Source organism: Acidobacteriota bacterium (assembly GCA_039028635.1).
GTDB lineage: Bacteria > Acidobacteriota > Thermoanaerobaculia > Multivoradales > JBCCEF01 > JBCCEF01.
Map to the genome: position 1 here is coordinate 1 of JBCCHV010000018.1, position 57671 is coordinate 57671.

Below are 57671 nucleotides of genomic sequence, written 5' to 3' on the forward strand. Positions count from 1 at the left end.
ATCGGCAACCTGCGACCGAGCCCAGAAGGGCTCGGCGGCGGCTCAGCCGCCGCGACGGGAGAGGAGGCCCAAGAACCGCGCTTCTTGGGCCGGAGAGGGGCGCGTAGCCCCTCTCGGAACAAACAGCTAGCAGCGTTGGAAAAGTCGCGAAGCGGACTTTTTCAGCAGCCTGCTAGAACGGGAAGAACAGCGGGATCATCGCCGTCATGACGGCGAGCAGGACGATGGTCAGCGGCGTCCCCACCTTGAGGTAGTCCATCGAGCGATAGCCGCCGGCACCCATCACCAGCAGGTTGGCTTTGTGGCTGAAGGGCGTCATGAAGGCGGCCGAGGCGGCCAGGCTGGCTCCCATCATGAAGGGGTAGGGGCTGACCCCCATGCCCTCGGCGGTTTGCAGCACCACCGGCGTCAGCAGCACCACCGCCGGGGCGCCGTCGAGGCCCTGGCTGAGTATGCTCGACAGCACCACCAGGGCACCGAGGACGGCGTAAGGGCCCCAGGGGCCGGCGAGCTCGCCGACCTGATCGGCGATCAGCTGGGCGGCGCCGGTGCGCTCCATGGCGACCCCCACCGGCAGCACCGCAGCGACCAGGAAGATGGCGCGCCATTCGATCGCCCGGTAGGCCTCTTCCATGGTGACGGCGCCGAGCAGAACCACCACCGTGGCGGCGGTGAAGGCGGCGACGTGAATCGGCTGGAAACCGGCCATCACCATGGCGACCATCAGCAGCAGTCCGCCGAGGGCGAAGGGCGCCTTGCGGGTGCGGCGCGGCACTTCGTGGCGCGCCGAGAGGACAACGAAGTCGGACTCCGCCGCGAGCTGACCGATCTTCTCCCGCGGGCCCTGCAGCAGCAGGGCGTCACCGACCTCGAGGGCGAGGCGCGCCAGGCGATGATGCACCGGCTCGCCGCGGCGCCACAGGGCCAGCACCTGAAGGCCATAGCGGTCGCGGAAGCGCAAATCGCCGAGGGACTGACCGATGGCCGCCGAGCGCGGCGCCACGGAGGCTTCGACGACGGCCACCTCGTCGGACTCGAAAACCGCCGGTTCGGCCGAGCCGACGCCCTCTTCGAGCTCGACATCGCCGAGCTCGACCAGGCTGACGATGCGCGATGGCTTGCCGGTGAGGAGCAGCCGATCGCCCGCGCGCAGAACCTCGTCCGGAGAAACGATGAGCAGGATCTCCTCGCCGCGAATGATGCCGGCGACGGCCGGTCCCGAGAGCTCGCCGAGGCGGCTGCCGGCGAGGGTCATGCCGGCGAGGGCCGAGCCCTCCGGAATGGCGATCTGGAAGAGCTCGTCACGCATCGGCGAGAGCGCCTTGAAACCGAGGGCGAGGACTTCGAGATCGCGGCTCTCGGACAGCGCTTCGAGGTCGCGGCGGTGGCCGAGGGCGAGGAGGTGGTCGCCGGCTGCGAGAACTTCCGAGCCGACCTGGCGCAGGAGTAGCTCGTCACCACGCTCGATGGCCAGTACGACGAGGCCGCAGCGCTTGCGGAAATCGAGCTCACGGAGCGTCTTGCCGACGAAGCTCGAGCCCGCCGACAGGGCCAGTTGGGCGCCGCCGATGCCGCCGCGAGGCAGCGGGATGTCGGCCGTCGTCGCTTTGCTCACGCGCAGGTTCTTGAGCCGCAGCATCTCTTCCAGGTCGGCGATGCGGCCCTGGATGAAGAGTGAATCGCCGCCGCGCAGCAGGGTGTCGGCGGCGGGCGCCGGCCGACGCTTGCCGCGCCGTTCGATGGCCACCACCTGAGTGCCCAGGGCGGTGCCGAGCTTGGCTTCGCCGAGGGTCAGGCCGTTGAGCGGCGAGCTTTCGGGGATGCGGAGGGTGAAGAGCTCTTGGTCGAGCTGGTAGACCTGGGCCAGGTCGCCGGCCTCCGAGAGGGCCGGGCCATGGGTCTCGCGAGTCGGCAGGAGCCGCCGGCCGAGGGTGGTCATGAAGAGCACGCCGATTGCCAGAATGGCGAGGCCGATGGGGGTGAAGTCGAAGAGCTCGAAGGGCTCGAGGCCGCGCTCGCGCAGCATTTCCGCGGCCAGGATGTTGGGCGGCGTGCCCACCAGGGTGGTGGTGCCGCCGAGAATGGCACCGAAGGCCAGGGGCATGAACAGCCGCGACGGCGGGATCTTGGCTTGCCGCGCCAGGGCGGCCACCGCCGGCATCAAGACGGCGGTGGCGGCGATGTTGTTCATGAAGGCCGAGAGCACGCCGGCGATCAGCATCAAGGTGATGATCAGGGGCACTTCGCGGTTGCCGACCCAGCGGTGCAGGCGCGAGCCCACCATGTCGGCGAGACCGGTGTGGAGGAGGGCGGCGCTGACGATGAAGATCGACAGCATGGTGATCACCGCCGAGGAGGCGAAGCCGGTGAAGGCCTCGTCGGCAGTGAGGTAGCCGGTGAGGGTGAGGATCACCAGGCCGGCGAAGGCGGTCAGGTCGACGGGCAGCTTCTCGGTGAGAAACAGGTAGACCATGCCGGCCAGCAGGGCTAGCAGGAAACCGATCTCGATGGTCATCGCGCTCCCTCCCAGGGGCACCTCTGGCCGGCCGGAGGCCCGCTTCGGCGATTCAGCGAGGAGCCGACCCTTCTCTCAGGCACAGCTCTTCCAGGCGCAGCAGAAGAGCGCAGTCCCGAAGGCCAGTCCTTAATGGGCGTGGACCCTCACCTTGCGACCGACGATGTCGAAGATGCGGCGCAGCTCGTCGTAGTCCGGGTGGCGCATGCGCACCCAGGCGTTCGCCATGTAGCCCGCCTCCACCGGCTGGGTCGGGCTGCCCGGCGGCGGCAGGTGGGCGTCGATCACCCACTGGCCGAAGGCGTTCTGCATTTCGTCGATGCCCTCGTAGCCGGCGATGCGGCCGTCGCCGCTCGGGCGCAGGGCGATCATGCCGGCGGAGAAGCGGCGCGACGCATCCTCTCCGCGGCGCCCATGAACCAGAGTCATGGCCCATTCACGATAGACGTCGATGTCGTTGGCAGCGGAGTAGACGTCCCACACGCCGACCCCCGGTGGCCGGCAGCCGATCTCCGAGAATTTCAGGCCCTTGGGGCCGAAGAACCACTCCATGTGGGTGGCGGAGGTGCCGATGCCGAGGATCTCGATGACCTTGCGGCCGAGGTGACGGACCTCTTGGTAGCTCTCCGCCTCGAGGCGGTTGGTGGTCACCAGGTAGGGATTGACCTCGCGGCTGCGCATGGCGTCGAGGACCCGCGGGTAGTAGTGGGAGATGAACTCGTGAAGCGGCTCGCCGCGCACCGAAAGGGTGTCCCAGAAGCCCTCGTGGCCCTCGATGAACTCCTCGATGGCGACGGAGCCGCCGTGGGCCAGGCGGTGCTCGGCAATCGCCCGCTCGAGGCCGCGGTCGTCGTCGACCCTTATGGTGCCGGCGGCGCCGGCGCCGCTGCGCGGCTTGAAGATCAGCGGATAACCGACGCGCTCGGCGAAGGCGCGGGCCTCCGGCGGCGATTCGGCGCCGGTCGACTGAGCGCAGGGAATGCCGCCCTGGCGCAGCGCTTCCTTCATCGCCGGCTTGTCGCGGCACAGCCAGGCGGTGCGCACCGAGGTGCCGGGAATGCCGCAGGCCTCGCGCACCTTGGCGACGGGCAGGATGTGGGCCTCGACGGTGGCCTCCAGCAGGTCGACCCAGGGGCCGCGCTTCTGGATCCGCCGCACCGCCTCGAGCATCGCCCCTTCATCGACCACCGAGCGCACTTCTTCGTAGCCGTCGAGCCACGACTTGAGGTCGTCGCTGAGGTAGGCGAGGGGGCGCTCGCCGATGCCGGTGACGCGGGCCCCGACCTCCTTGAGGGCCTTCACATGCTTTTTCTGGTTGTAGGGAAAGCTTGGTTCAACGAACAGAACGTGCACGGCCCCTCCTCGCTAGGCCGACCCTCCCACCAGCTCTCCTGGCGGACGGTCGTGGGTTTCTGAAGGCGCAAGGCATCCGTCAGCGTCGACCCATCGCGGCCTCGCTCGAGCTGCTGCGAGGAGTGAAGCGGGTGGGTAACGCAGCAGATTCTTGGGCATACGGCCTTGCAGCGGAGTGCGGTTGAGAAGGTCGGCTCGAGCTGGTCTTTTGAGTTTCAAGATTATAGCGATCCGCGGTGGCCGTCGGCCTCAACTCGCGAGGCGACGGTAGAGCTCTTCGTAGAGGGCCCCTTGGCGCTGCCAGGAGAAGTCCTGGGCCATGCCGTTCTGCTGCAGCCGGCGCCAGCCCGCGCGGTCGCCGTAGGCCTCGAGGGCCTGATTCAGGGCCCAGCGGAAGCCCTGGACGTCGGCGTGCTCGAAGACGAATCCGGTGCCCTCCCGGCGGCTGCCGTCCCAGGGCTCGACCGTATCCGCCAGGCCGCCGGTGCGACGCACGATCGGAGGGGTGCCGTACTTCAGGCTGTACATCTGGTTGAGGCCGCAGGGCTCGTAGCGGGACGGCATCAGGAAGATGTCGGCGGCGGCCTCGATGAGATGGGCGAGCTCGTTGCTGTAGGCGCGGATGAAGCAAACCTGGCCGGGAAAGCGCTGCTGCAGGCCCTGGAAGAAGCGCTCGACGGAGCGTTCGCCGGTGCCCAGCGCGATCAGCTGGGCGCGGCCCGCCGCCAGGCACTCGGGGAGCGCTTCGAAGGTCAGGTCGAAGCCCTTCTGGTGAGTCAGCCGCGAAACCACACCGAGGAGTGGCAGGCCTTGGCGGTAGGGCATGGCGAGCTGTTCCAGCAGGTGCTGCTTGTTGCTCTCCTTGGGGTCGAGATCGTCGGCACCGTAAGGGTGGGGCAGGTGAGGATCCCCCGCCGGATCCCAGTCGCCGTAGTCGACCCCGTTGACGATGCCCACCAGCCGGTCCGAGCGCGCCCGCAGCAGGCGGTCGAGGCCGAAGCCGTAGCGCTCCGTCTGGATCTCCCGCGCGTGGGTGCGGCTGACCGTGGAGAGGCCGTCGGCGTAGAGGATGCCGGTCTTGAGGAAGCCGATCTGATCCGCTGCCAGGTCCTCCTGGTGGAGCAGCCGCGCATGGTCGCCGAGACCGAGGTCCGGCAGGATGGAGCCCGGGAAGATGCCCTGGTAGGCGATGTTGTGGATGGTGAGCAGCGTTTTGGTGTCGGCGAACAGGCGATCCCAGCCGTAGAGGCTGCGCAGGTAGAGGGGCAGCAGGCCGGTGTGCCAGTCGTTGGCGTGCACCACCTCCGGCGCCCACCCCATGCGCTGACAGCTCTCCAGCACGGCGCGACTGAACAGGATGAAACGGTGGTGCTCGTCGGGGTCGTTGCCGTACAGGCTCGAGCGATGGAAGAGCGCCGGGCAGTCGATCAAATAGACCCACAGGGACGAGTCCGGGAGCGGCGTGGTGGCGACCGAAAAGTGGTAGCGCTGGCGGCCGATGTCGAGGGGAATGCGCTGCAGGAACTCGACCGCGTGGAGCGGCGCCTCGCCGAGGTCGATGCGCGAGTAGAAGGGCAGGAAGGTGCGGACGTCGTGGCCGCGCCGGCTGAGATCCCGCGACAGGGCCGCGACGACATCCGCCAGGCCGCCGGTCTTGGCGAAAGGGGCGACCTCGGAGGCGGCGAGGCAGATCTTCACGGGCGTTGCCTAGACGGTCGTCCCGGGGGCGATGGTGGCGCCGCGGTGGACCACGATGACGCCGTCGCGAATCGAGTAGCCGTCGCCGTCGGCGTGGTCCACGCCGGCCTCGTTGATCAGCCGGCAGTCGTCGCCGATGCGGCTGTCGAGATCGACGATGGCGCCGCGGATGTGGCAGTCGCGACCGATGCCGAGGGGCACCGTCGCCTCCTTGCGATGCTCGTAGGCGGTGGCTCCCATCACCACGCTACTTTCGATCACAGAGCCGGCCCGGATCAGCGAACGGATGCCGATGATCGAGCGCGCCACCCGGCTGCCGGCGATGATGCCGCCGTCGGCGAGGATCGACTGGCTGACCTGGCAGTCGCTCAGCTTGCAGCCGGGAAGAAAACGCGGGTGGGTGTAGATCGGTCGGTCCGGGCTGTAGAGGTTGAGCTCCGGCATCGGCAGGGTGAGCTCGACGTTGGCTTCGTGGAAGCTGCCGATGGTGCCGATGTCGCGCCAGTAGCCGTTGTGGAGAAAGCCGAAGCCGCGGTGGCTGTCGAGGGCCGCGGGGATGACCTCGCGGCCGAAGTCGTCGTCCTGATTGCCGTCGAGGAGCTCGGCCAGGGCTGCGCTGCGGAAGATGTAGATGCCCATGCTGGCGAGCAGCATGCCGGGCTCGGCGTCGAGACCCAGGCTGTCGACGGTGGCCCGGTCGAGGGTGAAGCGAGCGATGGTCTCGGGGTCCTGCGGCTTCTCGACGAACTCGACGATGCGGCCGCTGCGGTCGAGGCGCATCACGCCAAGGCCGTGGGCCTCCTCGGCGGTCACCGGCTTGACGGCGACGGAGAAGTCGGCGTCGCGCTCGCGGTGGCTGGTGACGAAGCCGGCGACGTCCATCAGATAGAGCTGGTCGCCGGACAGAATCAGAATGTCCTGCGGCCGCGGCTTGCCGCTCTGCAGCCGGCGCATGTTCTGGCGCACGGCGTCGGCGGTGCCTTGGTACCAATCCCGGTTGTCGAGGCTCTGCTCGGCCGCCAGGATGTGCACGAAGCCCTGGCTGAAGGCGTCGAAGCGGTAGGTCTGGGCGATGTGGCGGTGCAGGCTGGCGGTGTTGAACTGGGTCATCACATAGACCCGATCGATGCCGGCGTGCAGACTGTTGCTGATCGGAATGTCGATCAGCCGGAACTTGCCCCCGATGGGGACCGCCGGCTTGGCGCGGTCGCGGGTCAGCGGCCAGAGACGGGTGCCCTGCCCACCGCCCAGGATCGCGGTGACGACCCCTTTCATTGTGCTCCCATAGGGGAGCGATCCTACCGGGAACGCAGCCCCGGTGCTACCGCGATTGTCGTTTTCAGGGGGGCTAAAGGCGCCCCCCTCAGGCGCACGCACATGTCGTGCGCCTTCACCCCCTTCCTCGGCGGCTTGCGCCGCCGCCTCGGGCTTTCGCCCTCGGAGCCCGTGTGTGGGCTAGCGCACGGTTTTCTGCTCCAGGGAGCGGGCGATGGGACAACCGCTAATTGACGGTGGAATCCTCGCCGGCCTCCGCCGGTAGCTTCTCGAGGTAGCCGGTGCCCTTGAAGGTGGCGAGGTCGATGCTGCCGTGGCAGCGCACCCGCACGTAGTCGAGGGTCAGGTCGCCGCACAGGTGGACGGTGCCCTCGCCGGCCTCGAAGTCGGCCTCGGCGAGGTTGCTGGCCTGATCGTCGAGGCGCACGCCGAGCTCCGTGCCGCCGCGCGTTTCGGTGAATTTGAGATGGACGTAGCCGCGATCGATGCAGGCCTTGAAGAGCTCGAGGTTGGGTTCCGGCCGCAGACTCGCTTCGATGCTCTGGCGGTTGGTCAACCGTTCCACCAAGTCGCTCATGGATCACTTCCTCATTTGTGAAATCTCGATTATGAAATCGAGTTGATGTTGATAGATAAAAATTGTGATAGAAGTATATCACTAGGGCCGAAGTTTTGAGCTCTGAGAAGCGGTGAGATGCTTTCGTTGGACGAAAGGGGAAGGCGATGAAGTTCCTGCGCTTCGTGGCTGGCCAGTCCGGCCGAGCTCGCTGGATTTTGGCGGCGGCGGCGGCGATCGGTATCTTCAGCGGAGTCTTGAGTGTCGGCTTGGTCGCTCTGATCAACGCCGCCCTCAATGCCGAAGGCCCCAAGATGGCGGCCATCGGCTGGACCTTCGCCGCCCTCTGCGCTCTCATCACCCTCACCCGCGTGACATCCGTCGTGCTGCTCGCCAACCTCGGCCAGGGGGTGGTGCGCGAGCTGCGAGTCGATCTCAGCCGGCAGATCTCGGCGGCCCCCCTGCGGCGCATCGAGGAGCTCGGTCCGAATCGCCTTCTCGCCACCCTGACGGACGACATCAACGCCATCTCCCAGGCGCTGATCTTCGTGCCTCCGATCTGCCTCAACGGCTCGATCATCGCCGGCTGCCTGATCTATCTCGGCTTCCTGGATCAGGGATTGCTCGGCATGTTGCTGGTGGCGATGCTGATCGGCATCGTCACCTACTTCGTGCCGGCGCAGCTCGGCATGCGCAAGTTCCACGCCGCTCGCGAGCAGCAGGACCATCTCTTCGGCTACTTCGAGGGTTTGATTCGCGGCGGCAAGGAGCTGCGCCTGCACCGGCCGAGGCGGCGGGTTTTCGGTCGCTTGCTCGCCGGCGTCGCCGATCTCGCCCGCAAGCTGCGGGTCAAGGCGGCCTTGATCTACTCCGCCGCGGAGGCCTGGGGACGGCTGCTGATCTTCGTGGTCATCGGGGTGCTGCTCTTCGCCCGGCCGGATTTTCTGGGCGCCGACCGCGCCGTGCTCACCGGCTTCACTCTGGTGCTGCTGTTCCTGATGGGGCCGCTGCAGGCGCTCCTCGACTCGATTCCGGCCCTCGGCATGGCCGAAGTGTCGGCGCAGAAGGTCGCCAGCCTGGGCTTCAGCCTCGATGGCGCGGCCGGCGGAGCGCCGCGCCCGCCGGCGGTGCCGGCGCGCTCGTGGCAGCGCATCGAGTTTCGCGGCGTCACCCACACCTATCACCGTGAAGGTCAGGATCATCCCTTCGAGCTCGGCCCCATCGACCTCACCCTCGAACCCGGCGAGCTGGTGTTTCTAGTGGGTGGCAACGGCAGCGGCAAGACCACCTTGGCGAAGGTCTTCGTCGGCCTTTACGCTCCCGAGCGCGGCGAGATCCTGCTCGATGGCCAGCCGGTGACGGAGACTGATCGGGATGACTTCCGGCAGCTCTTTTCGGTGGTCTTCTCGGACTTCTATCTCTTCGATCGCCTGCTCGGCCTCGAGGCGCCGGATCTCGATCAGCAAGCCGGCCGCTATCTGCGCGAGCTGCAGATCGACCACAAGGTGGAGATTCGCGACGGCCAGCTCTCGGCGACGGATCTCTCCCAAGGGCAGCGCAAGCGCCTGGCGCTGCTGACGGCCTATCTCGAAGATCGCCAGATCTATGTCTTCGACGAGTGGGCCGCCGACCAGGACCCGGTCTTCAAAGAGGTCTTCTACCGCCGGGTGCTTCCGGACCTCAAGGCGCGCGGCAAGACCGTGCTGGCGATTTCGCACGACGATCGCTACTTCCACCTGGCCGATCGCCTCGTCAAGCTCGAGGACGGCCGCCTGCGGTTCAGCGGTACCAGTCACGAGTTGCCCGAATCGCAGCCGCAGCCGGCGCTGGGTTCGAGTCTGTCCCGGTAGGGCAGAGGGTTGGCACTTGTGGTCTGTGAGATTTATTGAATAGATGCAGTCAAATGTATTTTCAGGCGCATAAAAGCATGATCATGATAAGGTGAATATAGATTCATGGCCATGCCTTGACGGGCTTCGTAGGGGAGGCGCCGACAACTGCGGCGAGCCACCTCGCTCTAGGAATTCAGAAATGGAAATAGGCGAATGCGAATAGCGTCATCCCATCCCTTCGATCAGCGCAATCCCGTCGACCTCCTGGGCATCGGCTTCGGCCCATCCAATCTCGCCCTGGCGGCGGCGGTCCAAGAAGAGCTCGTCGAAAGGCGCGGTGAGCGTCTCTCGACTCTGTTCCTGGAGAGCAAACCGGGCTTTGCCTGGCATCCCGGCATGTTGATGGAGGATGCCCGGATCCAGCTCTCCTTCCTCAAGGACATTTCCACGCTGCGCGATCCCGGCAGCCGTTACACCTTCCTCAGATACCTGCAGGAGAAGGGGCGCCTCGATCAGTTCATCAACCTGCGCAACTTCTTCCCGACGCGCATCGAGTTCTGCGATTACTACGCCTGGGTGGCGCAGCAGCTCGACGACCAGGTGCAGTACGGCGTCCGGGTCGAGGGCGTCGAGCCGGTGACCTCGGCGGATGGTGAGCGGGTCGAGCTGTTGCGGGTGAGCGCCCGCGACGAGGCCAGCGGTGAGCTTCACCAGGTGCTGGCGAAGAACCTGGTGGTCGCCACCGGTGGCATTCCCTTCCTGCCGCCGGGGGTCGATCTCGAGGGCAGCGAGCGGGTCTTCCACTCGAAAGACTTTTTGACCGCCATGACCGGCAAGTTCCTCGATCGGCAGGCACCGCACCGCTTCGCGGTGGTGGGGTCCGGGCAGACCGCGGCGGAGGTCTTTCAATACCTCTACACCCACTATCCCAATGCCGAAGTCACGGCCACCGTCCGGCGCTTCGCCTACAAGCCGGCGGACGACAGCCACTTCGTCAACGAGATCTTCTTTCCGGAGATGGTGGACAAGCTCTACGAGATGTCGCCACGGCAGCGCGACACGGTGCTGTCGGCGCACATGGACACCAATTACTCGGCCGTCGACCTCGACCTGATCCAGGAGATCTACGAGGCTTTGTACCAGCGTCGGGTCGAAGGCGACGAGCGGGTCAAGATTCGTCCCTTCCTGGAGTTGCGCGGTATCGCCGACGGTCGCGACAGCGCCACCCTGCGGTTCTTCAATCTGGTGGACGAGGCCTTCGAGTTCCTCGAGGTCGATGGCGCCGTGCTCGCCACCGGCTATCACCGGCCGCGCAACCACCGCCTGCTCGAGGCCCTTGGCGACCATCTCGAGCGCGATGCCGGCGGCCACTACCTGGTGGACCGCAACTACCGCGTGATGGCCAGCGACGACTTCACGCCGGGAATCTTCCTGCAGGGATTCTGTGAGGACACCCACGGCCTGAGCGACACCCTGCTGTCCACCCTGCCGGCGCGCTCGATGGAGATCCTCGACTCGCTGCGTGGCGTGCCCCGGCCGCGGTCTCTGACCCGGCCCGAGGCCGAGGCGGCGGGATCATGAGGAAGGCGCCACTGCACATCCAGGGGGTCGATCCGGAGAAGTTCTACCGCGCCTACGGCATTCAGTGCCAGCAAGTCTACCCCTGGGAAGGGGTCAGCGAGACGCCCTTCTTCACCGCCTGGGGGGTGGTGCCGCCGGGCGGCACGGCGCGGGCCCACAAGCACCAGGAGCACGAGAGCTTCGTGATCGTCCAGGGGCGTGGCCGGATGAGGGTCGACGATCAGAGCCGCGAGGTCGGTCCCGGCGACGTCATCCTGATGGAGCCCTTCGCCGAGCACGAGCTGACCAATCTCTCGCAGAGCGACGAGCTGCTCTTTCTCGATCTCTGCTGGGAGGACATGGAGCAGGCGGTGCGCCGCAACCGCGCGGCGCTGGCCAGCGATGAGCAGGCTGCACGGGTGCTGGTGACAGCGACCCCGCCGACGCCCAACGGCGACCTCCACGTCGGTCACCTCTCGGGGCCCTATCTCGGCGCCGACATCTTCACTCGCTATTGCCGGCAGCGCGGTCGCGAGGCGGCCTATCTCAGCGGTGCCGACGATCATCAGAGCTACACCGAGACCAAGGGGGCGGTCCTCGGCCAGACGCCGCGTCAGGTGGCGGACCGTTTCGGCGATGCGATCGTCGAAACCCTGCGCCAGGCCGACATCGAGATCAGCCATTTCGCCCGGCCCCTGACCTCGACCCATCACCGCGCCCTCACCGCCGAGGTCTTCGCTCGCCTGGTCGACCGCGGCGCGATCGTCAAGCGGCAAGCGCCGACGCTCTACTGCGTGCCCTGCGAGCGCTTCCTGTTCGAGGCCCACGTGGTCGGCTCCTGCCCCCATTGCGGTGCCTCCTCGAACGGCAATGCCTGCGAGGCCTGCGGTCGCCCCAACGACAGCGCCGAGCTCCACGATCCCTCCTGCAAGCGCTGTGGCGGGGAGCCCGAGCTGCGCCCACAGGAGCGCTTCTTTTTCCCCCTGGCGCCTTTCGCCGAGCGCCTCGAGCGCTACTGGGACGGAGTGCAGATGGGAGCCCATCTGCGCTCCCTGTGCGACGTCATGCTCTCCGACGGCCTACCGGACATCGCCGTCAGCCAGCAAAGTGACTGGGGGATCCCGGTGCCGGTCGAGGGTTTCGAGGACCAGGCGATCTACGTCTGGTTCGAGATGGCGCCGGGCTACCTGGCGGCGACACGCGAGCTCGGTGAGCAGGCGGAGGATGCCTTTTGGCGCTCCGCAGAGGCCGAGGTCGTGCAGTTCTTCGGCTTCGACAACGGTTACTTCCACGCCGTGCTGTTCCCCGCCATCTTCATGGCCTTCGACGACAGCCTGCGGTTGCCGACGACCTTCGTGACCAACGAGTTCTATCGCTACGAGGGCGAAAAGTTCTCCACCAGCCGCAACCATGCCATGTGGGCGCGGGAGCTGCTGGCGGAGGTACCCGTCGACGTGGCGCGCTACTGCCTGGCCTTCGACGGTCCCGAGCGCGAGCAGAGCAACTTCACCCTCGCCGGCCTGCGCGAAACGGCGCGGCGCGAGCTGATGGACGGCTGGGAGCGCTGGCTGCGCTCGCTAGGTCGCAAGCTCGCTCAGGTCGAAGGTGTGGTGCCCAGCACCGGCGGCTGGACCGCCGAGCAGCAGAGCTTTTTCCAGTCCCTGATCGATCTCTCGGCGGACGCCGCCGAGGCCTACGAGGCGGCATCTTTCTCGCCCCAGCGGGCGGCGCGGGTGCTCTCCGAGGTGGTGCGCGAGGCGCATCGCTTCGGCAGTGGTCAGGAGCACTGGCGGGCCCTCCCGGGGCGCTACGAAGAGTGGCGCACGGCCCTCGCCCTCGAAGTACTGGCGGCCAAGACGTTGGCCCTGCTGGCCGCTCCGCTGATGCCGCGCTTCAGCGCCCGCCTGCTCTCGGCCTTGGGCCGTGAAGGCAGTCCGGTGTGGGACGAGATCCCGCGATTCCTGCCCGGCGGCAGCTCCGTCGGAAGCCTCGACGTCGCCTGGTTCTCGCCGGTCGCGACGCCGCGGTTCGCCGCCGTTTGAGCGGCCGGTCGGAGAAAGGGGCCTTTTCCGATGGTGGCTGAATTCATGCGTTGGTCCAGCCTGGTGGATTTGCTGACGGAGCGTGCCCGGGAGCTTCCCGAGCAGCGCGCCTACACCTTCCTCGACGACGCCGGAGAGGCCGAGGCGACGCTCACCTTCGGTGATCTCGATCGCCGGGCGCGGGCGATCGCGTCGGCCCTCCAGGCCGCCGGCCTCGGCGGCCAGCGGGCGATGCTGCTCTACGCCCCGGGGATCGAGTTCGTCGCCGCCTTCTTCGGCTGCCTGTATGCCGGCGTGGTGGCGGTGCCGGGCTACCCGCCGCGCTCGCGGCGCAGCCTGCCGCGCCTGATGACGGTGGCGCAGGACGCGCGCGCCGCCGTCGCCCTGACCACCGCCGGCTTGAAGGCCAAGTTCACCGCCCTGGCCGGCGACCTGCCGGACCTGGCGGCGATCCACTGGCTGGCCACCGACGAGGTCCCGCTGGCGGCGGCGGAGAGCTGGCGCCAACCGAGCGTCGAGGCCTCGACCCTGGCCTTCCTGCAGTACACCTCGGGCTCGACCTCGGCTCCCAAGGGAGTGATGGTCTCGCACGGCAATCTGCTCCACAACGAGGAGCTCATTCGCCGTGCCTTCGATCAATCCCGGGAGTCGGTGATCTGCGGTTGGCTGCCGCTCTACCACGACATGGGGTTGATCGGGAACGTGCTGCAGCCTCTGTACGTCGGTGCGCCCTGCTACCTGCTGTCGCCCTTCGCCTTCCTGCAGCGGCCGCGCCTGTGGCTCGAGGTGATCGGTCGCTACGGCGCCACCACCAGCGGTGGACCGAACTTCGCTTACGACCTGTGCGTGCGCAAGATTCCGCCGGCGGAGCGCGCCGGCCTCGACCTGACGAGCTGGCGGGTGGCCTTCAACGGCGCCGAGCCGGTGCGCGCCGGAACCCTCGAGCGCTTCGCGACGGCCTTCGCCGACTGCGGCTTCGATCGCCGTGCCTTCCTACCTTGCTACGGCCTGGCCGAGGGCACCCTCTTCGTCACCGGCGAGCCGGTGGCCGAGGCGCCGCGGGTGCGGCCCTTCGAGGCCGAGGCCCTCGAGCAAGGCCAGGCGATCGAAGCGCCCGGCGGGCGAGACCTGGTGGCTTCCGGGGTGGTCGCCGGCGACCAGCGCATCGCGATCGTCGATCCCGCCACGGGGCAACCGCGGGCGGCGGGAGAGGTGGGGGAGATCTGGCTCGCAGGACCCAGCGTCACCGGTGGCTACTGGCGCCGTCCCGAGGCCACCGCCGAGTGCTTCGGAGCGCGCCTGGCGGGTGAGCCGGAGGCCTCCTACCTGCGCACCGGCGACCTCGGCTTCAGCGATGGCGAGCGATTGTTCGTCACCGGTCGCCTCAAGGACCTGATCATTCTGCGCGGGCGCAACCATTACCCCCAGGACATCGAGCTGACGGTCGAGGGCAGCCACCGGGCGCTGCGGCCGGGCTGCGGTGCCGCCGTAGCTCACACCGTCGAAGGCGAGGAGCGCTTGGTGGTGCTGCAGGAGGTCGAGCGCAGCGCCCGTCAGGTCGAGCCGGCGGAGGTCTTCGCGGCGGTCCGCCGCGCCGTTGTCGAGGTGCATCAGGTGGAGCCGGCGCTCGTCGTCCTGCTCAAGGCGGGCTCGATTCCCAAGACCTCGAGCGGCAAGGTGCAGCGGCGCCTGAGTCGGCGCCGTTGGTTGAAGGGCGAGGTCGAGGTGCTGGCCTCCTGGCCGGCCGCCGCCGGCGCCGAAGAGCCGGCGCCGCGGGCCGCGCGCCGCCGGGCGGTGATCGCCGGCCTGACGACCCTCGCGGCGCGCCTGCTGAAGGTCGCCGAGGAGGAGATCCGGCCCGACACGCCGCTGCCCCTCGACTCTCTCGCCGCCCTCGAGCTGCGCGGCGAGGTGGAGGCTTCCCTGGGGGTCGCTTTGCCCCTCGAAGAGCTCTTCGAGAGTCCCTCCCTGGAGCGTCTCGCGGAGTTGATCGCGGCGACTCCGGCGAAGGAGCCCGCGGCGGTCGAGGAGCCCGCTGTCCAGGACAAGATCGCTGGCGAGCCGGCGCCGGCCTGGCCCGAGGAGATGGATCTCTCCCTCGGGCAACGCGCCCTGTGGTTTCTCGAAAAGGTCGACCCCGGCCGCGATGCCTACCACATCGCTTTCGCCGGAGAGGTGGCGGCCGGGGTCTCCCGCGATGCCCTCGCGGACGCTTGGCAGCGCCTGACGCAGCGCCATCGGCTGCTGCGGGCGGGGGTGGTGGAGGTCGAGGGGGAGCCGCGGCTGCGGGTGGCGGCGGCTCCCGGCGAGCTCGAGACCGCTTCCTTCGCCGGCGACGGCCGCGACCTCGACGGCGAGCTGCAGCGTCAGGCGAGGCGACCTTTCGATCTCGCCAGCGGCGATCGCCTGGCGCGCTGTCGCTGGATCGACCGGCCCGGTGAACCGCCGATTTTGCTTTTCGTCTTCCACCATCTGGTGGCGGACCTCGGCTCCTTGGCGATCGTCGCTGCTGAGCTGGCGCGGCTCCTCGCCGAGCCCGCGGCAGAGCTCGCGCCCTTGACCGGCGATTACTCCGAGCTGGTCGCCGCCCAGCAGCCCGATCCCGAGCTCGGCCGCTTCTGGCATGACGAGCTCGATCCGCTGCCGGCGGCTCTCGAGCTGCCCCTCGACCGGTCGCGACCACCGGTGCAGCGCTTCACCGCTGGAGTCGAGCGCTTTCGCGTCCCCGGCGACGAGCTGGCGGCCTGGTGCCGCCGCCAGGGGGTGACTCCCTTTGTCGCTCTGCTGGCCGCCTACCAGGCATTCCTCGGCCGCCTCTCGGGGCAGCGGGTTTTCTGCGTCGGGGCGCCGGCGGCGGGTCGGGATCGCGCCAGCCGTCGGCTGGTGGGGTACTACGTCAACCCTTTGACCCTACGCGCCGATCTCACCGGCGAGCCCTCCTTCGAACGCCTGGCGGCGGACCTCAAGGAGCGCGTCCGGCGGGCCGTCGAGCATCAGGCTTACCCCTTCCCGCGGCTGGTGGAGGAGCTCCATCCGGAGCGCGATGCCAGCCGCTCGCCGCTCTTTCAGGCCTTCTTCTCCTACGCCCGGGGTCGTACCGGCGGTGGCGATCTCGGGGCCTTCGCCCTCGGCGAGGCCGGGGCCACCCTCGAGCTCGGGCCGCTGCGCTTCGAGCGTCGCGCCCTCGATCCGCAGGCCGCGGCCTTCGATCTCAGCTTGGCGATGGCGACCCGCGGCAGTGAGCTGGTGGGCTCCTTCACCTATGCCCGCGAGCTCTTCGACCAGGCCACCGTCGAGCGCTGGACGGCGAGCTTCGGGCGCTTTCTGGGCGAGCTCGTGGCCCGTCCCAAGGAGCCCTTTGGCCGCCTGCCGCTGTTGTCGTCGGAGGAGCGCCGGCAGATCCTTGTCGATTGGAACGACACCCTGCGCGAGGACTCCGGTGAAACCTTCCTCGAGCTGTTCGCGGCGCGGGTGGCGGCGCATCCCGGCCAGGCGGCCGTCTCGAGCGGTGACGAGGTCTTGAGCTACGGCGACCTCGACCGCGCCAGTCAACGCCTCGCCGAGCGCTTGCGCGGGCGCGGCATCGGGCCCGGCGATCGGGTCGGAGTCGCCGTGGCGCGCAGTCCGCGTCTGCTCGTCGCCCTCCTCGGCGTGCTGCGGGCGGGCGCCGCCTATGTGCCCCTCGACCTCGCTTTTCCGGCCCAGCGCTTGAGCTACATGATCGAGGACGCCGGTCTGCGACTGGTGCTCAGCGAGGCGGCGCGGGCCGACGATCTGCCGCCCCATCGCGTTCCGGTGCTCGACCTCGCCGAGGCGGCGTCCGGAGATCCCGTCGCCGACGCTCCGCGGCCGCGGCCGCTGGCCGGGGAAGACACCGCCTACGTCATCTACACCTCGGGCTCGACGGGGCGCCCCAAGGGGGTGGTGGTGCCGCACCGGGCGCTGCGCAACTTCCTGCTGGCGATGGCCGAGGAGCCGGGACTCGCGGCGGGTCAGTGCCTGCTGGCGGTGACCTCCCTGTCCTTCGACATCTCGGCCCTCGAGCTCTACCTGCCGTTGATCGTCGGTGGCCGCGTCGAGGTCGCCGGACGCGATGAGACCAGCGATGGCGAGGCCTTGGCGCGGCGCCTCGACACCTGCCGAGCCGATGCCATGCAGGCGACTCCGGCGACCTGGCGCATGTTGCTCGAAGCCGGTTGGCGGGGCCGCCCGCAGCTCGCGATGCTGTGCGGTGGCGAGGCTTTGCCCGGCGATCTCGCAGCCGAGCTCCTGCCCCGGGGCCGGGCGCTGTGGAATCTCTACGGCCCCACCGAAACCGCCGTCTGGTCGGCCTGTCAGCCGGTTTCTGGGGAGATCGCCGGCGAGGGTAGCGTGGCCCTCGGGCGGGCGATTCGCAACACCCGGCTGCTGGTGCTCGACGGTCACGGTGAGCCGTTGCCGATCGGCGTCGCCGGCGAGCTGTTGATCGGCGGGCGCGGGCTTGCCGACGGTTACCTGCAACGGCCGGCCCTCACCGCCGAGCGCTTCGTGCCCGATCCCCTCGCCGGCCAGCCCGGCGGCGGGGCGCCCGGGGCGCGCCTCTATCGCACCGGCGATCTGGTGCGCTGGCGGTCTGCTGGCGTTCTCGAGTTCCTCGGCCGCCTCGACCACCAGGTCAAAGTCCGGGGCCACCGCATCGAGCTCGGCGAGGTCGAGAGCGTGCTCAGCGCGGTACCGGGAGTCACCCAGGCGGTGGCGGTGGCGCGTCGGGACGGCGGTGGGGAGGCCGAGCTGGTGGCCTATGTCACCGCCGAGGAGAGCTTCGACGTCGACCTTCTGCGCGGCCTGGCGCGGCGCTCCTTGCCCGAATACATGGTGCCGTCGAGGTTGGTGCGCCTGGAGTCCTTTCCGCTCACTCCCAACGGCAAGGTCGATCGCCGGGCGCTGCCGGCGCCGCAGGCGGCACGCCCCAAGGTCGCTCCTCAACTTCCCGCCGGCTCCCTGGAGGCGACCCTCTCCCAGATCTGGTGCGATCTGCTCGGCCTCGAGGCGGTCGGCCTCGAGGACTCCTTCTTCGATCTCGGTGGCCACTCGCTGCTCCTCGGCAAGCTGCGCACGCGGCTGCGTCAGGAGCTCGATCGCGAGGTGGCGGTGGTCGACTTCTTCCGCTTTCCCACCATCACCTCCCTGGCCGATTTTCTGCGTGGGGATGGCGTGGGTGGCGGTTCGGCTTTGCGCCGGCGCCGTCGTATCGCTGGCAGTCTGGAAGGCGATTCCTCGGTGGCGATCGTCGGGCTGGCAGGGCGATTTCCGGGAGCCGCCGACGAGGCGGCCCTCTGGCAGCTCCTGACGGCCGGCCGCGAGGGTCTGCGAGATCTGACCGACGAGGAGCTTGTGGCGGCGGGGGTGTCGCCGGCGCAGGCCGGGGAGCCGGATTACGTGCGGCGCACCGGCGTACTCGCCGACTTTGACACCTTCGATGCCGCGGCCTTCGGCTTCACCGCCCGCGAAGCGGAGCTGCTCGATCCGCAGCATCGGGTGTTTCTGGAATGCGCCGTCGACGCCCTCGACAACGCCGGCCTCGATCCGCAGACCTATGGCGGCGCCATCGGCGTCTACGCCGGCGCCGGTCTCAACGGCTACCTGGTGCACCAGCTCGCCGCCGCTGCCGGTGCCGACACCGCCGCTGCTTACCAGGTGATGATCGGCAACGACAAGGACTTCCTGGCCACCCGCCTGTCCTACGAGCTCGATCTCTCGGGGCCCAGCTTGGCGGTGCAGACGGCCTGCTCGACCTCCCTGGTGGCGGTCCATCTGGCCTGTCGCAGCCTGCTCGCCGGCGAAGCCGACGCGGCCCTCGCCGGCGGCGTCTCGGTGGCGGTGCCGCACACCGCCGGCTACCGCTACCAGAACGGCATGATCCTGTCACCGGATGGCCAGTGCCGGCCCTTCGCCGCCGAGGCCGCCGGTACCGTGCGCGCCAGCGGTGCCGGTGTGGTGGTGCTCAAGCGACTGGCCGACGCCGAGGCCGATGGCGATCGCATCCGGGCGGTGATTCTCGGCTCGGCGATCAACAACGACGGCCGGCGCAAGATTGGCTACACGGCGCCGAGCGTCGATCGTCAGGCGGAGGTCATCGCCGAGGCGCAGGCGATCGCCGGCGTGGCGGCCGAGACGGTGACCTATGTCGAGGCCCACGGTACCGGCACCGAGCTCGGCGACCCGATCGAGATCGCCGCCCTGTCGCAGGTCTTCGGGGACGCCCGGGAGGTCGCCCTCGGGTCCGTCAAGGGCAACCTCGGCCACCTCGATGCGGCGGCCGGCGTGAGCGGCCTGATCAAAACCGTCCTCGCCCTCGAGCATGGTGAGCTGCCGCCCAATCTGCACCGCGGCGAGGTCGCCGAGGCGGTGCGCGAATCGCCCTTCCGGCCGGTCGCGGAAAGCACTTCCTGGCAGCGCCCGGACGGTGGCCGGCGGCGCGCCGGCGTCAGCAGCTTCGGCATCGGGGGCACCAATGCCCACCTGGTGGTGGAGGAGGCGTCGGATCCATCGCTCGCGGCGCCAGCGGAGGCCGGCGAGGAAGCCTTGCCGACCGCCGCCCAGGCCGAGGACGACGCCGTGCCCCAACTGGTGGTGCTGTCGGCCCACGACGGCCAGGCTCTCGATGAGCTCGGTCGCGATCTCGCGGCCCATCTGCGCAGCGACGAGGCGCCGCCGCTGGCCGCCGTCGCCCACACCCTGCAGACGGGTCGACGGCGGCTGGCCCATCGCCGGGTGCTGGTGGCTGGCGATGGCGCCGATGCCGCCTCCGCCCTCGATCCCCTCGACCCGGCGCGGGTGCTCGAGGCGCGCGGTGACGACGGCCGGGGCGAGAGCGGCCGTCGCGAGGTGGTGTTCCTGTTCCCCGGTCAGGGCGCCCAGCGTCCCGCCATGGGCAGCCAGCTCTATGGCGACGAGCCGGTCTTCCGGCAGGTCGTCGACCGCGCCTGTGACCACTACGGGACCGAGTTCGACCTGCGGGCGGTGCTCTTCGCCAGTGGCGAGGGCGGCGGCGAGGCGCTGCGCCAGACGCGCTGGACGCAGCCTGCTCTGTTCGTCTTCGAGACCGCCCTCGCCGAGCTCTGGAAGAGCTGGGGCATCTCGCCGGCGGCGATGCTCGGCCATTCGCTGGGGGAGTACGTCGCCGCCCACCGCGCCGGTGTCTTCTCTTTCGAGGCCGGCCTCGATCTGGTGCGGCGCCGCGGCGAGCTGATCCAGGCCCTGCCGGAGGGCTCGATGGCGGCGGTTTCCGCCCCCGCCGAAACGGTGGCGCCGACCTTGCCGCCGAGCCTGACGGTGGCCGCGATCAACGACCAGGCGACCTGCGTCGTCGCGGGATCGGGTGAGGCGCTGGAAGGCTGGATCGCCGGTTCCGGCCTGCGCGCTCGGCCGCTGGTCACCTCCCATGCCTTCCACTCGCCGATGATGGCGCCGGTCGAGGAACCACTGAAGGAGCTTTTCGCCGCCCTGCCCCTGGAGGCGCCGAAGATTCCCTATGTCTCCAACCTGACGGGCACCAGGATCACCGCCGAGCAGGCCACCGATCCGGCCTACTGGGCGGCCCACCTGCGTCAGCCGGTGCGCTTCGCCGACGGCCTCCGGCAGCTCGCCGGCGATCCGCGCCGGGTGCTCCTCGAGGTCGGGCCGGGGGAAACCTCTTTGACCTTCGCGCGCCGCCTCGGGGAAGGGGGCACTGGCTTCGCGCCGTCGGCGCTGGTGCCGACGCTGCCGGTGCCGGCCCTGGCGAAGGAAGAGGCCGCCAGTTTGCGCCGCGCCCTCGGCCGCCTCTGGCTCGGCGGAGTCGACATCGACTGGGCCGGGCTCTGGTCCCAGGGGGCTCCCACCAAGGTCGCCCTGCCGGCCTATCCCTGGCAGCGTCAACGCTACTGGGTGGAGAAGACAGTGTCCGCGGTCACCATCGGCGGTGGGGCTGCGCCGGGCGAAGCGGCGGTGGATCGCCTCTACGTGCCTTCCTGGAAACGCTCGCTGGCCGCAGCCCCGGTGCCTCAGAACGGCGATCCGCCGCCGGCTCACTGGCGGATCGTGGCGCCGGCCGAGCTGCCCTTGGCGGCAGCCCTGGTCCGCGAGCTCGAAGCTCGCGGTGTCGCCGTGGAGCGGGTCTCGCATCTCGATCTCGGCACGGCCGATAGCGTCGGCGATGGAGTGTTGGTCGACCTACGGCCGGGGGCCGGCGCTGGCGCCGAGTCCTTCGATCACTGGATGGCCCTCGGCCAGGCCCTCGCCGCGGATCCGTCGACGGTGCCTCGGCAGGTAGTGGCGGTGACCGCCGGCCAGCTCGCGGTGACCGGTGGCGAAACGGCCGATCCCGACGGTTTGGCCCTGCTGGGGCCCCTGCGGGTGATGGCCCAGGAGGTGCCGGGGCTGGTCAGCCGTCACCTCGACCTCGAGGCGTCGGCCTTCGTCACCGAAGAGGCGGCCGTCGCCGACTGGGCGCGAACCCTCGCCGCCGAGCTTCTCGACGAGCGGGGCGACCGCACCGTCGCCGTGCGCGGGCCCTATCGCTGGCTGCCGACCTTCGAAGAGTTGCCGCAGCTCGCCGACGACGACTTCCGGCTGCGGGATGGCGTCTATCTGGTGCTGGGTGCCTTCGGCACTGTCGGTCGCGCCCTGACCTCGGCCCTCGTCGACCTCGGTGCCGCAGAGCTACTGCTGGTCGGGCGGACCGCCGGGGGGACCCTCTCGGCCGATCGGCAAGAGTGGCTGCGAGGCCTCGAAGAACGCGGCGTCAAAGTGCATCGGGAGTCCCTCGACGCCGCCGACGGGGCCGCCCTCGGGCGACTCGTCGCGGCCTGGTCGGAGCGCTTGCGGGGGGTGGTCGAAGCCGCCGGCGCCGGCGGCCTCGCGTCGGCCCGGGCCCTCGGCGAAGAACGCCCCGAGAGCTGGGGACGAACCTTCGCCGAGCGCCGCGCCCTGCTCACCGCCCTCGATCACGCCCTGGCCGGCGTCGAGCTCGATTTCTGCCTGCTCAGCTCGTCCCTGGCCGGCGAGCTCGGTGGCCTCGGCTATGCCGCCTACGGCGCCGCCCATCGCTGGGGTGATGCCTTCTGCGAGCGGCCGTCGCGGCCGGTGCCCTGGACCAGCATCGCCTGGGACAACTGGCGAGGTCCCGGGGCCGAAGGGCCGGAGGCCCTCGACGGCGAGCGCGGCGGCGCCCTGCTGCGCCGCGTTCTCGCCAGCCGCCAGACGGGGCGGGTGCTGGCCTTGGTGGGTGATCTGGCGACGCGCTACCAGCGCTCTGTAGAGCAGCCGGCAGAAGCTCGCCAGCCTCTGGTCGGCGGCGCCGCGGCGCAGCAGCGGCCCGACCTGCAGAGCCCCTTCGTGGCACCCGGCGATGCCCTGGAGAAGGCCCTGGCGGAGATCTGGAGCCGGGCCCTGGGAGTCGCGCCGGTAGGGATTCACGACAACTTCTTCGAGCTCGGCGGGACCTCCCTCGTCGGCATTCAGACGATGGCCGAGGTCAATCAGCGCTTCGCCGCCGAAGTGCCGGCGGTGGGGCTCTACGAAGGCCCGACCATCCATGCCCTCGCCGAGCTGCTGCGCGCCGCCCTACCGGGTGCCGCCAACGGCGATCCGGCCCCCGAGGCCAAGCTCAGCGCCGGCCAGGCGCGCGGCGACCGACGGCGCCAGGCGGCGCGCCGCCGGAGCTCGCGCGTGCCGGTGGGCGGGGAGGGGCGATGAGCGGCCAGGAGACGGCCGAGAGCTTCGGCATCGCCATCGTCGGCATGGCCGGTCGCTTCCCGGGAGCGCCGGACCTGTCGGCCCTGTGGCGCAATCTGGCGGCCGGCGTCGAGTCGGTCGAGTTCTTCGACGACGCCGAGCTGCAGCGCGCCGGTGTCGCCGAGGAGCTGCGCCGCCATCCGCGCTATGTCGCCGCCGGCAGCGTGCTCGACGACATCGACCTGTTCGATGCCGGCTTCTTCGGCTATGGACCGGCGGAAGCGGCCCTGATCGACCCGCAGCAACGCCTCCTCCTGGAATGCTCTTGGCAGGCTCTCGAGGATGCCGGCTACGACGCCCGCGCCTTCGCCGGCGCCATCGGAGTGTTCGCCGGCTCGACCCTGAGCACTTATCTGCTGCACCTGGCCCTCCACGGCGGACCGGTGAGCGCCGCCAGCGCCGGCCCCGCGTTCATGGGCAACGCGCCCGACTTCTTGGCCACTCGGGTGGCCTACAAGCTCGATCTCCAGGGACCCGCCTACACCGTCCACACCGCCTGCTCGACCTCTCTGGTGGCGGTCCATCTGGCCTGCCAGGCAATGCTCTCCTACGAGACCGACATCGCCCTCGCCGGCGGCGTTTCGCTGCGCGTGCCGCATCGCGTCGGCTACCTCACGGAGGAGGGCGGCATCACCTCGCCGGACGGCCATACGCGGCCCTTCGACGCCGCCGGCCGCGGCACCATCTTCGGCAACGGCGCCGGCATGGTGGTGCTGCGGCGGCTCGACGACGCGCTCGCCGACGGCGACCACGTGCTGGCCGTCATCCGGGGCTCGGCGACGAACAACGACGGCGCCGTCAAGGTCGGCTTCACGGCCCCCAGCCTGGGCTCCCAGGCGGCGGTGATCGCCGAGGCCCTGGCAGCCGCCGACGTCGATCCGCGCACGGTGAGCTACGTCGAGGCCCACGGCACCGGCACCGAGCTCGGCGATCCGATCGAGATCGCGGCCCTCACCAAAGCCTTCCAGCGGCCGCCCGGGGAAACCCCCTACTGCGCCGTCGGCTCGATCAAGTCGAATATCGGTCACCTCGATGCCGCCGCCGGCATCTCCGGCCTGATCAAGACGGTGATGATGCTGCGGCAGCGTCAGATTCCACCCAGTTTGAACTTCGAGCGCCCCAACCCCAAGATCGACTTCGCCGCCAGCCCGTTCTACGTCAACACCGAGCTGCGGCCCTGGGAGGTCGCCGAGGGGCCGCGCCGCGCCGGCGTCAGCTCCTTCGGCTTCGGGGGCACCAATGTTCACCTGGTGCTCGAAGAAGCGCCTGCGCCACCGGCGGTGGCGGAGCCACCGGGTTCGCACCTGTGGTTGTTGTCGGCGCGCAGCGAGGCGGCCTTGGCCGCCTCCGGCGAGGCCCTGGCGGATCATCTGGAAAGCTCTTCGGTGGCCCTCGGCGACGCCGCCTTCACCCTGCAGGTGGGTCGCCGGCCCTTCGAGCAGCGGCGGGCGCTGGTCGCCGACGACCGCGGTGAAGCGGTTGCGGCGCTGCGCTCCGGCGCCGGCTGGCATGGCGCCTGTGAACGCTCCCGTCCACCCCTCGCCTTCCTGTTTCCTGGCCAGGGCTGCCAGTACCCGGGGATGGGTCGGGCTCTCTACGACCGCGAGCCAGAGGTGCGGCGCTGGATCGACGCTGCCGCCGAAGCCATGGCGCCCTTCGATTTGCCGGCCGCCCTCTGGCACGCCTCGGCGGACCAGCAGCGCGACACCGCCTTGGCGCAGCCGGCGATCTTCGCCCTCGAGCACGCGCTGGCGTGCCTGTGGATGTCCTGGGGTCTGGCGCCGGCGGCTTTGCTCGGCCATTCGGTGGGCGAGCTGGTGGCCGCCACCGTCGCCGAGGTGTTGCCCTTCGAGGCCGCCTGTCGCCTGGTGGTGGCGCGCGGGCGGGCGATGGCGGCCTGCGAGCCGGGAGCGATGGTCGCCCTGGCGCTGTCGCCGGCGGCAGCCCAGGAGCTGCTGCCGCCGGAGCTCGAGCTGCTGGTCGTCAATGGTCCCGAGGCCTGCGTGGTGGGAGGACCGATCGACGCGGTCGAGGCCTGGCGCCGCGAGCTCGCCGTCGAGCACCGGCCCCTGCGCACCTCCCACGCTTTCCACAGCCGCGCCATGGAGGCGGCGATCGAGTCCACCGTCGCCTCCCTCGCCGGGGGCGGTGAGCTGGCGGCGCCGAAGATCCCGCTGATCTCCAACCCGAGCGGCGATTGGCTGAGCGACGACGAAGCCCGCGACCCCTCCTACTGGGGCCGCCAGCTACGTCGGCCGGTGCGCTTCGGCGAGGGCGCCGAGAGGCTGCTGGCAGAGCACTCGGGGGCGTTGCTCGAGGTCGGTCCGGGGCAGGTGCTGGCGAGCCTGGTGCAGCGCCTGCCGGCCGCCCGGCCGGTGGTGGCGTCGTTGCCCGGGCCGCAGGGTGGGGATGACCGCGAGACCCTTCTCGGCGCCCTTGGACGCTTGTGGATCGCCGGCTGCGAGCCCGACTGGACGGCGGTCCGGGGAGCGGATCGAGGTCGGCGGGTGCCGCTGCCGACCTATCCCTTCGAGCGTCAACGCTACTGGTTCGGCCCGGCGCTGGCCGGGGAGGAGCTGGCGGCGGAGACTCCCGCAGCGCCTGAGCCGGTAGCGGTTGCCGGGCGTCACCCGCGGCCGTCCCTGGCGACTCCCTACGTGGCGCCGGAATCGGCGGCGGAGACCTCCCTGGCCGACCTTTGGAGCGAGGTTCTCGGGGTTGCGCCGGTGGGTCGTCACGACGACTTTTTCGCCCTCGGTGGCGACTCCCTGATCGCCACCCGCATGTTGGCTCGTCTGCAGGATCTGTTGGGGATGGCGGTGCCCCTCGACCGGCTGTTCGCCGGCCCGACGGTCTCGGAGCTGGCCGATCGGCTGGCCCGGGAGGATGGGCACGAGAGTGCCGCGGCGCCTTCCGACGGGCCCCGGCGGGTCGATCGCTCGGTCCCCCTGCCACTGGCCTACGCCCAGCAGCGACTGTGGTTCTTGCATCACCTCGACGGCACCGGCGCGGCCTACAACCTGCCCGGGGCGATGCGCCTGCGCGGCCCTCTCGATGCAGGGCGTCTGGAGGCGGCGCTGGCCGCCGCCGTCGAGCGCCACGAGGCGCTGCGTACCCGCTTCGTCGCCGAGGCTGGCGAGGCGCGCCAGGAGATCCTGCCGACGGCGGAGCTACCGCTGCGTCGCCTCGAGCTGTCGGCGAAGCCCGCCGAAGAGCGCCTCGACCTCGGCCTCGCCGCCCTCGCCGAGGACGCCCGTCGGCCCTTCGACCTCGGCCAGGCGCCGCTCGGCCGCGCCCTCTGGGTGCAGCTCGACGATCGCGATGGTCTGTTCCAGCTCACCCTCCATCACGTCGTCTCCGACGGCTGGTCCTGGAGCCTGCTGCGGCGCGAGCTGGCGGCCTTTCTCGCCGGTGCCGAGGCGCCGCCGCCGTTGGCGGTGCAGTATGCCGACTACGCCGTCTGGCAGCGTCAGCAGGCACTCGATCTCGATTTCTGGAAGCAGCGCCTGTCGCCGTCGCCGCCGCCCCTCGATCTCCCCACCGACCGGCCGCGTCCGGCGGAGCAGAGCTTCCGCGGCGAGACCCTTCCCTTCGCCCTGCCGGCCGCCACCGTGGCGGCCGTCGAGGCCTGCGCTCAGGAGCATGGCGCCACCGCCTTCATGGTCCTTCTGGCGTCCTTCGAGATGGTGCTCGCCCGCTGGAGCCACCAGCGGACCTTCGCCGTCGGCACGCCGGTGGCGAATCGCTCCCGGTCCGAGCTCGAAGGGGTGGTCGGGTTCTTCGTCAACTCGCTGGTGCTGCGCGCCGACCTGACGGCGGACCCTTCCCTGGCGTCCCTGGTGGCGGCGGTGCGGGACGAGGCCCTGGCCGCCTTCGGCTACCAGGACGTGCCCTTCGAACGGCTGGTGGACGAGGTGGTGGCGGAGCGCTCCCTCGGTCAGAGCCCGCTCTTTCAGGTCATGTTCGGGCTCCACAACACGCCGCCCGCGGGCGACATCGCCGGCCTCGAGGTCGAAGTTCTCGAGCCCGACACGGGCACCGCCAAGCTCGACCTCACCGTCGGCTTGCTGGCCGACGGCGAAGGCTTCGCCGGAACCTGCGAGTACGCCAGCGATCTCTTCGATCGCGCCACTGCCGAGCGCCTGCTGGACCATTGGCGGCGGCTGCTCGACGATGCCCTGGCCCGGCCGCAGACCGCCTTCGGCGACCTCGCTCTGCTCTCGGCGAGCGAGCGGCGCCAGGTGGTGGAGGAGTGGAACGCCACCGCCGAGCCGCTGCCGGAAACCACCCTGCACGGTCTCTTCGAGGCCCAGGCGGCGCGCTCACCGGCGGCACCTTGTGTGCTCTTCGAAGGCCGGACGCTGACCTTCGGCGAGCTCGACCAGCGCGCGACGGCGCTCGCCCAGCGGCTGCGGCGGCACGGCGTCGGCGCCGAGTCCCGGGTGGGCATCCACCTCGAGCGTTCGGTCGAGCTGATGATCGCCCTGTTGGCGGTGCTCAAGGCCGGCGGCGCCTATGTGCCCCTCGATCCCGAGTATCCCGCGGCGCGGCTGCGGGACATGGCCGAGCAGGCCGACCTGGCGCTGATCCTGGCGGCGGACGAGGAGGACGAGCTCTTCGGTCGCCCCGCCCTGAGGGCGACTGCGGAATCGCCGCCGGCGATCGGCGATGATCGCGAGCTGCCGCGAGTCGATCCCCAGCAGCTCGCCTACGTCATCTTCACCTCCGGCTCGACCGGTCGCCCCAAGGGCGCCATGAACAGCCACCGGGCGATCGTCAACCGCCTCCTCTGGATGCAGCAACACTTCCGGCTGGGGGCCGACGACGTGGTGCTGCAGAAGACCCCGATCAGCTTCGACGTCTCCGTGTGGGAGCTGTTCTGGCCGCTGCTCACCGGCGCCCGCCTGGTGCTGGCTCGTCCCGGCGGGCACCGCGACGGGCGCTACCTGGTCGATCGCATCGTCGCCGACGGCGTCACCACCCTGCACTTCGTGCCCGCGATGCTGCAGGCCTTTCTGGAGGCGCCGGAGGCCAGCTGTTGCGGCGGTCTACGGCGGGTGGTGTGCAGCGGCGAGGCCTTGCCCTTCGATCTCGAGCAGCGCTTTTTCGCCGCCCTGCCGGAGGTCGAGCTGCACAATCTCTACGGCCCCACCGAGGCCGCCGTGGACGTCACCGCCTGGCGCTGCCGGCCGGATTCCGAACGGCGTCCGGTGGCCATCGGCCGACCGATCCACAACCTGCGCATCTACCTCCTCGATCGCCGCTTCCGGCCGGTGCCGGTGGGGGTGGCGGGAGAGCTCTGGATCGGCGGCGTCGGCCTCGCCCGGGGCTACATCGGCCGCCCGGCGATGACCGCCGACCGCTTTCGGCCGGATCCCTTCGCCGCCGACGGCGGTGGTCGCCTCTACCGCACCGGCGATCTCGCCCGCTTCCTGCCGGAGGGCGACATCGACTATCTCGGGCGCGTCGATCACCAGGTCAAGGTGCGGGGCTTCCGCATCGAGCTCGGCGAGATCGAAGCGGTGCTGACGGAGCACCCGGCGGTGCGCGAAGCAGCGGTGCTGGCGCGCCAGGACGGCGGCGCCTCGGCGCGCTTGGTGGCCTACCTCACCAATCATGGTGAGGTCGACGAGGCAGCTCTCCGGCAGCATCTCGGCGAGCGTCTGCCGGACCACATGGTGCCGGCGGCCTTCGTCTTCCTCGAGGCCTTCCCCTTGAGCCCGAACGGCAAGCTCGATCGACGGGCTCTGCCGGAGCCGCAGTGGCGAGCCGCCGAGGGCGTTGGCGACGAAGCGCCTCGCGCCGGCCGGGAGGAGCTTCTGGCCGGCATTTGGCGCGATGTTCTAGGGGTCGACGAGGTCGGTCGCGGCGACAGCTTCTTCCGCCTGGGCGGAGACTCCATCAGCAGTCTGCAGGTGGTCGCACGAGCCGGTGCCGCCGGTCTCCGGCTGGAGGCTCGGTCGGTGTTCCAGCACCCCACCCTGGCGGCCCTGGCGGCGGCCGCTGAGGAGGTCGACGGCAGCTTGCCGGAGCAGGGACCGGTGGTCGGCGAGCAGATCCTGTCGCCGATCCAGCGCTGGTACTTCGAGACCGCCGGCCCGGTGCCGCAGCACTGGAACCAGTCGGTGCTGCTCGACCTCGACGACGGGCTGGAGGTGGCGCCGTTGATCGCCGCCTGGAGCGACGTCCTGGCGCATCACGATGGCCTGCGGGCCCGCTTCCGGGCGGTCGCCGGACCCTCCTGGCAGGCGCGGATCGCCGCTCCCGGTGAGCTGCAGCCGATCGCCGTCTACGACCTGGCGAATCCCGAGGATCCGGCCTACCGGGCGGCCCTGGCAGCGATCCAGGGCAGCCTCGACCTGGCCGAGGGTCCGCTGGTCGGAGTCGGTTTGCTGCGCTTCGCCAGCGGCGGGGGGCGGCTGCTGATCGCCATTCACCATCTGGTGATCGATGGCTACTCCTGGCGCCCATTGCTGGAGGATCTGTGGCTCGTCTACGCGGCTCGCCGGCGCGGCGAAGGGCCTGTCCTGCCGCCCAAGACGACCTCCTTCGAGGCCTGGAGCCGGACGCTTGCGGAGCAGGACCTGCCGGCTCCGGAGAGCGACTTCTGGCAGGACGCAGAAGCTTCCGCCGCGGAGCCATGCTTCGCCCAGGCGCCGGCCGAGCAGGAGGTCGAGGCGGCGGTGATTCGCCGCACCTGGGAGCTTTCCGAAGGCACTACCGAGGCGCTGGTGGGGAGCCTTGCGGCAGCCACCGGCGCGCGTCCGGACGAGCTCCTGCTGGCCGGACTGGCGCGAGCCCTCGGTGAGCTCTGTGAGCGCACCCGCCTGCGCATCGACCTCGAAGGGCACGGCCGCGATCTGCCGCTCGCGGGAGTCGATCTGTCGCGCACGGTGGGCTGGTTCACCGCGCTCTACCCTTTGAACCTCGACCTCTCGGCGGTCACGACCGCTGCCGACCTGGTGCGCACCGTCAAGCAGCGCAGTCGCAGCGTGCCGTCCGGCGGCACCGGCTACCTGCGCTGGCGGCGGGACAGTGCTCCGGCGGCCTCGGCGGAGGTGTTGTTCAACTACCTCGGGCGCCTCGATGGGTTGCTGCCGGAGGACTGCCCGTGGCGGCCCATCGACGCCGACCCCGGGCCTCAGCGGGCGCCTTCCGGGCGCCGTCGCTATGCCCTCGAGGTCGACGCCGCGATCTTCGAGGGTCGTTTGCGGATGACCTTGACCTTCGTACCCGGCCGGGTGGCGGAGAGCCTGGCGGCCGATCTCGGCGCCGCCACTCTGCGCTTTCTCGAAGAGCTGGTCGCGACGCCGCCAGCGGCCCCTTGGCGAGTGCCGGCAGAGTTTCCGCTGGCCGACCTCGATGGCGCCGGCCTCGACCGCGTCCTGGCCTGGGAGCCGGCCCTGCGGGATCTCTACCCGCTGACGCCGGTGCAGGAAGGGATGCTGTTCCACAGCCTCTATCGGCCGGGCGAAGGGGTGTTCGTCGAGCAGCTGGTCTGCGATCTCGGTGGCGACCTCGACCGGACGGCCTTCGAGGACGCCTGGCGGGTGGTCGCGGAACGCCATCCGGTCCTTGCCACCTCCTTTCAGTGGCAGGACTTGCCGCGACCGCACCAGGTGGTCGGGCCGGCCGCGGCGCCCGCCCTCGAAGTCGTCGAGGAGCTCGACCTCGAGGCCGATCGTCGCCGCGGCTTCGACCTTTCCCGGGCGCCCTTGATGCGTCTCGCCCTGACGCCGCGGCCGGAGGACGGCTGGCGCCTGGTGTGGACCTTCCATCACCTGATTCTCGATGGCTGGTCGGCGGCCCAGGTGATGTCCGAGGTGCTGACCCTCTACCGTGGTCGACGAGCGACCGATCTGCCGACGGTGGCGCCCTTCCGCGACTACGTCGCCTGGCTCGCCGAGGGCGACGACCAGGCGGAGGAAGACTATTGGCGCGGCGTCCTGGGCGACTTCTCGGCGGCGACGCCGCTGGGCGTCGATCGCCCGGCCGGCCGTCCGTCGACGCGCGGAGACTACGGCGGCGGTCCCGACCGCGGGCGCCGCGAGCGCACCGTGGAGTCCGCCTTGGTCACTCGCCTCGAGCACCAGGCCCGGTGTCACGGTCTCACCTTCGCCACCCTGCTGCAGGGTGCCTGGGGCCTGGTGCTGAGCCGCTACAGCGGTCAGCGCGATGTGCTCTTCGGGGCCACCGTCGCCGGTCGACCGGCGGAGCTGCCCGGGGTCGAGGCTCTCGTCGGGCTGTTCATCAACACCCTGCCGGTGCGGCTGCAGCTTGCCGCTGATGCCACCGTCGGCGAGTGGCTGGAGGGCTTGCAGGCGGCCTCCGTCGAGCGCCGCCGTTGGGAGCACGCTGCCCTCGGCCGGGTGCAGGGCTGCAGCGCCGTGGCGGCCGGAGAGCCGCTGTTCGAGAGCCTGCTGGTGATCGAGAACTATCCCTTCGACGAAGCGCTGCTGTCGGCCGATGGCCTGGTCCAGGGCCGTCCCGAGTTCCGCGAGCAGACCAATGACCCGCTGGTGCTGGTGGTGACCCCCGGAAGGCAACTCGAGCTGCGCGTCGGCTACGACCGCGAGCGCCTGACCGATGCCGCCGCGGCTGCGGTCCTGGGGCACTTCGAGCAGGCCCTCGAAGAGCTCGGCCGGGCTCTCGAGGCGGAGACGGCGATCGCCCTCGGCGACCTCTCCTTGCTCACCGCCGAGGAGCGCCACCAAGTTCTGGAGGCGTGGAACCGGCCGCCCGTCGACTATCGCGCCGACGGCTTGCTGCACCATGCCACCGAGGGCTGGGCCCAACGTATGCCCGAGGCGGTGGCGGTGTGGTGCGAGGGCCGCACGTTGACCTACGGCGAGCTCAACGCCCTCGCCAACCGCTTGGCCCATCGCCTGATCCGCCTCGGGGTGGTTCCGGACCAGCCGGTCGGGGTGTCCCTCGAGCGCTCGCCGGAGCTGGTGGCGGCGCTGCTCGGCATCTCGAAGGCCGGTGGCGCCTACGTGCCCCTCGATCCCGCCTATCCGGAGCAGCGGCGGCGCCAGATCGCCGCCGACGTCGGTCTCGAGCTGCTGGTGGCGGCCGACGGCGCCGGCATCGACGGTCTGCGCACCGTCAGCCTGGCGCACGTCGGGGGCGAGCACGACCACGACCCGCGGGTCGATATCGGCCCCGAAAACCTCGCCTACATCATCCACACCTCGGGCTCGACGGGGCGGCCGAAGGGCGTGATGATCCCCCATCGCGGGGTGGTCAATCGCCTGACCTTCGCCCCGGCCGCCGGACACCTGCGATCGGGGGACCGCTTCCTCCACAAGGCGTCGATCAGCTTCGATGTCTCGGTGTTGGAGATCTTCCTGCCGCTGCTCGCCGGCGGCCGCGTGGTGATGGCCCGCCCGGGCGGGCACCAGGAGCCCAGCCATCTCGCCGCCCTGGTGCGCGACCAGGGCGTTCACCAGGGAATCTTCACCCCTTCGCTGCTGCGCCTCTTGCTCGACGAGGAGGCCTTCGCCGAGGCGCCGGCACTGCACAGCGTGGCGTCGAGCGCCGAGGCCCTGCCGGTGGACCTGCGGGAGCGCTTCTTCGCCGTCTCGAGCGCCGACCTCTACAACCGTTACGGACCCACCGAGGCGTCGATCGCCGCCACCTCCTGGCACTGCCTGCCGGAGGCGGTGGAGGACCGCGTGCCGATCGGCCGGCCGATCGCCCGGGCGCGCATCTATGTGGTCGACGACCAGCTCCGGCCGGTGCCGGCGGGGGTTCCCGGAGAGCTGCTGATCGGCGGACCCGGCCTGGCCCGCGGCTACCTCCGTCGACCGGCTCTGACCGGTGAGCGCTTCGTGCCCGATCCCTTCGCGTCGCACCCCGGGGCGCGTCTCTACCGCACCGGCGACCGGGTGCGCTGGCGTGCCGACGGCGCCATCGAGTTTCTCGGCCGCATCGACCACCAGGTCAAGGTGCGCGGCCATCGGGTCGAGCCCGGCGAGATCGAGGCCGTTCTCGAGTCATTGCCGGGAGTCGAAGAGGGGTTGGTGGTCGACCGGCCGGTGAGTGGCGGCCACGTGCGCCTGGTGGCCTATGTCCGCGGCGCCGCCGGCGACGGCGGCGGGTTCGATGGCGGTGGACTCGATGGCGGCGACCTGCGCCGTCTGCTGGGGGAGGTCTTGCCGGAGTACATGGTGCCATCGGCGGTAGTGGTGCTCACAGACATTCCGCGCACCCCCAACGGCAAGGTCGACCGCCGGGCGCTGCCGGATCCGGACTGGGGTAGCGATCAGCCCCGGCGGCAGGCGACGACGCCAGCGGAGGAGTCCCTGGTGGCAGTCTGGCAGCAGGTTCTCGGAGTGCCCGAGGTGGGGGTCGACGACGACTTCTTCGAGCTCGGCGGCGACTCCATCCTGAGTATCCGGGTGGTGGCGAAGGCGCGTCAGGCCGGATTCGAGGTGAGCGTCCGGCAGATCTTCGAGGAGCGCACCGTGGCGCGGCTGGCGGCGGTTGCGGGAAGTGCCGCGGCGACGCGGGCGGAGCAGGGGCCGGTGGTCGGCGAGGCACCGCTGACGCCGATCCAGCGGCGCTTCCTCGAGCAGCCGGGGCCGGCTCCTGGGTGGTTCAACCAGGCCCTGGTGCTCGAGCTGCGCCAGGCGCCGGAAGCGGCGTTGCTGGAAGCCGCTCTCGGCGCCTTGCTGAGCCATCACGATGCCCTGCGGGGACGTTTCGAGCTGGGCGAAGACGGCTGGTCCCAGAGCTTCGGCGCGCCGCTCTCGGCGCCGGTGGAAGGAGCCCAAGGCGGCCCGCTGGTGGTTTCTGTCGAGCTGGCCGGCTTGGCGCCGGAGCAGGCCGAGGAGCGCTTCGCAGCGGCGGCGGAAGAGGCCCAGCGCAGCCTCGATCTGGAGCACGGTCCGCTGCTGCGGGCGGTGCTCGCGACGGGGCCGGAGCCGCGGCTGCTGCTGGTGATCCATCACCTGGTGGTGGACGGCGTTTCCTGGCGCATTCTGGCGGAAGACCTCGAGACCGCCTGGAGTCAGCTCGCCGCCGGCGAAGAGGTGCGGCTACCGCCCAAAACGACCTCCTTCAAGGCCTGGGCCGACTGGCTCGCCGAGGCGTCGCGCTTCGCCACCGAGGGCGACTTTTGGGCCCGTCAGGGAAAGCCGGTGATGGCCCTGCCGCAGGACTCTCCGCAGGCCGACTTCGGAGTCGTCGGGGAGGCCGAAGAGGTGGTCGTGACCTTGCCGCCGGAGGACACCGAGAAGCTCCTGTCGGAAGTCCCGAAGGCCTACGACACGGGGCTCGACGATGCTCTGTTGGCGACCCTGGGACGGACGCTGGCGGCGTGGAGCGGTGGCGAACGGGTGCGGGTCGACGTGGAAGCACACGGCCGCGAAGAGCTCAGCACCGAGATCGACCTCACCCGCACCGTCGGCTGGCTGACGGCGCTCTACCCCCTCACCTTGGCGGTGGCGGCGACGGATGGCGTGCTGGACAGCTTGGTCGCGGTCAAGGAGCTGCGCCGCTCGGTGCCGTCGGGCGGCCTCGGCCATGGCTTCTGGGCCGAGCGCCGAAGGGCGGCAGGGCAGCCGCCGCCGGTCGCCGAGGTGAGCTTCAACTACCTCGGCCTGGTGGCGGTGGAATCCGCCCCCAGCGACGATGGCTCCGCCTGGGCGCGACCGGCGGCGGTCTCGCCGGGGCCGACGCGCCATCCGGGAGGAAGCCGTCGCCATCGACTCGAGGTCGAGGCCCAGCGCGACGAGCGCGGCCTGACCCTGCGCTGGCGCTTCGATCCCGCCAACTATCGGCGCGACACGCTGCTCGCCCTGGCCGAGAGTCAGCTCGCCGAGCTGCGGGCGTTGATCGCCGCTTGTCAGGCGCCCGGCGTCGGGGGCTACACGCCCTCCGACTTCCCCGACGTCGACCTCGACCAGGATTCCCTCGACAGCATTCTGTCGAGCCTCGGCGATTCCCTCGGCGACGAAGGAGGGGTGTCGTGAAGCGGCGCGGCATCGAAGCCATCGGCTACCTCTCGCCGGTGCAGCACGGCATTCTGCTGCACAGCCTCGAGGCGCCGCAGGTCGGGGTGTACCTCGGTCAGACCGCCTGGCTCCTCGACGGCGATCTCGACGACGACGCCTTCCGCGGCGCCTGGGAGGAAGCCCTGGCCCGCCACGGCGTGCTGCGCACCTCATTCCGCTGGGAGGGCCTCGACGAGCCGGTGCAGGTGGTTCACGAGCGGGCGGCGCTGCCCCTGACTCGCCTCGACTGGAGCGAGCGGCCGGCCGGCGAGCAAGAGGCGGCCTTCGAAGACCTTCTGGCGGCCGACCGGCGGCAGCCCTTCGACGTCACCCGGCCGCCCTTGATGCGGCTGGTTCTGGTGCGCCTGGGAGAGCGGAGCCACCGCCTGCTGTGGAGCAGTCACCACGTCCTCCTCGACGGCTGGTCGAAGGCCCAGGTGCTGGCCGAGGTGGTGCTGGCCTACGAGGCTACCGTTGCCGGCCGGCCCTTTCGTCTGCCGCAGCCGCGGCCCTACCTCGACTACATCCGCTGGCTGCGGGGGCAGGACGCCGCCGCCCTCGAGAGCTTCTGGCGACCTCGCCTGGCGGGCTACGGCGAGGCGGTGCGGCTGGCCCGGCCGGGGTCGGTGGCGGGGGAAGGCGAGGGCGAGAACGGTGTCGTCGACCCGCAGGCGACCCTGCCGGGGGTCGTCGAGGCCGAGTGGAGCGACCGGCAGACCGCCGACCTCGAGTCCTTTGCGGCGAGCCGCGGACTGACCGTCAACAGCCTGGCTCAGGCCGCCTGGGCCCTGGTGCTGGGGCGCTATGGCCGCTCTCGCGATGTCATCTTCGGCGCCGTGCTGTCGGGGCGGCCGACGGATCTCGCGGGCGTCGAGTCGATGGTCGGGCTGTTCATCAACACCCTGCCGCTGCGCGTCGCCCTGCCCGCCGATGGCCGCGCCTCCGAGCTGCTGAGCGCTCTCGCCGGCGACCAGGTCGGCCTGCTCGAGGTGCAGCACAGCTCCTTGGTGGAGGTGCAGCGCTGGTCCGAGCTGGCAGCCGGAGAGGAGCTCTTCGAGAGCATCCTGGTGTTCGAGAACTACCCCGCCGACGAGCGTGCCGAGAAGGTGCTCGATCTCTCGCCGCCACGGGTGATCTCGACCACCAACTATCCGTTGACCGTCACGGTGATGCCGGAGCGACGGTTGCGGCTCCAGATCCAGTACCGGCGCGACCTTTACGACGCCGTCGACGTCGAGCGCTGGCGCGATCACTTCGGGCGCTGCCTGGAGCTGCTGTCGAGCCGGCCCGAGACCACCCTCGAAGAGCTTCAGGGGCTGACCGAGGCCGAGCGCCGGCAGGTGGTGGAGACCTGGAACGACACCGACCACCCCTACGCGATCACCACCCTGACCGAGCTGCTCGCCGCCCAGGCCGAGCGCACGCCGACGGCCACCGCCCTGCTGTACGAAGGCGACAGCATGACCTTCGCCGACCTCGACCGCCGTGCCGCCGACCTCGCCCGGGTGCTGGTCGCCGCCGGCGTCGGCCCCGAGCAGCGGGTCGGAATCCACCTCGAGCGCTCTCTCGAGCTGATGGTGGCCCTGGTGGCGGTGCTCAAGGCCGGCGGCGCCTACGTTCCCCTCGACCCGGAGTATCCGCCGGCGCGCCTGAGGGACATGGCGGCCCAGGCGGAGCTGGCGGTGGTGCTCAGCCGCGCCGATCACGAGGCCGCGGTCGAGCTGTTCGCCGCTTCGGTGCTGCGCCCCGATCAGCGGCCGCTGGAGGAGGCCCAGGCGTCGCTGCCGCGCCGGCACCACCCCGATCAGCTCGCCTACACCATCTTCACCTCCGGCTCGACGGGCCGCCCGAAGGGCGCCATGAACAGCCACCGGGCGATCGTCAACCGTCTGCTTTGGATGCAGCACCACTTCCGCCTGACGCCCCAGGACACGGTGCTCCAGAAGACGCCGATCAGCTTCGACGTCTCCGTCTGGGAGCTCTTCTGGCCGCTGATCGTCGGCGCGCGGCTGGTGCTGGCGCGGCCCGCTGGCCATCGCGACGTCGCCTATCTGGTAGACCGCATCGTCGCCGATGAGGTCACCACCCTGCACTTCGTGCCGTCGATGCTCGAGGCCTTTCTGGAGGCGCCGGAGGCGCGCCGCTGCACCGGCCTGGCGCGCGTCGTCTGCAGTGGCGAGGCGCTGCCCTACGAGCTCGAGCAGCGCTTCTTCGAGGCCCTGCCGGAGGTCGAGCTGCACAACCTCTACGGCCCGACGGAGGCTGCCGTCGACGTCACCGCCTGGCGCTGCTCGCCGAGCTCCCGGCGGCGGCCGGTGTCGATCGGCAGAGCGATTCACAACCTGCGCATCTACCTCCTCGACGAGGCCTTCCGGCCGGTCCCGCCGGGAGTCGCCGGTGAGCTCTACATCGGCGGCGTCGGGCTCGCCCGCGGCTATGTCGGCCGCCCGGGGCTGACTGCCGAGCGCTTTCTGCCGGATCCGCTGGGGAGAACTCCGGGAGCGCGCCTCTACCGCACCGGTGACCTAGCGCGCTTTCTGCCGGACGGCGATATCGAGTACCTCGGTCGCCTCGACCACCAGGTCAAGATCCGCGGCTTCCGCATCGAGCTCGGCGAGATCGAAGCCGCTCTGGTGAGCCATCGGCAGGTGGCTCGGGCGGTGGTGGTGGTGCGCCAGGACGGCCCCGGCAGCGGCCGCCTGGTGGCTTTCCTGGTGGCGGCCGATGGCGCCGATCCCGCGGTCGACGAGCTGCGCGGCCACCTCGCCGAGCGCCTTCCGGACTACATGGTTCCGGCGGTGCTCGTCCGTCTCGACGAGATCCCCCTTTCGCCCAACGGCAAGGCCGACCGCAAGGCGCTGATGGCCCACGACCTGCCCGCCGGCGTCGACGGCGGGACGTCGGGGGCGGCGCCGCGCACGCCGGCGCAGCAGCTGGTGGCGGGAATCTGGTGTGAAGTCTTGGGGTTGCCGGAAGTCCGTCTGGGGCAGAGCTTCTTCGAGCTCGGCGGCCATTCGCTGCTCGCCACCCGGGTGGTCTCCCGCCTGCGCCAGGCCTTCGGCGTGTCGTTGCCGGTGGGTTCGCTGTTCGAGTACCCGACGGTCGAAGCGCTGGCGGCGGCGGCCGAGGCGGCGCGGCGCTCACCGACTAACGAGGGCGAGAGCGTCGAGCTCGAGGCGCAGCCCTACGACGGAGCCGAGGCCGCCTCCTTCGCGCAGCAGCGCATGTGGCTGCTCGATCGCCTCGAACCCGGCAGCCCGGCCTACAACCTGCCCTTTGCGGTCGACCTCCGCGGCGCCCTCGAGGTGCCGCGGCTGGTGGCCGCTTTGCGCGCTCTGCTGCACCGTCACGAAGTGCTGCGCACGGTGCTCGAGGACGGTGATGACGGGCTTCTGCAGCGGGTTCTCGAGGACTTGCCGCCGGCGCTGCGCGAGATCGACCTCGGCTCGCTGCCGTCGGCGCGCCGGGCGGGAGAGATCGAGCGAGTCTCCCAGCAGGCCGCCGCGGCGCCCTTCGATTTGCGTCGGGGACCGCTTTACCGGGGCGTCTTTTTCCGGCTCGGATCGTCGGCGGAGGAGGCCCGATCGGAGCCGGCACCGCGCTTTCGCTTTCTCGCCACCCTCCACCACGCCATCGCCGATGGCTGGTCCCTCGAGGTGATGACCCGCGAGCTGTCGCAGCTCTACGCGGACAGCTCCGCCCTCGAAGATGCGCCGTTGGCGCTGCAGTACCGCGACTACGCCCGCTGGCAGCGGCGCTCCTTGACCGCCGAGCGCACCGCCGCCCTGGTCGAAGACTGGCGACGCGACCTCGGCGGTGCTGTTCCGCCGGCCCTCGAGCTGCCGACGGACCGGCCGCGGCCGGCGGTCCAGACCTTCCGCGGCGCCACCCTGCGGCGCCTGCTGCCGGCCGCTGACGAGGCCGCCTTCGAGGCCTTCTGCCGACAGCGCGGCATCACCCTGTTCATGGGGCTGATGGGGGTCTGGATGGCGCTCCTGGCGCGCTATTCCGGAGCCCGCGAGCTGACCGTCGGCACGCCGGTGGCGAATCGGCCGCGGGCCGAGCTCGAGGGCCTGATCGGCTTCTTCGTCAACACCCTGACGATCCGTGGCGAGGTCGCGCCGGCGACCGCCTTCGACGACCTCGCCGGGGCGCTGCGCGACACCACCTTGAGCGCCTTCGCCAAGCAGGAGCTGCCCTTCGAGCGCCTGGTGGAGGCGCTGCAGCCGGAGCGCGATCTCTCCCGCGAGCCGCTCTTCCAGGTGATGATGATCCTGCAGAACACGCCGCAGCGGCGCCTCGACTTTGCCGGCGTCGAGGCCGCCCCGGCGAGCTTCGGCGGCACCACCTCGCGCTTCGACATCACCCTCTCCCTGACTTCCCGTGACGAAGGCCTCGAAGAGGTCTGGACCTACCGCACGGACCTCTTCGACGGCAGCACCATGGAGCGCCTGCGACGCCACTTCGTGGCCTTGCTGGCCGAGGTCCAGCGGCGTCCGGAGACGGCCCTCCGGGAGCTGCCCTTGCTCGCCACCAGCGAGCGTCACCAGCTGCTGTGGGAGTGGAACGACGCGGCGCGCGCCTATCCGGCCCAGACCTGGCACCAGGCCTTCGCGGATCTGGTCGCCGCTTGGCCCGATCGGGTGGCCGTCTGGATGGACCGGGGCGGCCTCTCCTTCGGCGCCCTCGACGCTGCCGCCGAGGCCCTCGCCGACCGGCTGGCGGCGAACGGCATCGGCCCCGAGATCGGGGTGGCGGTCAGCCTCGAGCGCTCGCCGGAGATGGTGGTGGCTTTGCTCGCCATCGCCAAGGCCGGGGGCTGGTATCTGCCCCTCGATCCGGCGCTGCCGGCGGGGCGCCTGCGCTTCATCGCCGCCGACTCGGGGGTGGCGCTGGTGCTGTCGTCGCGCCGGGTCTTGAGCGAAGTCGCAGCGCTGCTGCCGGCCGGTCTGCCGGCGCTGGTGCTCGACGAGAAGGTGACGGACGCGCCGCCGGCGCCGCGCCCGCGGGTCGATCCGGCGATGGCCGCCTACGTGCTCTACACCTCCGGCTCGACGGGACGCCCAAAAGGAGTGCAGGTACCGCATGGTGCGCTGCTGAGCTTCCTGCGTTCGATGGCCGAGGCGCCCGGTCTCGAGGCCGACGACGTCCTGCTCGCCGTCACCACCCTGTCCTTCGACATCGCCGGCCTCGAGCTCTTCTTGCCGCTGCTCACCGGCGCCCGGCTGGTGATCGCCGGACGGGAACAGGCGGCCGATGGCGCCGCGCTGCGCCGCCAGATCGAAGACACCGGCACCACCGTTCTCCAGGCCACCCCGGCCACCTGGCGATTGCTGGTGGAGGGGCGTTGGCCGACGACGCGCCTGAAGGTTCTGTGCGGTGGTGAGGCGCTGCCGCGGGAGCTGGCGGATCAGCTGGTGGCGCGTGGCTCCGAGGCCTGGAACCTCTACGGGCCGACGGAAACCACCATCTGGTCGGCCCGGCGCCGCCTGGGCCGCGAAGCGACCGTCTCCATCGGCCGGCCGATCGCCAACACCCGCATCCAGATTCTCGACCCGCTGGGGCGGCCGGCGCCGGTCGGCGTGGCCGGCGAGCTGCTGATCGCCGGCGCCGGCCTGGCGCGCGGCTATCTCGGCCGTCCGGCCCTCACCGCCGAGCGCTTCGTACCCGATCCCTGGGCGCCGGAGGCCGGCAGTCGCCTCTATCGCACCGGTGATCTGGCGCGCTGGCGGGCCGACGGCGAGATCGATTTCCTCGGCCGCCTCGATCACCAGGTCAAGGTGCGCGGCTTTCGCATCGAGTTGGGCGAGATCGAAGCCGTCCTGGAGGCCCAGCCGGAAGTGGCCCAGGCGGTGGTGGTGGCGATCCCGGGGACCGGCCCCGCGGCCGGCGAATCTCACCTCGTGGCCTGGCTGGTGGGGGAGGAGCTGGACGCCAAGGAGCTGGATGCCGCCGAGCTGCGCCGCCGCCTGCTCGCCTCGCTGCCGGACTCCATGGTGCCGGTTGCCTTCTCGTGGCTGCCGGAGCTGCCCCTCACGCCCAACGGCAAGGTCGACCGCAAGGCGTTGACGGGGCGCGGCTTGCCGCAGGCCGAACGGCCCGGCGGCCGGCCGCCGACGGAGGGCTTGGAGCAACGCTTGGCGGAGCACTTCGCGGCCGTTCTCGGGCGACGCGGGGTTGCTGCCGACGAGGATTTCTTCGGCCTCGGCGGCCACTCCCTGGCGGCGGCGCGGCTGCTGGCGCGGCTCAGCGACGATCTGGGGCGGGAGCTGCCCCTGCGGGCCCTGTTCGAGGCCCCGACGGTCGCAGGCCTCGCGGCGCGCCTGGCCGAGCTGCCGGCTGATCCGGCGGACGATCGGCTCGCCGGCGAAACGGCGGTCGACGCCTTGTCGCCGGCGCCGGCGGGCTCTGGGGATGCACCGCTGTCCTTCGCTCAGCAGCGCCTCTGGTTCCTCGATCACCTCGCGCCGGGTATGGCGACCTACAACCTGGCGGTGGTGCTCGATCTGCGCGGTGACCTCGATGGGGCCGCCCTGGCCGCCGTCAGCGATCAGATCTTGCGGCGTCACGAGGTGCTGCGGACGCGCTATCCGGAGGCCGATGGCGTGCCGGTGCAGCGGGTCGACGCGGCGAACGGCGAAGTCCTGCAGCGCCTCGATCTGACGGCGCTGCAGGAAGCGCGACGGATGGCGCTCGCCGAGAGCATCCTGGCCGCCGAGATCGCGCGGCCCTTCGACCTCGGCGCCGGGCCGGTGATGCGCTTGCTGTTGGTGCGCCTGGCAGAGGATCACCATCGCCTCGCCCTCACCCTCCATCACATCGCCGGCGACGCCTGGTCGATGGGAGTGCTGGTCGACGAGCTGTCCTCCGGCTACGCCGCCCGCCGGCGGGCTGGCGATGCGCGCCTCGCGGACCTGCCGGTGCAGTACGGCGACTACGCCCGCTGGCAGCGGGCTCGGCTGAACCCGCAGCGAGTCGAAGGCCTACTCGCCTACTGGCGCCGGCGCCTGGGGGAGCGGCCCGAGGTGCTCGAGCTGCCCACCGATCGCCCGTGGCCGGCGGTGCCGAGTCATCGCGGTGGCACCGTTCGCGACCAGCTCTCGGGAGCGACCGCCGGGCGCCTCGAGGCCTTCGCCGCGGCCCATGGCGCGACCGCCTTCATGGTCCTGCTGGCGGCCTATCAGGGCCTGCTGGCGCGCCTCAGCGGCCAGCGCCAGGTGATCGTCGGGTCACCCGTCGCCAACCGCCCGCGGCCTGAGCTCGAAGGCCTGGTGGGTTTCTTCGTCAACACCTTGCCGCTGGCAGCGACGGTCGAGGGCGAAGACAGCTTCGAGTCGCTGCTCGAGAAGGTGCGGCACGGGGTGCTCGACGATCTGGCGCATCAGGACCTGCCCTTCGAACGCCTGGTGGAAGAGCTCTCGACCGACCGCGAGCGCGCCCGCGAGGCCCTCTTCCAGGTGATGTTGGTGGTGCAGAACGCGCCCCGCGAGTCGTTGCGCCTGCCGGGCCTCGAAATCGCCATCGATGAGCCCGAGCTCGGCGTCGCCAAGTTCGATCTCACCCTGCAGGCCATCCCGCGGCAGAGCGGCGGCTTCGAGCTCGCCCTCAACTACGCCAAGGACCTGTTCGACGAGGTTTCCGCCCGCCGTTTGCTGGAGCGCTATGGGCGCTTCCTCGCCCATGGCCTGGAAAGCCCCGAAAAGAGCCTGGCGTCCCTCGACTGGCTGTCGCCCATCGAGCGTCAAGCGGTGCTCGACGAGTGGGGGCAGGGCGATCCCCTGACGCCGGTTCCGATGTCCCTCGTCGACCTGTTCACCATCGTCTGCCAGGAACGTCCGGACTTGGTGGCGCTGGCCTGGGAAGGCGGCGCCATCAGTTACGGCGAGCTCGACCGCCGTAGCGACCGTCTGGCGCAGCACCTGCGGGCGGCGGGGGTCGGCACCGACTGCACCGTGGGCCTGTTCCTCGAGCGCTCCCCAGATTGGGCCCTCGCCATCCTCGCCGTCAGCAAGGCGGGCGGCGCCTGGGTGCCCCTCGATCCGGCCTATCCGGCCGAGCGCCTCGGCTACATGATCGAGACCGCCGCCTGCCGGCTGGTGGTGGCCCATCGGGCGATCGCCGAGAGCCTCCCGAAGGCGGCTCCGAAGGTGAGCATTCTCGAAGACCTGCTCGCCGCGGCGGCGCCGCCCGTGTCCTTGCCGGCGGTGCCGATGGACGCCCTCGCCTACGTCATCTTCACCTCCGGCTCGACCGGCCGGCCGAAGGGCGTCGGGGTTTCCCATCAGGGCCTCGCCGGCTTGGTGCACACGGGACGGTTGGCCCTCGATCTCGACGGCCCGTCGCGCATCTTGCAGTTCGCTTCGCCGAGCTTCGACGGCTCGGTGGCGGAGATCGTGCCGACCCTGGCGAGCGCCGCCACCCTGTGCTTTGCGGACTCCAGCGCGCTGATGCCCAGCCCGGCTTTCGGCGACCTGCTCGAGCGCCTCGCGATCACCGCCTCCTTCCTGCCCCCGTCGTCCTTGAGCGCGATTCCCGAGCGCCCCTATCCGGCCTTCCGCCGGCTGGTGGTCGCCGGCGAGGCGTGCAGCCCACAGGTGGCCCAGCGCTGGTCGACGGAGCACCGCCGGGTGGTCAACGGCTACGGCCCCACCGAGGCCACGGTGTGGGTCAGCAGCCTGCTGTTCGAGGACCGCATGCATCTCGGCAGCGCCAACGTCGGCTGCCGCCTGCTGGTGCTCGATCGCCGCCAGCGGCCGGTCCCTCCGGGAGCTCCCGGTGAGCTGTGCGTCGCCTCGCCGGGACTGGCGCGGGGCTATCTCGGGCTGCCGGCGAGGACCGCCCAGAGCTTCGTTCCGGATCCCTTCCCGGGAGCCTCCGCCGGCGGCCGTCTCTACCGTACCGGCGATCTGGTGCGCTGGAACCATCGCGGCGAGCTCGAGTTCCTCGGTCGCCTCGATCACCAGGTCAAGGTGCGCGGCTTTCGCATCGAGCTGGGCGAGATCGAGGCCGCTCTCGCCGCCCACGAAGAGGTGCTGCAGAGCTGCGTAGTGGTCGACGGCAGCGGGGCCGACAAGCGGCTGGTGGCCTATCTGGTCGGTCCGTCGGGGGACGACTCGCCGCCCGCCGAGGCCGGTGAGCTGATCGCAGACCGGCTGGCGGCGGAAGAGATCAAGGGCTGGCTGGAGGAGACGCTGCCGGACTACATGGTGCCGCCGGTGATTCTCTGGCTCGCGGCCTTGCCGGTGACCGCCAATGGCAAGGTCGATCGCCGCGCCCTGCCGGCGCCGCCGGCCGTCGACGGCGGCGGGGCGGCACCGCGCACGCCCCTCGAGGAGCTCCTCGCCGGCTTGTGGGCGGAGACCTTGCGCCTCGAACAGGTGGGGGCCGACGGCGCCTTCTTCGAGCTCGGCGGCCACTCGCTGATGGCGACCCAGCTGATGGCCCGCATCCGCCAGGCCCTGGGCCTCGACCTCCCGTTGAGCGCTCTCTTCGAGGCCTCGACGCCGCGCGCCATGGCCGCCGTCGTCGAGCAGGCGCGCCAAGGCGAGGAGATCCCACCGATCACGCCGGTGGCCGGCGATCGCGACCTGCCGCTGTCCTACTCCCAGCTCCGCCAGTGGCTGCTGGTCGAGCTCGATCCGGCGACGGCGGTCTACAACATTCCCTCGGCGGTGCTCTTCGCAGGCCGCCTCGAGGTGGCCGTGCTGGCGGCGACGCTGGGGGAGATCGAGCGCCGCCACGAGGCCCTGCGCACCGTCTTTCCGCAGCGCGATGGCGAGCCGACTCAGCGAATCCTGGCGCCGGCTGGGGCCCGTCTACCGCTGATCGACCTCGCCGCCTTGCCGACCTCGCGGCGCACCGCCGAGCGCGAGCGCCTGCGCCGGGACGAGGCCCGGCGGCCCTTCGACCTCGCCCGTGGACCGCTGATTCGGACCACCCTGCTGCGCGAAGGGGAGGACCGCCATGTCCTGCTGGTCACCCTGCATCACATCGTCGGTGACGGCTGGTCTCTCGGCGTCTTCACGCGCGAGCTCGGCAGTCTGTTCGAAGCCCTCGCCCGGGAACTGCCGTCGCCGCTGTCGCCGCTGTCGCCGCTGCCGCTGCGCTATGCCGACTACGCCGCCTGGCAGCGCTCTTGGCTGAGCGGCGAAGTGCTTGCGCGCCAGGTCGACTACTGGCGCCAGCGCCTCGGCGACGGCGGCTCGGTGCTGCAGCTACCCACCGATCGCCCGCGGCCGGCCCTGCAGAGTCACCGTGGCGGCGAAGTCACCTTCGCCCTCGGCGACGACGTCGCCGCCGGTCTGCGGCAGCTCGCCCGGCGCCAGGGGGCGACCCTCTTCATGGTGCTGCTGACCGCCTTCAAGGCGCTGCTGGCGCGCTTCTCGCGGCAGGACGACATCGCCGTCGGCACCTACGTCGCCAATCGCCGCTGGCGCGAGATCGAAGAGCTGATCGGCTTTTTCGTCAATACCCTGGTGCTGCGCAGCGATCTCACCGGCAACCCGGCCTACGACCGGCTCCTCGAGCGCGTGCGCGCCGTCACCCTGGGGGCCTACGAGCACCAGGACGTGCCCTTCGAGACCCTTCTCGAGGAGCTGCGTCCGGAGCGCGATCTCAGCCGTTCTCCCTGGTTCCAGGTGCTCTTCGGCTTCCAGAACTTCTTCGTGCCGCAGCTCGATCTGCCGGACCTCGCCGTCGGGCCGCTGCCGTCGGAAGGCGACCCGGAGGTCCATTTCGACCTCACTCTGTGGATGATCGAGGGTGACGACGATGGTTCCCTGCGCGGCTCCTGGCAGTACAACGCCGACCTCTTCGATCGCACCACCGCCGAGCGTTGGGTGCGCTCCTTCGAGTCTCTGCTCGGCGCCCTGGTGGCGGAGCCGGAGCTGGCGCTCCTCGATCTGCCGCTGCTCGCCGAGGCCGAACGTCACCAGCTGCTGCGGGAGTGGAACGACGTCGGCGATGCATTTCCGGCCGCCAGCCTCGACCAGCTCTTCCGGGAGAGCGCTCAGCGCTGGCCGGACTCGGTGGCGGTGGTCTGCGGCCAGGACCAGATCACCTATCGTGCCCTCGATGAGCTCGCCGAGGGGCTGGCCCAGCACCTGCGCGCCGTCGGTGCCGGGCCGGATTCGCCGGTGGCACTGCTGATCGACCGCCATGTCGATCTGATGGTCGGCCTGTTCGGAATCCTGCGCGCCGGCGCCGCCTACATCCCTCTCGATCCGGCGATTCCGGCGGAGCGCTTGGCCTACATCCTCGACGATGCGCGACCGGCGGCGCTGGTGAGCGTGTCGCGGCTGCCGCTGCCGACGCTGCCCGCCGGTCTGCCGGTGCTCCACCTCGACCGTCGGCGCGCGCCGGCGCCGGCCGCGGGCTCGGCGCCGACGCCGCCGGAAGGCCTCGCCTACATCATTTACACCTCCGGCTCGACGGGGCGGCCCAAGGGGGTGGCGGTGCAGAACCACTCGGTGGCCAACTACATCCGCAGCGCCGCCGAGATCTTCGCCCTCGGACGGCGGGATCGGGTCCTGCAGTTCGTGTCGATCGGCTTCGATCACGCCGCCGAGGAGATCTTCCCGATCCTCGGCCGCGGCGGCGCCCTGGTGCTGCGGCGCGAAGAGATGATCTCCTCGCCAGGCCACTTCCTCGATCGCCTGAACGACCTGCAGGTCACCCAGCTCAGCCTGCCGACGACCTATTGGCAGGAGCTCGCCACCGCCCTGCCGCAGCGCCCGGCGGGCGACCCGGCGCCGCTGCGGCTGGCGGTTTTCGGCGGCGACCGGGCGATTCCGGAGCGGGTCGAGGCTTGGTGGAGCTGGTCCCTGCCGGGCTTTCGGATGATCAACAACTACGGGCCGACGGAGGCCACCGTGGTCGCCACCATGAGCGAGCTGCGGCGCCTTCGGCGGCCCTCCGGCGAGCTGCCCATCGGTCGCCCGGTGCACGGAGTCCAGGGCTACGTCGTCGCTCCCGATCTCGCCGCCGTACCCCTCGGGGCGCCGGGCGAGCTCTGCCTCGCCGGTGCCGGTCTCGCCAGGGGCTATCTCGGCCGACCGGCCCTGACCGCCGAGAAGTTCGTGCCGGAGCCCTTCTCGGGAATCGCCGGGGCGCGCATGTATCGCACCGGCGATCGCGTGCGCTCCCTCCCCGACGGCGAGCTCGAGTTCCTCGGTCGCATCGACCACCAGGTCAAGGTGCGCGGCTTCCGCATCGAGCTGAGTGAGATCGAAGCGGTCCTGCGGGAGGACTCGGCGGTGGCCGAGGCGGTGGTGCTGGCGCGCCAAGACGGTCCCGGCGAAAAGCGCCTGTGCGCCTACCTGGTCGCTGCCGAAGGCCACCCGGCGCCGTCCCGCGAGGCTCTGCGCAGCCAGCTCAAGAAGCGCCTGCCGGACTACATGGTGCCGCCTGATTTCGTCGTCCTCGCGGCCCTGCCGATGACCTCCAGCAACAAGGTCGATCGTCGGGCGCTGCCGGCACCGGACCGTGAGATCGCCAGCACCGCCGACTACGTGGCGCCGCGCGGCGAGATCGAAGAGCGCCTGTCGGAGATCTTCGCCGAGGTGCTCGAGGTCGAGCGGGTGGGGGTGGAAGACGATTTCTTCGAGCTTGGCGGTCATTCCCTGCTGGCGACGCGCGTCATCGCCCGGCTGCCGCAGGCCTTCGGCCAGGCTCTCGCCCTGCGCACCCTCTTCGAAGCGCCGACGGTGGCGGCCCTCGCCAGGCACCTCAGCGGCGGCGGTGGGGTGGAGCAGCAGGGGAGCGATCCGGGGCCGGTGGTACCGCGCCGGCGCTCCGGGCCGCAGCCGCTGTCCTTCGCGCAGCAGCGTCTCTGGCTGCTCGATCAGCTCGATCCCGGCAGCGCCGCCTACAACATCCCGGCGGTGGTGCGCCTGCGCGGTCGGCTGCGGGTTTCGGCCCTGCGCGCCACCCTCGAATCGCTGGTGGCGCGTCACGAAACACTGCGCACCACGATGGTCGCGAGCGCTGAGGACCCGGCTCAGGTGGTGCATCCGGAGCTCCCCGGCGATTCCCCTCTGCTGCCGCTGGTCGATCTCACGGCCCTGGCGCCGCAGCGGCGGCTGCAGGTCGCCGAAGGTCTGGCCTTCGCCGAGGCGGCTCGGCCCTTCGACCTGGTGCGCGGGCCGTTGCTGCGGGCCCACCTGGCGCAGCTCGAAGACGACCATCACATGCTGTTCGTCACCCTCCATCACATCGTCGGCGACGGCTGGTCGGTAGGGGTTTTCGTGCGTGAGCTCGGCGCGGGCTATCGCGCCTTGCACGGTGGCCGGAAGCCCGACTTCGAGCCTCTGCCGGTGCAGTACGTCGACTTCGCCCTCTGGCAGCGCGAATGGCTCTCGGGCGACGTTCTGGAGGGGCAGGTCGACTGGTGGCGCCAGCGCCTCGGCGCCTCGCCGCCGGTGCTCGAGCTGCCCACGGACCGGCCGCGACCGGCGACCCAGAGTCTCCAGGGGGCGATGCGGGAGGTCGTCTTCCCGGAGGTGATCGCCGACCTCGGGCGCCTCGCCGGGGAGACCGGCACCACCCCCTACATGATCCTCCTGGCGACCCTCCAAGTGCTGCTCCACCGCTACAGCGGCCAGGACGAGATCTCCGTCGGCAGCCCGATCGCCAATCGTCCGCGGCCCGAGCTCGAGGGCCTGATCGGCTTCTTCGCCAACACCCTGGTGATGGCTTCGCGGCTGCGTCCGACGCCCACCTTCGAGGACTTCCTGCAGCAGGTCAAGGAGACCACCCTGGGCGCCTACGCCCACCAGGATCTGCCCTTCGAGAAGCTGGTGGAGGTGCTCGAGCCGCGCCGCGACCTGTCTCGCCATCCGCTCTTCCAGGCGATGTTGGTGATGCTCAATGCGCCGCAAGGGCAGGCCGACCTTCCGGATCTCGAGCTCACCCCCCTGCCCGCCGCCAACGCCACCGCCAAGTTCGATCTCACCCTGATGGTGTGGGAGCGGCCGCGGGACCTGACGGTGCAGATCGAGTACGACACGGCGCTCTTCGACGAGGCGACGGCGCTGCGCCTGCTGAGCCACTTCCGCCGCCTCCTGGAGTCGGCCTTGGCCCATCCCGAACGCTCGGTGGGCGATCTCGACATGCTGTCGGCGGCCGAGCGCTGGCAGCTGCTCAACGACTGGAACCGCAATCAGGCGGTGGCCTCGGGCACGCTCCATGGGCTGTTCGCCGACACCGCCGCCGTCCATCCCGATGCGGTGGCCGTCACCGCCGATGGCGCCCACCTGAGCTATGGCGAGCTGACGCGGCGCGCTCGCGCCTGGGCGGCGCTGCTGCGGCGCCACGGGGTGGCCGGGGAGCGCACCGTGGCGCTGTGCGTCGAGCGCGGCCTGGACCTGCCGGTGGCGGTGCTCGCCACCCTCGAGGCGGGCGGCGTGTGCGTGCCCCTCGATCCGGCCTATCCGCCGGAACGCTTGGCCTGGATGCTGGAGGACTGCGGTGCCGCGGTGGTGGTGGCGGCGCGGCGCTACGGTCACCTGGTGACCGGCGACGACGATCGCCCGGTGCTGTGGGTCGAGGATCTGGTTCCGGCGGCGAGGGCGGCCGCGGCGCCGGAGGCCGCGCCGGCTTCGCCGAGCTCGCCGGACCACCTCGCTTACGTCATCTACACCTCCGGCTCGAGCGGCCTGCCCAAGGGCGTCGCGATGCGCCACGGCGCGATCACTCAGCTGGTCAACTGGCAGGCCCAGAGTGGCGTGCCGCGCCGCGACGGCAGTCGCACCCTGCAGTTCTCGGCCCTCTCCTTCGACGTTTCCTTCCAGGAGATGTTCACCACCTGGCAGCGCGCCGGCACCCTGGTCCTGGTGCCGGACGAGCTGCGGCGCGATCCATTCCTGCTCCTGGCGCGGCTGCAGCGGGAGGCGGTCGAAACCCTCTACCTGCCCTTCGTCGGGTTGCAGCAGCTCGCCGAAGCGGTGGCCGAGGTGGGGGAGGTGCCCGGGGCTCTGCGCGAGATCGTCACCGCCGGCGAGCAGCTGCGCATGACCGGCGAAGTGCGAGCCCTGATGGCCGGGCTGCCGGAGGGGCGGCTGCACAACCACTACGGCCCCTCCGAGACCCACGTCGTCACCGCCTGGAATCGCTCCGCCGAGGAGGCCGAAGAGCAGCCCTGGCCCGATCTGCCGCCCATCGGCCGGCCGGTGGCGGCGGCCCGCGCCTATCTTCTCGACCGCCTCGGCCAGCCGGCCCTGGTGGGGGTCGCGGGGGAGCTGTTCTTCGGCGGCGGCTGCCTGGCTCGCGGCTATCTCGGGCAGCCTCGGCGCACCGCCGAAAGCTTCCTGCCGGATCCCTTCTCGACCGTCCCCGGGGCGCGCATGTACCGCACCGGCGATCTCGGTCGCTGGCGTTCCGACGGTGACCTCGAATTCCTCGGCCGCGCCGACACCCAGGTCAAGATCCGGGGATTCCGGGTCGAGCCCGGCGAGGTCGAGCAGGCCCTCGGTTATCACCCGGCGGTCCGTACCTCGGTGGTGGTGGCGCGCGGCGACGGCGAGCTGCGGTTGGTGGCCTACGTGGTGGCGCGCGGCGAGCGGCCGCGCGACCTACGCTCCTTCCTGGCCCAGCGCCTGCCGGAATACCTGATACCGGCCCAGTTCGTTTTCCTCGAGAGCTTGCCGCTGACCCCGAGCGGCAAGGTCAATCAGCGCGAGCTGCCGGATCCCGCGGCGCCGGTCGCTTCGGCGGCGGCGATGGTGGTGCCGCGCTCACCCCTCGAAGAGCTGGTGGCCGGCGTCTGGTGCGAGGTGCTGGAGCGGTCCGCGGTGTCCGTGCTCGACGACTTCTTCGCCCTCGGCGGCCAGTCCCTGCTGGCGACCCGGGTGGTGTCGCGGCTGCGTCGGGCCCTGGGCGTCGACCTCGCCGTCAAGACCTTCTTCGAGCGCCCCACCGTCGCCGGCCTGGCGGCCCATCTCGAAGACGCGACCCCGGGCGTGGCGGCGCCGCCGATCGAGCCGGTTTCGCGGCAGGAAGATCTGCCTCTGTCCTTCGGCCAGCAGCGCTTGTGGTTTCTCGACCAGATGGCCGCCGGCGGCAGCGCCTACAACATTCCGGCGACGGTGCGGCTGCGTGGCGACCTGGAGGTCGCCGCCATGGCCTTCGCCCTCGACGCGGTGGTGCGACGCCACGAGGCGCTGCGCACCGTCTTCCGGCGGCGCGGCCGCCGGCCTCACCAGGTGGTGCTGCCCTGGCAGCCGCGCCCCTTGCCGTTGATCGATCTCTCGGGTCTCGCCGCCGACGCCCGGCACCACGAGGGGATTCGCCTCGACGAGGCCGAGGCTTTGCGCGGCTTCGATCTCGCCATCGGTCCATTGATGCGGTCGTTCTTGATTCGCTTCGCCGCCGGCGATCACCTGCTGGTCACCAACACCCATCACATCGTTTCCGACGGCTGGTCGGTGGGTGTCCTGGTGCGCGAGCTCTGCGCCGGCTATCGGGAGGCCCTCGAGGGCCGCCAACTGGACCTCGAGCCGCTGCGAATCCAGTTCGGTGACTTCGCCGCCTGGCAGCGCCAGTGGCTGGCGGGGGAGGTCCTCGACGAGCAGCTCGACTGGTGGCGCGAGCGCCTCGATGGCTTCCTCGATCCCCTCGAGCTGCCCGCCGACCGGCCGCGACCGCCGCGTCAGGATCCGCGCGGCGACACCCGGGCGTTCTTGATCGACGAGGCCCTCGCCGAGGCCCTGCAAGAGCTCTCTGGACAGCGTGGCGCCACCCTCTTCATGACCCTGTTGGCGGCTTTCCAGGTCCTCCTGTCGCGACTCAGTGGTCAGACCGCCCTCGCCGTCGGCTCGCCGATCGCCAACCGTCACCGCGAGGAGATCGAGGATCTCATCGGCTTCTTCGTCAACACCCTGGTGCTCGCCGGCCGCCCCCTGCCGGAGAAGTCCTTCGTCGCATTTCTGGACGAGATCCGGCGCTTCACTCTCGGCGCTTACGGCCACCAGGATCTGCCCTTCGAGAAGCTGGTCGAGGTGCTCCATCCGGAGCGTGATCTGTCGCGCTCGCCCCTCTTCCAGGTCGCTTTCGTGCTGCAGAACGCCCCTCTCGACGTCCTCGAGCTGCCGGGTCTCGAGGCCGAGCCGACGATGGCGGCGGCGGCGGTGGCCAAGTTCGACCTCACTCTCACCGCCTCGCAGACGGACGGCCGTCTGCTGTTGACCTGGAACTTCGCCACCGCCCTCTTCGACGCCAGCACCATCGAGCGCGTCCACCGCGCCTTCGAGGTCCTGCTCGCCGGTGTGGTGGCGAATCCGGCGGCCGAGATCGGTCGCTTGCCGCTGCTGACGGCGGCGCAGCGGGTCGAGCTGCTCGACGACTGGGGCCACGGCCCCCGGTTCGCCGCTCCCGGGTCCGCCGCCCGAGGGTCCGTCCCGCTGCTCCCGGAGGTGATCGCGACCTGGGCCGGCGAGCAGCCGCAGGCGGTGGCGGTGGTGTCGTCCGCCGGCACCTTGACCTACGGTGATCTGGCGGCCCGATCCCGCCGGCTGGCGGCCGAGCTGCGGCGCCTCGGCGGTCGTCCGGGGGAGGTCGTCGCCGTCGCCCTCGATCGCACCGTGGAGCAGGTGGTGGCCTTCGTCGCCACCCAGTGGGCTGGCCTCTGTTACCTGCCCCTCGATCCCGCCTATCCGGCGCCGCGCCTCGCCTTCATGGCGGCGGACGCGCGCCCGGCAGCGCTGCTGGTGCCGGCAGAGCGCCCCGCCTGGGCGGCGGATCTCGCTTCGCCGGTCGTGGCGATCGAGGACCTGCAGCAGCAGGGCGAGGGCTCCGCTCCGCAAATCACGGCCGACGTTCGCGATGCGGCGCTACCGGCCTACGTCGTCTACACCTCCGGATCGACGGGCCGGCCCAAGGGGGTACAGATCACCGCCGGCGCCTTGGCGAATTTGGTGGCGGAGCAGCGGCGATTGCTCGGCCGCGGACCGGCCGATCGGGTGCTGCAATTCGCCGCCCTGTCCTTCGATGCCAGCGTCTGGGAGATGGCTCTCGCCTTCGGCGCCGGTGCCGCTCTGGTGGTCGCCCCGGCGAGCGAGCTGGTGCCGGGACCGGCCCTCGATGGCCTGATCCGTCGTCAGCGCGTCACCTGCCTCACCCTGCCTCCCTCGAGCCTGGCGCAGCTCTCTCCGCCCGCCGCGGAGAGCACCCTCGAGCTGGTGATCTCGGCGGGCGAGGCACTGCCCGCGGCGGTGGCTCGAGAGTGGGCTGCCGCGACCTCCCTGATCAACGCCTACGGCCCGTCCGAGACCACCGTTTGCGCCACTCTCGGTGAGGTCGTCGAGGGCGGCCACGAGATCGCGATCGGGCGCCCCCTGGCCGGCTTCGTGGCGCGGGTGCTCGATGCGCGTGGCGAGCTGGTCCCGGTGGGGGTTGCCGGTGAGCTTTGCCTGGCAGGCCCCGCCCTCGCCATCGGCTACCTTGGACGCCCGGCTTTGACGGCGGAGCGTTTCCGGCCCTACCCGGACGGCAACGGCGAGCGCCTCTACTACACCGGGGATCGCGTTCGCTGGAGTCCCTCGGGTGAGCTCGAGTACCTCGGACGCCGCGACGACCAGGTCAAGCTGCGGGGTTTTCGCATCGAGCCGGGGGAGGTTGAAGCCGCCCTGGCGACCTTGCCGGAGGTCGACCAGGCGGCGGTGGTGGTGCAGGAGGACCAGCTGGTCGCCCACGTCGTGCCGCGAGGGTCCTTCGATGCGGCGGCGCTGCGAGCCCGCCTGGGCGAAGAGCTGCCGGCTCATCTCGTGCCTCACCGGCTATTGCGCCTGCAGGCTCTACCGCGAACCGCCGTCGGCAAGGTCGATCGGATGCTCTTGGCCGAGGCACCCTCACCGGCAGAGGACGACGCTGGCGCGGCGCAGATCACGCTGCCCCGCAACCCTCTCGAGGCCCGGCTGGTCGAGCTCTGGTGCGAGGTTCTCGAGCGTCGCGAGATCGGTATCGAGGAGGATTTCTTCGACCTCGGCGGGCAGTCCATGCGTGCCCTGCGGCTGACCCAGCGGATCGCCGAAGAGCTCGACGTCGCCCTGCCGGTGCGGGTCTTCTTCGAGGCCCCGACGGTGGCGGCGATGGCGCAGCACATCGCGGCCGAGGGGCAGCCGTCGCTCGGAGCCGGCGACAGAGCCGGCGGCCCGCCGTCGGTGGCGATCCCGGAAGGCGGGGGTGGCGGCGACGACGAGCCCTGCTTGCAAGACCTCTTCGCCACGGCGGTGGCGTGGAACCCGCAGGCTGCGGCGGTGATCGAGGGCGAAGCGACCCTCACCTACGAGGAGCTCGATCGTCGCTCCGGCTCCTTGGCACGGCGCCTGGTGATGGCCGGCGTCGAGCCCGGCGAGATGGTCGGTCTTTGCCTCGAGCGGTCGACCGCCTGGGTGGTGGCGATGCTGGCGATCCTCAAGGCCGGGGCCGCCTACCTGCCGCTCGATCCGAGCTATCCGCGGGAGCGCCTGGCGACGATGATCGACGATGCCGAGGTGACGACGGCGGTGGTCAGCGCCGAGACCGCCGATCTCCTGCCGGAGGACGACGACCTCGAGCTGCTCCTGCCGCGCGGCTCCAAGAAGCCCCTCTCGCGGTCCGTCGACGGCCGGCAGGTGGCTTACATGATGTACACCTCCGGATCGACCGGTCGCCCCAAGGGCGTGCGGGTGCCCCACCGCGCCGTGATCCGCCTGGTGTGCGACACCAACTACCTGCAGATCGACCCTCGGGATCGCTTGGGCTTCGTCGCCAATCCGGCCTTCGATGCCGCCACCTTCGAGCTCTGGGGGGCTCTCCTCAACGGCGCCGCGGTGGTGGTGGTCCCGCCGGCGACCGCTCTCTCGCCGGCGGCCCTGGGGGAGGAGATCCGGCGCCGTGGCATCACCACCTGCTTCTTCACGACCTCTCTGTTCCAGCGCTTGGCGCGCCACCACCAGGATGTTCTGGCGCCGCTTTCGACGGTGCTCTTCGGCGGCGAGACCTGTTCGCCGACAGTGGTGCGAGAGTACTTCGCCGCCAACCCTGACCAGCGTCTGGTCAACTGCTACGGTCCGACCGAGAACACCACCTTCACCACCTGCCAGGTGATCGACGCCGAGGTCGTCGCCGAGTCGGCGATTCCCATTGGCTCGGTGATCACCGGCACGGAGGCCTACGTCGTCGATGGCGACTTCGAGCGCGTCGCGACCGGCGAGGCGGGGGAGCTGGTGGTCGGTGGTCGCGGTCTCGCCCAGGGCTATCACCGGCGGCCGGCGCTCACCGCCGAGCGCTTCCAGCCGGACCCTCTCGGGGAGGTCCCCGGTCAGCGCCTCTACCGCACCGGTGATCGGGTTCGGCAACGGGCGGACGGTGGCTTCGACTTCATGGGCCGGTCCGATCGCCAGATCAAGCTGCGCGGCTTCCGCATCGAGCTCGGCGAGATCGAAGCCGCCCTCGAAGTCCTGCCGGGTATCGATCAGGCGCGGGTCGAGCTGCGCGTCACGGATGGCGACGACCGTCGTCTTCACGCCTTTGTCGCGCCCTTCGACGGCGACCTCCAGGAGCTGCGCGACGGCCTGGCGGCCCGCCTTCCGGCCTACATGGTGCCGGCGTCCTTCGCCACCATCGATCGCTTCCCGCTGACCGCCAACGGCAAGGTCGACGGCGCCGCCCTCGAGCGCACCGCACGCGTGCTCGGCGGCAGCGCCGAGGAGGCCGCCGACGGACCTCCGGCGGAGACCATCGAGGCCATGCTGGTGGATCTTTGGAAAGAGGTCTTGGAGGTCGAGCAGGTGGGCCTCGAGGACGATTTCTTCGCCCTCGGCGGTCACTCCCTGCTCGCCACCGAAGTGGTCGCCGGAGTCGAGGAGGTCTACGGCGTCGAGCTCTCGCTGGTGGCGCTGTTCGAGAATCCGACGATCGCGGGGACGGCGGCGGCGATTGCCGAGCTGCTACGTCAGGAGGGCCGCGAAGCGATCCTGGCCGCGGACCTGCCTACCACCGTTGAGAAGACGCCGAGGGACGAAGCGCTGGCTCCTGTTCCCATCGCCGCCGAGCGTCTGGCGCCGGCGACCTTCTCGCAGCAACGCCTGTGGTTCCTCGACCGCCTCGACCCGGGCTCGGCGACCTACAACGTGCCGGCGGCGGTCGAGCTGCGCGGCGAGCTCGAGGTCGCCGCCCTCGCCGGTGCCCTGCGCGCCATCGTCGAGCGCCAGGGGGTGCTGCGCACCACCTTCGAGGAGAACGACGGGCGCTGCGAGCAGCGCATCGGAGCCTGGCCGCCGGGAGCGCTCTTGCCGCTGATCGATCTCTCGGCTCTGCCGCCGGCCAAACGGGACGGCGAGCTCGACCGCCAGGTGCTGGCCGGCGGTGCCGAAGGCTTCGATCTCGAGCGCGGTCCGCTCTTCCGGGCCCGCCTGCTGCGCCTCGGAGGCCGGAGTCATCGCCTGCAGGTGACCCTCCACCACATCATCAGCGATGCCTGGTCGGTGGGGGTCTTCGTGCGCGAGCTGTCGTTGATTTACCGCGCCGCCTGCAGCGGCTCCCGCTCACCCCTGGTGCCGCTGCCGCAGCAGTTCGCCGATCATGCCGAACGCCTGGCGGAGGAGTTCTCGGAGGAGCGGGTGGGGGCCGAGCTGGTGATCGCCGCCGAGCGCCTGCAGGAGTTCATCGATCCCCTCGAGCTGCCCACCGACCGGCCGCGACCGCCGCTTCAGAGCTTCGCCGGGGAGACCCACGTCTCGCACTTCGAGCCCGAGCTCGCTCAGCGCCTCGAGGCGCTGGCCCGCCAGCACAAGGGCACGCTGTTCATGGCTCTGTTGGCGGCTTTCGGGGCTCTCCTCGGGCGCTGGTCCGGGCGCGACCGGTTGACCGTCGGCTCGCCGATCGCCAATCGCGGCAAGGGCGAGATCGACGGTCTGATCGGCTTCTTCACCAACACCATCGTGGTGCCCGTCGATCTCACCGGGGATCCCTCCTTCCGCGAGCTGCTCGATCGCTCCCGTCGCTCCAGCCTCGACGCCTTCTCGCGCCAGCACCTGCCCTTCGAGCGGCTGGTCGACGCCCTCGAGCCGGATCGCGATCCGACGCGCCAGCCGCTCTTCCAGGTGATGCTGGTACAGCAGGCGCAGAGTCGCTCGGGTCTCGCCATGGCGGGTCTCGAGCTGGCGCCTGTCGAGGTGCCGAACACCACCTCGAAATTCGACCTCACGCTCTTCGTCTACGCCGATGACGAAGAGCTCGAGCTGCGCCTGGAGTACGCCACGGCGCTGTTCGACGGCGCCACCATCGATCGCTTCGTCGGTGCCCTCGAGCGCCTGCTGCGGGCGGTCCTCGACGATCCCGACCGGCCGCTGTCGCGGCTGCCCTGGACTTCCGCCGAGGAGCGTCGCCAGATCGCCCATTGGAACGCCACCGAAGAGCCGGCCGCGGCCGGCGCGGTGCGCTCCCTCGATGCCCTCTTCCGTCGCCAGGCGGTGGCGACCCCCTCGGCACCGGCGGTGATCGCTACCGAGGGCCGTTTGAGCTACCGCGAGCTCGACCGGCGATCCGATGACCTGGCGCGGCGCCTGGTGGCCGCTGGCGTGGCGTGCGACGCGGTGGTCGCCATCTGCGTCGGCCGAACCCTCGACCTCGCCACCGCCGTCCTCGCCGTGCTCAAGGCCGGCGGAGCCTGCCTGTCCCTCGATCCCGCCTATCCCGCCGAGCGACTGACCTTCATGGTGGCGGACAGCAAGGCGCGGGTCTTGATCTCCGACGGGACCCCTGTGGAGCTCGCAGCGGACGACCTTCCGGTGGTGACCGTCGGTGGGGTCGAGGAGCCGCCGGCGACGGTCGCCGAGGCGCGCCTGGCGGGAGGATTGTCCGACTCCCTGGCCTACGTCATCTACACCTCCGGCTCGACCGGTCGGCCGAAGGGTGTGGCGATGCGCCACGGGGCGCTGGTCAGCCTCGCCGAGTGGCAGCGCCGCCATCGCATTCCCAGTCGTCCGGACGGCGCGGTGCTGCAGTTCGCCGCCCTCAGCTTCGACGTCTCCTTCCAGGAGATGTTCGCCACCTGGGGCGCCGGCGGTGCCCTGGTGATGGTCTCGGAGGAGATGCGGCGCGATGCCTTCG

11 protein-coding genes (1 of these 11 running past the window's edge) are annotated in these 57671 nt (G+C 70.8%); 6 read left to right on the forward strand and 5 right to left on the reverse strand.

Translation table 11 applies throughout. The features are described from left to right. Window positions 1–172: 172 nt before the first annotated feature. The 5 genes from AAF604_09535 to AAF604_09555 form a co-directional block, all read right to left on the reverse strand. Complete coding sequence (locus tag AAF604_09535; GenBank protein MEM7049892.1) at window positions 173–2515, reverse strand: SLC13 family permease; 2343 nt, start codon at window positions 2513–2515, stop codon at window positions 173–175. A 129-nt stretch (window positions 2516–2644) separates the two neighbouring features. Then, window positions 2645–3817 carry an ATP-grasp domain-containing protein gene (locus AAF604_09540; GenBank protein MEM7049893.1) on the reverse strand — a complete coding sequence of 391 codons (1173 nt, stop codon included), beginning with the start codon at window positions 3815–3817 and terminating at the stop codon, window positions 2645–2647. Window positions 3818–4117: 300 nt separating this feature from the next. Continuing rightward, the gene (locus AAF604_09545) at window positions 4118–5566 is read right to left on the reverse strand and encodes a glycogen synthase (protein ID MEM7049894.1); all 1449 of its coding nucleotides are present in this window, start codon (window positions 5564–5566) and stop codon (window positions 4118–4120) included. A gap of 9 nt (window positions 5567–5575) precedes the next feature. Next, window positions 5576–6841 (reverse strand): sugar phosphate nucleotidyltransferase, encoded by a 1266-nt coding sequence (locus AAF604_09550; GenBank protein MEM7049895.1) that lies wholly within the window; start codon window positions 6839–6841, stop codon window positions 5576–5578. Between the two features lie 226 nt (window positions 6842–7067). After that, a complete protein-coding gene (locus AAF604_09555; protein MEM7049896.1) occupies window positions 7068–7418 on the reverse strand; it encodes an MbtH domain protein in 351 nt (116 codons plus the stop codon). A gap of 146 nt (window positions 7419–7564) precedes the next feature. On the opposite strand from AAF604_09555, the gene AAF604_09560 reads away from it, so the two are divergent. The 6 genes from AAF604_09560 to AAF604_09585 all read left to right on the forward strand — a co-directional run. After that, window positions 7565–9247 (forward strand): cyclic peptide export ABC transporter, encoded by a 1683-nt coding sequence (locus tag AAF604_09560; GenBank protein ID MEM7049897.1) that lies wholly within the window; start codon window positions 7565–7567, stop codon window positions 9245–9247. A gap of 195 nt (window positions 9248–9442) precedes the next feature. Next, a complete protein-coding gene (locus tag AAF604_09565; protein MEM7049898.1) occupies window positions 9443–10810 on the forward strand; it encodes a SidA/IucD/PvdA family monooxygenase in 1368 nt (455 codons plus the stop codon). Beyond that, window positions 10807–12831 (forward strand): class I tRNA ligase family protein, encoded by a 2025-nt coding sequence (locus AAF604_09570; protein MEM7049899.1) that lies wholly within the window; start codon window positions 10807–10809, stop codon window positions 12829–12831. The genes AAF604_09565 and AAF604_09570 overlap by 4 nt, the downstream gene beginning before the upstream one ends. Before the next feature lie 45 nt (window positions 12832–12876). Continuing rightward, window positions 12877–22548 carry an amino acid adenylation domain-containing protein gene (locus AAF604_09575; protein MEM7049900.1) on the forward strand — a complete coding sequence of 3224 codons (9672 nt, stop codon included), beginning with the start codon at window positions 12877–12879 and terminating at the stop codon, window positions 22546–22548. Further along, the gene (locus AAF604_09580) at window positions 22545–34562 is read left to right on the forward strand and encodes an amino acid adenylation domain-containing protein (protein ID MEM7049901.1); all 12018 of its coding nucleotides are present in this window, start codon (window positions 22545–22547) and stop codon (window positions 34560–34562) included. Before AAF604_09575 ends, AAF604_09580 begins: the two co-directional genes overlap by 4 nt. Beyond that, window positions 34559–57671: the beginning of a non-ribosomal peptide synthase/polyketide synthase gene (locus AAF604_09585; protein ID MEM7049902.1), read on the forward strand. 27455 nt of this gene lie beyond the right edge of the window; the window shows 23113 of its 50568 coding nt (coding positions 1–23113); the start codon lies at window positions 34559–34561; its stop codon lies beyond the right edge, outside the window. Before AAF604_09580 ends, AAF604_09585 begins: the two co-directional genes overlap by 4 nt.

Bases quoted from the DNA above. Each gene is read 5' to 3' on its own strand.
- AAF604_09575 (MEM7049900.1), top strand. From the start codon at position 12,877: ATGCGTTGGTCCAGCCTGGTGGATTTGCTGACGGAGCGTGCCCGGGAG.
- AAF604_09570 (MEM7049899.1), top strand. From the start codon at position 10,807: ATGAGGAAGGCGCCACTGCACATCCAGGGGGTCGATCCGGAGAAGTTC.
- AAF604_09555 (MEM7049896.1), bottom strand. From the start codon at position 7,418: ATGAGCGACTTGGTGGAACGGTTGACCAACCGCCAGAGCATCGAAGCG.
- AAF604_09580 (MEM7049901.1), top strand. From the start codon at position 22,545: ATGAGCGGCCAGGAGACGGCCGAGAGCTTCGGCATCGCCATCGTCGGC.
- AAF604_09565 (MEM7049898.1), top strand. From the start codon at position 9,443: ATGCGAATAGCGTCATCCCATCCCTTCGATCAGCGCAATCCCGTCGAC.
- AAF604_09535 (MEM7049892.1), bottom strand. From the start codon at position 2,515: ATGACCATCGAGATCGGTTTCCTGCTAGCCCTGCTGGCCGGCATGGTC.
- AAF604_09560 (MEM7049897.1), top strand. From the start codon at position 7,565: ATGAAGTTCCTGCGCTTCGTGGCTGGCCAGTCCGGCCGAGCTCGCTGG.
- AAF604_09550 (MEM7049895.1), bottom strand. From the start codon at position 6,841: ATGAAAGGGGTCGTCACCGCGATCCTGGGCGGTGGGCAGGGCACCCGT.